The organism is Ruegeria sp. C12 (assembly GCF_056537745.1).
This window is the reverse complement of sequence record NZ_JBQFSA010000002.1, coordinates 279885-336991: the sequence shown is the minus strand read 5'-3', so window position 1 is coordinate 336991 and position 57107 is coordinate 279885. Positions and strand designations below refer to the sequence as shown.

The 57107-nt window shown below is 60.4% G+C and carries 51 protein-coding genes and 3 tRNA genes (1 of these 54 only partly in view); 23 read left to right on the top strand and 31 right to left on the bottom strand.

Annotated elements, in window-relative coordinates; all coding sequences use genetic code 11:
* Positions 1–47: 47 nt before the first annotated feature.
* Together ACR0C9_RS06835 and hemB are read right to left on the bottom strand one after the other, a co-directional pair.
* Entirely contained in the window at positions 48–620 is a 573-nt protein-coding gene (locus ACR0C9_RS06835) for a YSC84-related protein (RefSeq protein WP_170450268.1), read from the bottom strand.
* A 143-nt stretch (positions 621–763) separates the two neighbouring features.
* Positions 764–1762, bottom strand: a complete 999-nt coding sequence (hemB, locus tag ACR0C9_RS06830; RefSeq protein ID WP_480780653.1) for a porphobilinogen synthase — start codon at positions 1760–1762, stop codon at positions 764–766.
* Positions 1763–1881: 119 nt separating this feature from the next.
* Here hemB and ACR0C9_RS06825 point away from each other — a divergent pair, with 119 nt between their 5' ends.
* Positions 1882–2406 (top strand): component of SufBCD complex, encoded by a 525-nt coding sequence (locus ACR0C9_RS06825; RefSeq protein ID WP_170453021.1) that lies wholly within the window; start codon positions 1882–1884, stop codon positions 2404–2406.
* A gap of 21 nt (positions 2407–2427) precedes the next feature.
* Complete coding sequence (gene mfd / locus ACR0C9_RS06820; RefSeq protein WP_480780652.1) at positions 2428–5883, top strand: transcription-repair coupling factor; 3456 nt, start codon at positions 2428–2430, stop codon at positions 5881–5883.
* Here the strand turns inward: mfd and ACR0C9_RS06815 are convergent.
* The 5 genes from ACR0C9_RS06815 to ACR0C9_RS06795 all read right to left on the bottom strand — a co-directional run bounded on the left by ACR0C9_RS06815 (position 5880) and on the right by ACR0C9_RS06795 (position 11737).
* On the bottom strand, positions 5880–6557 hold the full coding sequence (locus ACR0C9_RS06815; RefSeq protein ID WP_170450274.1) for an SH3 domain-containing protein: 678 nt from the start codon (positions 6555–6557) through the stop codon (positions 5880–5882). The genes mfd and ACR0C9_RS06815 overlap by 4 nt on opposite strands.
* Positions 6554–8218, bottom strand: a complete 1665-nt coding sequence (locus ACR0C9_RS06810; protein WP_480780651.1) for a hypothetical protein — start codon at positions 8216–8218, stop codon at positions 6554–6556. Before ACR0C9_RS06810 ends, ACR0C9_RS06815 begins: the two co-directional genes overlap by 4 nt.
* Before the next feature lie 61 nt (positions 8219–8279).
* Positions 8280–9488: a multidrug effflux MFS transporter gene (locus tag ACR0C9_RS06805; RefSeq protein WP_170450279.1), complete on the bottom strand. Its 1209-nt coding sequence runs from the start codon at positions 9486–9488 to the stop codon at positions 8280–8282.
* Positions 9489–9563: 75 nt separating this feature from the next.
* A complete protein-coding gene (locus ACR0C9_RS06800; RefSeq protein WP_170450281.1) occupies positions 9564–10223 on the bottom strand; it encodes a DsbA family oxidoreductase in 660 nt (219 codons plus the stop codon).
* A complete protein-coding gene (locus ACR0C9_RS06795; RefSeq protein WP_480780650.1) occupies positions 10220–11737 on the bottom strand; it encodes a class I adenylate-forming enzyme family protein in 1518 nt (505 codons plus the stop codon). Before ACR0C9_RS06795 ends, ACR0C9_RS06800 begins: the two co-directional genes overlap by 4 nt.
* Positions 11738–11801: 64 nt before the next feature.
* On the opposite strand from ACR0C9_RS06795, the gene ACR0C9_RS06790 reads away from it, so the two are divergent.
* Positions 11802–12425, top strand: coding sequence for an XRE family transcriptional regulator (locus ACR0C9_RS06790; protein ID WP_170450285.1), 624 nt, complete (start codon positions 11802–11804; stop codon positions 12423–12425).
* Here the strand turns inward: ACR0C9_RS06790 and ACR0C9_RS06785 are convergent.
* Complete coding sequence (locus ACR0C9_RS06785) at positions 12414–12653, bottom strand: SPASM domain-containing protein (RefSeq protein ID WP_170450287.1); 240 nt, start codon at positions 12651–12653, stop codon at positions 12414–12416. The two genes, ACR0C9_RS06790 and ACR0C9_RS06785, sit on opposite strands and share 12 nt — an antisense overlap.
* A 527-nt stretch (positions 12654–13180) precedes the next feature.
* Positions 13181–14995, bottom strand: coding sequence for an extracellular solute-binding protein (locus ACR0C9_RS06780; protein ID WP_480780649.1), 1815 nt, complete (start codon positions 14993–14995; stop codon positions 13181–13183).
* On the opposite strand from ACR0C9_RS06780, the gene ACR0C9_RS06775 reads away from it, so the two are divergent.
* The 3 genes from ACR0C9_RS06775 (at position 14940) to ACR0C9_RS06765 (ending at position 17158) form a co-directional block, all read left to right on the top strand.
* Complete coding sequence (locus tag ACR0C9_RS06775; protein WP_480626285.1) at positions 14940–15158, top strand: hypothetical protein; 219 nt, start codon at positions 14940–14942, stop codon at positions 15156–15158. The two genes, ACR0C9_RS06780 and ACR0C9_RS06775, sit on opposite strands and share 56 nt — an antisense overlap.
* Positions 15159–15294: 136 nt before the next feature.
* Entirely contained in the window at positions 15295–16068 is a 774-nt protein-coding gene (locus ACR0C9_RS06770; RefSeq protein WP_170518922.1) for a 3-hydroxybutyrate dehydrogenase, read from the top strand.
* 64 nt (positions 16069–16132) lie between these two features.
* On the top strand, positions 16133–17158 hold the full coding sequence (locus ACR0C9_RS06765; RefSeq protein ID WP_480780648.1) for a patatin-like phospholipase family protein: 1026 nt from the start codon (positions 16133–16135) through the stop codon (positions 17156–17158).
* Here the strand turns inward: ACR0C9_RS06765 and ACR0C9_RS06760 are convergent, their stop codons facing one another.
* The 3 genes from ACR0C9_RS06760 to ACR0C9_RS06750 form a co-directional block, all read right to left on the bottom strand.
* Positions 17159–17836, bottom strand: a complete 678-nt coding sequence (locus ACR0C9_RS06760; protein WP_170450295.1) for a DUF502 domain-containing protein — start codon at positions 17834–17836, stop codon at positions 17159–17161.
* Positions 17837–17900: 64 nt separating this feature from the next.
* Positions 17901–18812: a pseudouridine-5'-phosphate glycosidase gene (locus ACR0C9_RS06755; protein ID WP_480780647.1), complete on the bottom strand. Its 912-nt coding sequence runs from the start codon at positions 18810–18812 to the stop codon at positions 17901–17903.
* Complete coding sequence (locus tag ACR0C9_RS06750; protein WP_170629629.1) at positions 18809–19702, bottom strand: PfkB family carbohydrate kinase; 894 nt, start codon at positions 19700–19702, stop codon at positions 18809–18811. The genes ACR0C9_RS06755 and ACR0C9_RS06750 overlap by 4 nt, the downstream gene beginning before the upstream one ends.
* Positions 19703–19865: 163 nt before the next feature.
* Here ACR0C9_RS06750 and ACR0C9_RS06745 point away from each other — a divergent pair, with 163 nt between their 5' ends.
* A complete protein-coding gene (locus tag ACR0C9_RS06745; protein ID WP_480780646.1) occupies positions 19866–20969 on the top strand; it encodes a HupE/UreJ family protein in 1104 nt (367 codons plus the stop codon).
* Here ACR0C9_RS06745 and ACR0C9_RS06740 read toward each other — a convergent pair.
* The gene (locus ACR0C9_RS06740; protein WP_170629638.1) at positions 20962–21585 is read right to left on the bottom strand and encodes a thiamine phosphate synthase; all 624 of its coding nucleotides are present in this window, start codon (positions 21583–21585) and stop codon (positions 20962–20964) included. The two genes, ACR0C9_RS06745 and ACR0C9_RS06740, sit on opposite strands and share 8 nt — an antisense overlap.
* 162 nt (positions 21586–21747) lie before the next feature.
* Between ACR0C9_RS06740 and ACR0C9_RS06735 the strand changes: the two genes are divergently transcribed.
* The 4 genes from ACR0C9_RS06735 to ACR0C9_RS06720 all read left to right on the top strand — a co-directional run bounded on the left by ACR0C9_RS06735 (position 21748) and on the right by ACR0C9_RS06720 (position 26534).
* Positions 21748–22491, top strand: a complete 744-nt coding sequence (locus ACR0C9_RS06735; protein ID WP_480580972.1) for an RNA methyltransferase — start codon at positions 21748–21750, stop codon at positions 22489–22491.
* Between the two features lie 62 nt (positions 22492–22553).
* Entirely contained in the window at positions 22554–23699 is a 1146-nt protein-coding gene (ctaA, locus tag ACR0C9_RS06730) for a heme A synthase (protein ID WP_480780645.1), read from the top strand.
* Between the two features lie 5 nt (positions 23700–23704).
* Complete coding sequence (locus ACR0C9_RS06725) at positions 23705–25174, top strand: carboxypeptidase M32 (RefSeq protein WP_480780644.1); 1470 nt, start codon at positions 23705–23707, stop codon at positions 25172–25174.
* A gap of 94 nt (positions 25175–25268) precedes the next feature.
* On the top strand, positions 25269–26534 hold the full coding sequence (locus tag ACR0C9_RS06720; protein ID WP_480780643.1) for a DsbA family protein: 1266 nt from the start codon (positions 25269–25271) through the stop codon (positions 26532–26534).
* Here ACR0C9_RS06720 and trhA read toward each other — a convergent pair.
* Both trhA and gyrA read right to left on the bottom strand, forming a co-directional pair.
* Entirely contained in the window at positions 26531–27193 is a 663-nt protein-coding gene (gene trhA / locus ACR0C9_RS06715) for a PAQR family membrane homeostasis protein TrhA (RefSeq protein ID WP_480780642.1), read from the bottom strand. The genes ACR0C9_RS06720 and trhA overlap by 4 nt on opposite strands.
* A 133-nt stretch (positions 27194–27326) precedes the next feature.
* Positions 27327–30020 (bottom strand): DNA gyrase subunit A, encoded by a 2694-nt coding sequence (gene gyrA, locus ACR0C9_RS06710; RefSeq protein ID WP_480582209.1) that lies wholly within the window; start codon positions 30018–30020, stop codon positions 27327–27329.
* Positions 30021–30243: 223 nt separating this feature from the next.
* Between gyrA and ACR0C9_RS06705 the strand changes: the two genes are divergently transcribed.
* The gene (locus tag ACR0C9_RS06705) at positions 30244–30513 is read left to right on the top strand and encodes an usg protein (protein ID WP_170450317.1); all 270 of its coding nucleotides are present in this window, start codon (positions 30244–30246) and stop codon (positions 30511–30513) included.
* A 4-nt stretch (positions 30514–30517) separates the two neighbouring features.
* Here ACR0C9_RS06705 and ACR0C9_RS06700 read toward each other — a convergent pair whose 3' ends face one another.
* Complete coding sequence (locus ACR0C9_RS06700) at positions 30518–32062, bottom strand: caspase family protein (RefSeq protein ID WP_170450319.1); 1545 nt, start codon at positions 32060–32062, stop codon at positions 30518–30520.
* A gap of 93 nt (positions 32063–32155) precedes the next feature.
* On the bottom strand, positions 32156–33109 hold the full coding sequence (locus ACR0C9_RS06695; protein ID WP_170450321.1) for a radical SAM family protein: 954 nt from the start codon (positions 33107–33109) through the stop codon (positions 32156–32158).
* A 174-nt stretch (positions 33110–33283) separates the two neighbouring features.
* On the opposite strand from ACR0C9_RS06695, the gene zwf reads away from it, so the two are divergent.
* From zwf to ACR0C9_RS06675, 4 genes are all read left to right on the top strand, one after another.
* The gene (zwf, locus tag ACR0C9_RS06690; RefSeq protein WP_170450323.1) at positions 33284–34738 is read left to right on the top strand and encodes a glucose-6-phosphate dehydrogenase; all 1455 of its coding nucleotides are present in this window, start codon (positions 33284–33286) and stop codon (positions 34736–34738) included.
* Positions 34735–35406, top strand: coding sequence for a 6-phosphogluconolactonase (gene pgl / locus ACR0C9_RS06685; RefSeq protein ID WP_170450325.1), 672 nt, complete (start codon positions 34735–34737; stop codon positions 35404–35406). The genes zwf and pgl overlap by 4 nt, the downstream gene beginning before the upstream one ends.
* 5 nt (positions 35407–35411) lie before the next feature.
* Entirely contained in the window at positions 35412–37016 is a 1605-nt protein-coding gene (pgi, locus tag ACR0C9_RS06680; protein WP_480780641.1) for a glucose-6-phosphate isomerase, read from the top strand.
* Positions 37017–37194: 178 nt separating this feature from the next.
* Complete coding sequence (locus ACR0C9_RS06675; protein ID WP_170450329.1) at positions 37195–38814, top strand: long-chain-fatty-acid--CoA ligase; 1620 nt, start codon at positions 37195–37197, stop codon at positions 38812–38814.
* A 21-nt stretch (positions 38815–38835) separates the two neighbouring features.
* Here the strand turns inward: ACR0C9_RS06675 and ACR0C9_RS06670 are convergent.
* From ACR0C9_RS06670 to ACR0C9_RS06660, 3 genes are all read right to left on the bottom strand, one after another.
* A tRNA-Asn gene (locus ACR0C9_RS06670) sits at positions 38836–38910 on the bottom strand.
* A gap of 134 nt (positions 38911–39044) precedes the next feature.
* Positions 39045–39119, bottom strand: a tRNA-Asn gene (locus tag ACR0C9_RS06665).
* A gap of 75 nt (positions 39120–39194) precedes the next feature.
* Complete coding sequence (locus ACR0C9_RS06660) at positions 39195–40109, bottom strand: MBL fold metallo-hydrolase (RefSeq protein WP_480780640.1); 915 nt, start codon at positions 40107–40109, stop codon at positions 39195–39197.
* A 44-nt stretch (positions 40110–40153) separates the two neighbouring features.
* On the opposite strand from ACR0C9_RS06660, the gene ACR0C9_RS06655 reads away from it, so the two are divergent.
* The gene (locus ACR0C9_RS06655) at positions 40154–41473 is read left to right on the top strand and encodes an ATP-binding protein (protein WP_170621863.1); all 1320 of its coding nucleotides are present in this window, start codon (positions 40154–40156) and stop codon (positions 41471–41473) included.
* 92 nt (positions 41474–41565) lie between these two features.
* On the opposite strand, the gene ACR0C9_RS06650 is transcribed toward ACR0C9_RS06655, so the two are convergent.
* Positions 41566–41642: transfer RNA gene (locus ACR0C9_RS06650), tRNA-Ile, on the bottom strand.
* 106 nt (positions 41643–41748) lie between these two features.
* Here ACR0C9_RS06650 and purM point away from each other — a divergent pair.
* From purM to rnd, 3 genes are all read left to right on the top strand, one after another.
* Positions 41749–42795, top strand: coding sequence for a phosphoribosylformylglycinamidine cyclo-ligase (gene purM / locus ACR0C9_RS06645; protein ID WP_480780639.1), 1047 nt, complete (start codon positions 41749–41751; stop codon positions 42793–42795).
* A complete protein-coding gene (gene purN / locus ACR0C9_RS06640; protein WP_480780638.1) occupies positions 42792–43388 on the top strand; it encodes a phosphoribosylglycinamide formyltransferase in 597 nt (198 codons plus the stop codon). Before purM ends, purN begins: the two co-directional genes overlap by 4 nt.
* 114 nt (positions 43389–43502) lie before the next feature.
* On the top strand, positions 43503–44660 hold the full coding sequence (rnd, locus tag ACR0C9_RS06635; RefSeq protein ID WP_480780637.1) for a ribonuclease D: 1158 nt from the start codon (positions 43503–43505) through the stop codon (positions 44658–44660).
* Between the two features lie 6 nt (positions 44661–44666).
* Here rnd and ACR0C9_RS06630 read toward each other — a convergent pair whose 3' ends face one another.
* Positions 44667–45194 carry a hypothetical protein gene (locus ACR0C9_RS06630; protein ID WP_170450341.1) on the bottom strand — a complete coding sequence of 176 codons (528 nt, stop codon included), beginning with the start codon at positions 45192–45194 and terminating at the stop codon, positions 44667–44669.
* Between the two features lie 140 nt (positions 45195–45334).
* Here ACR0C9_RS06630 and ACR0C9_RS06625 point away from each other — a divergent pair, with 140 nt between their 5' ends.
* Entirely contained in the window at positions 45335–45745 is a 411-nt protein-coding gene (locus tag ACR0C9_RS06625; RefSeq protein WP_170450343.1) for a SufE family protein, read from the top strand.
* 2 nt (positions 45746–45747) lie between these two features.
* Here the strand turns inward: ACR0C9_RS06625 and ACR0C9_RS06620 are convergent, their stop codons facing one another.
* A complete protein-coding gene (locus ACR0C9_RS06620) occupies positions 45748–46407 on the bottom strand; it encodes a DUF1638 domain-containing protein (RefSeq protein ID WP_480780636.1) in 660 nt (219 codons plus the stop codon).
* Positions 46408–46587: 180 nt separating this feature from the next.
* Complete coding sequence (locus ACR0C9_RS06615; RefSeq protein WP_170450348.1) at positions 46588–47286, bottom strand: cobalamin B12-binding domain-containing protein; 699 nt, start codon at positions 47284–47286, stop codon at positions 46588–46590.
* A 289-nt stretch (positions 47287–47575) separates the two neighbouring features.
* Between ACR0C9_RS06615 and ACR0C9_RS06610 the strand changes: the two genes are divergently transcribed.
* On the top strand, positions 47576–48643 hold the full coding sequence (locus ACR0C9_RS06610; RefSeq protein ID WP_480780635.1) for a PA0069 family radical SAM protein: 1068 nt from the start codon (positions 47576–47578) through the stop codon (positions 48641–48643).
* Between the two features lie 281 nt (positions 48644–48924).
* Here ACR0C9_RS06610 and gltA read toward each other — a convergent pair whose 3' ends face one another.
* Positions 48925–50220 carry a citrate synthase gene (gene gltA / locus ACR0C9_RS06605; protein ID WP_170450352.1) on the bottom strand — a complete coding sequence of 432 codons (1296 nt, stop codon included), beginning with the start codon at positions 50218–50220 and terminating at the stop codon, positions 48925–48927.
* Positions 50221–50342: 122 nt separating this feature from the next.
* Positions 50343–51743 (bottom strand): glutamate--tRNA ligase, encoded by a 1401-nt coding sequence (gene gltX / locus ACR0C9_RS06600; protein ID WP_170450354.1) that lies wholly within the window; start codon positions 51741–51743, stop codon positions 50343–50345.
* Between the two features lie 78 nt (positions 51744–51821).
* Here gltX and ACR0C9_RS06595 point away from each other — a divergent pair, with 78 nt between their 5' ends.
* Complete coding sequence (locus ACR0C9_RS06595) at positions 51822–53858, top strand: ComEC/Rec2 family competence protein (protein WP_480626052.1); 2037 nt, start codon at positions 51822–51824, stop codon at positions 53856–53858.
* 8 nt (positions 53859–53866) lie between these two features.
* On the opposite strand, the gene lexA is transcribed toward ACR0C9_RS06595, so the two are convergent.
* From lexA to trpD, 5 genes are all read right to left on the bottom strand, one after another.
* Entirely contained in the window at positions 53867–54565 is a 699-nt protein-coding gene (gene lexA / locus ACR0C9_RS06590; RefSeq protein WP_170450359.1) for a transcriptional repressor LexA, read from the bottom strand.
* Positions 54566–54643: 78 nt separating this feature from the next.
* The gene (locus tag ACR0C9_RS06585) at positions 54644–55816 is read right to left on the bottom strand and encodes a molybdopterin molybdotransferase MoeA (protein ID WP_480780634.1); all 1173 of its coding nucleotides are present in this window, start codon (positions 55814–55816) and stop codon (positions 54644–54646) included.
* Complete coding sequence (gene moaC / locus ACR0C9_RS06580) at positions 55813–56286, bottom strand: cyclic pyranopterin monophosphate synthase MoaC (protein ID WP_480780633.1); 474 nt, start codon at positions 56284–56286, stop codon at positions 55813–55815. Before moaC ends, ACR0C9_RS06585 begins: the two co-directional genes overlap by 4 nt.
* A complete protein-coding gene (trpC, locus tag ACR0C9_RS06575) occupies positions 56286–57098 on the bottom strand; it encodes an indole-3-glycerol phosphate synthase TrpC (RefSeq protein ID WP_480780632.1) in 813 nt (270 codons plus the stop codon). The genes moaC and trpC overlap by 1 nt, the downstream gene beginning before the upstream one ends.
* Positions 57095–57107: the 3' end of an anthranilate phosphoribosyltransferase gene (gene trpD / locus ACR0C9_RS06570; protein ID WP_170734831.1), read on the bottom strand. 1007 nt of this gene lie beyond the right edge of the window; only the last 13 of its 1020 coding nucleotides appear in the window; its start codon lies beyond the right edge, outside the window — the gene reads right to left on this strand; it ends in the stop codon at positions 57095–57097. The genes trpC and trpD overlap by 4 nt, the downstream gene beginning before the upstream one ends.

The window sequence follows — 57107 nt, the reverse complement described above, 5'->3', positions numbered from 1 at the left end:
GCACCGGAATGCGACGGGGCTTGCCAGAGGGGTGTGGTGTTCGAAACTTACGGAATGATCCGGGTGTATTTGGTGCCTTCGACCGTGGCACCGATCTGCAGGCCCGCTTGTCCGAAGACAGCGGCCAGAACCGGTGTGCGCAGTGTGGTTGTGTCAGTCGACAATGAATCGCCCTGATCGCTGACCACGTAGCCGATGTCAGCCCCGGCGGTCCAACCGCTGGAGCGGCGGAAATCGTTCAGTGCGTCCTCGGTCATGAAGAACAAGACGTGTGCGTATTGCTGTGCGCCGATCTGAAGGCCCGCGCTGCCTTTGACGGCCGAGTAATAATCGACCGTTGCACCGTTGATCTGCAACGCGCCGCGCCCGTAGCCGCCACCAAAGACAAACCCGGCTTCGGTGATCAGGGGCATGACCAGCAAGCCATTGGCCTTGTTAGCAATTTCAACCGTGTTTGGATAGCGGCTGTACATCTCCGTCAGCGTTGCGGCGACGCGCGCATCAATCGTGGCTGCGTTCGAATTGCCAACGCCGTTGCCGCATGCGGCGGTCAAGGTCAGCCCAGCCATGCCAAAAGCAAAGCCACGACGGCTCAGTCGGGGGGATTGGGAACTGCTCATATGTCCTGTCTCTTGTAAATGTGCCTGATATGTCGGGTGATCCCGATCTTATGTGCAAGAATACGCCGATTGCCCGTGTATGTCACGGGAAAGCTTTGCGCGCCTGCGTATCAATAGGCGAAATATCGCGACAATCCGGGGTTTTAGCCCTGCAGCATCTCTGCAACCTTGGGGGCGAAATAGGTCAGGATACCGTCGCACCCGGCGCGTTTGAAGGCCAGCAAGCTTTCCAGCATGACCTTGTCGCCATCGATCCAGCCGGTCTGCGCCGCCGCCTGAACCATCGCGTATTCGCCCGACACCTGATAGGCATAGGTCGGCGCGCCAAACGTGTCTTTCACCCGGCGGCAGATGTCCAGGTAGGGCATGCCGGGTTTGATCATCACCATGTCCGCGCCCTCGGTCAGGTCGCGTTCTATCAGGCGCAGGGCTTCGTTCGAGTTCGCGGGGTCCATCTGATAGGTTTTCTTGTCACCAGTCAGCGCGCCCGAGGCTCCAACCGCATCGCGGAACGGACCATAAAAGGCGCTGGCGTATTTGGCGGCGTAGCTGAGGATCATCACGTTATAGTGCCCTGCGCCTTCCAGCGCCGAACGCATCGCCCCGATGCGGCCATCCATCATGTCCGACGGGCCAATGATGTCCGCGCCGGCCTCGGCCTGAGCAAGGGTCATCTTGACCAAGGCTTCAACGGTCCGGTCATTCACGATCTCGCCATCGACCACATAGCCGTCATGGCCGTTGATATTGTAAGGGTCCAGCGCCACGTCGGTCATGATCGCGATCTCTGGCGCAGCCGCCTTGATCGCGCGGATTGCGCGGTTCGACAGGTTATCGGGGTTCCAGGCTTCGGCGCAGTCTTCCGTTTTCAGTGCCGGATCGGTGTAAGGAAAGATGCAAATCGCCGGGATTCCAAGGGCCTGAGCCTCAACCGCTGCCTTGGCAATCAGATCGACCGAGCGGCGCATGACGCCGGGCATCGAAGGCACCGGTTCTTCCACACCTTCGCCGTCGCGCACGAAAACCGGCCAGATCAGATCATCCGTGGTCAGCGTATTCTCACGCACCAGCCCCCGGATGGCCTCGGACTGCCGGGCCCGGCGAAAGCGGGTCATGGGGTAGGGGGCGATGGTCGGTTTCATGGCGCGTGCTCCTTGAACATTGCCGCATTGGGTGGCATGAATTCGCCTAGGGCTCAAGGGTACCAATGGACGCGCCGCTGCGATAGAACCCCCTGAGGATTTTGAATAAAGGGCTGGGTTTGGACTGGTACACCTCGATCTTCGAACTCATCGACATGCGCAGCTTTTCGAATCTGTGGTTCTGGATCGTTCTGGCGGTGATGTGGTCCTCGGCCAGCCATTGGGTGATGGGTGTGCCTTACGATCTGGTCGTGCGGGCGCGACGGATCGGCGGACAGGTCGAGCTTGATCTGCTGGACATAGTGCGGATCAATTCCAACCGTTTGCTGTATCTGGTGGAAGTATCGGGCGCAGTCCTTCTGGCACTGGCCTGTTTTGTATTCACCGGATTGGCAACGCTTGGGTTTTATTACGGGGTCGAGTTTGCGCAGGCCCTGTTTTTGCTGATGTTCCCGATGACCATCGTCACGGTTCTGAATGTCGTCTACGCCCGTCGCTTGCGGCAACATGAACTGACGCTGGAAAGGGTGGCAAAAGCCTTGTCTCGGTGTCGGCTTTATACCCAAATCATCGGCATGATCTCGATACTGGTCACTTCCCTCTGGGGCATGTATCAGAACCTCTCGATTGGCGTTCTGGGATAGCGAAATCTGAAAGGCAAGGCGATGAAGGCTCCGAACCACGTGACAGTCGGCGGCGCCCCGGAAGGGTTTGACGCGCAGCTTGTCCTGAACGAGATCGCGCGTTCGGGTGGGCCGGTCTGCCACGTCGCGCGGGATGATAAGCGGATGGAGGCGATGCGCGCCGCATTGGCCTTCTTTGCCCCGGACATGCCGGTCTTTGTGTTTCCCGGCTGGGATTGCCTTCCTTACGACCGGGTGTCGCCCAATGCCGATATCGCCGCGGCGCGAGTGGCGACATTGGCGGCTTTGGTGCACCAGATGCCCGAGCGGTTCGTGCTGCTGACCACGCTAAACGCCGCGACCCAGCGGGTGCCGGCGCGCGATGTGCTGCGCGAAGCTGCATTCACCGCCCGTGTGAACCATCGCGTGGATGAGGACGCGCTGCGCAAGTTTCTGGTGCGCATGGGGTTCACCCAAAGCCCCACGGTGATGGAGCCGGGCGACTACGCAATCCGGGGTGGCATCATCGACATTTTCCCGCCGGGTGAATCCGGGCCTGTCCGGCTGGACCTGTTCGGTGATGTGCTGGACGGCGCGCGTCGGTTTGATCCAGTGTCCCAACGCACGACCGAGAAGCTGGAGGTGGTTGAACTCGCTCCGGTTTCCGAGGTCATTCTGGACGAGGCTGCGATCACGAGGTTCCGCCAGAACTATCGCATCGAATTCGGCGCTGCCGGAACTGATGATCCGCTGTATGAGGCAGTCAGCGCAGGCCGAAAACACCAAGGTGTGGAACACTGGATACCGTTCTTCCACGAAAAGCTTGAAACGCTGTTCGATTATCTGCCGGATGCGACAATCACCGTTGATGATCAGGTGACACCGGCACGGCTGGCACGTTGGGATACGATTGCCGATCAGTACGAAACCCGTCGTCTGGCGCTGGAAAACCGCTCGCGCATGGATACCGTCTACAAGCCGACGCCGCCCGGATTGCTGTATATGGATGACGCGGCTTGGGAACAGGCCGTGGGCGACCGGCGGGTGATGCAGTTCAGCCCGCTGCCGCAGGCCAGCGGTCCCGGCGTGATCGATGCAGGCGGGCGGATCGGGCGCAACTTTGCGCCCGAACGGCAGCAGGAAAGCATCAGCCTGTTTGGCGCGCTGGCGGGTCACATCACCGACAAGCTGTCCAAACGTCCGGTCCTGATCGCCTCGTATTCCGAGGGCGCGCGCGAACGTCTGACCGGGTTGATCGAGGATGAGGGGCTGGCCGAAGCCATCCCCGTCACCGACGGCACCCGTGTCGGAAAACGGGGGTTACATCTGGCGATCTGGGCGTTGGAACACGGGTTCGAAACCCCCGATCTGACGGTGATCGCCGAGCAGGACGTGCTGGGCGACCGCCTGATCCGCCAGCCCAAGAAACGTCGCAAGGCCGAGAATTTCCTGACCGAGACCCAATCGCTGTCCCCCGGTGATCTGGTGGTTCATGTCGATCACGGCATTGGCCGTTACATGGGCATGGAGGTGGTCACCGCCGCAGGGGCCGCCCATGAATGCCTGCTGCTGGAATATGCTGAACAGTCCAAGCTGTACCTGCCGGTCGAAAACATCGAACTTCTGTCAAAATACGGCCACGATGAAGGGCTGCTGGACCGTCTGGGCGGCGGCGCTTGGCAGGCCAAGAAGGCCAAGCTGAAAGAGCGCATCCGCGAGATGGCGGACAAGCTGATCCGCATCGCGGCTGAACGCGCCTTGCGCAAGGCTCCGGTCATGGACCCGCCCCCTCACGCGTGGGAGGAGTTCAGCGCGCGATTCCCCTATCAGGAAACCGACGACCAGCTGCGCGCGATTTCCGAGGTGATGGAGGACATGCATTCCGGCGCGCCGATGGATCGCCTGATCTGTGGCGATGTGGGTTTCGGCAAGACCGAGGTCGCCATGCGCGCGGCATTTGTCGCCGCCATGTCGGGCGTGCAGGTGGCGGTGGTTGCGCCGACCACCTTGCTGGCCCGTCAGCACGCGGCGTCGTTCAAGGAGCGGTTCCGGGGCTTCCCGCTGGAAGTGCGGCAATTGTCGCGCTTTGTCTCGGCCAAAGAGGCGCAACAGACCCGCGACGGGTTGGCGCGCGGCACGGTGGATATCGTGATCGGCACCCATGCCTTGCTGGCCAAAGGGGTGCGGTTCCAGAATCTCGGCCTGCTGATCATCGACGAAGAACAGCATTTCGGTGTCGGCCACAAGGAACGCCTGAAGCAACTGCGCTCGGACATTCACGTGTTGACGCTGACCGCCACTCCGATCCCCCGGACATTGCAATTGAGCCTGACCGGCGTGCGCGATCTGTCGATCATCGGCACTCCGCCCATCGACCGTCTGGCCATCCGCACCTATGTCAGCGAATTCGACGCAGTCACCATTCGCGAGGCGCTGCTGCGCGAACACTATCGCGGCGGGCAGAGCTTTTACGTCGTTCCCCGCATCTCGGATCTGCCCGAGATCGAAGAATTCCTCAAAGACCAGCTGCCCGAACTGTCTTATGTCGTCGCGCATGGCCAGATGGCGGCGGGTGAGCTCGACGACCGGATGAACGCGTTTTATGACGGCAAATACGACGTGCTGCTGGCGACGACGATTGTCGAAAGCGGGTTGGATATTCCGACTGCGAACACAATGGTTGTGCACCGGGCGGATATGTTCGGTCTGGCGCAGCTCTATCAGATCCGGGGGCGGGTCGGGCGCTCAAAAACCCGCGCCTATGCTTACCTGACCACCAAGCCGCGCCAGAAACTGACCGCGACGGCCGAAAAACGGCTGCGGGTTTTGGGCTCGCTGGACACGCTGGGGGCAGGGTTCACGCTGGCCAGCCAAGACCTCGACATTCGCGGCGCGGGCAACCTGCTGGGCGAGGAACAATCCGGTCAGATGCGCGACGTGGGCTATGAACTCTACCAATCGATGTTGGAAGAGGCGATTGCCAAGATCAAGGCCGGTGAGATGGAGGGGCTGTCGGATGCCGACGACCAGTGGGCCCCGCAGATCAATCTGGGCGTCCCGGTTCTGATCCCCGAGGAGTACGTGCCCGATCTGGACGTGCGTCTTGGCCTCTATCGACGTCTGTCGTCGCTCTCGACCAAGGTCGAGTTGGAAGGCTTTGCCGCGGAACTGATCGACCGCTTCGGTGCTTTGCCGAAAGAGGTGAACACCCTGATGCTGGTGGTGCGCATCAAGGCGATGTGCAAACGGGCGGGGATTGCCAAGCTGGATGGCGGGCCGAAGGGTGCTACGATCCAGTTCCACAATGACAAGTTTGCCTCGCCTCAGGGGCTGGTGGAGTTCATCCAGAACCAGCGCGGCCTTGCCAAGGTCAAGGACAACAAGATCGTCGTGCGCCGCGACTGGAAGAAGGACAGCGACAAGATCAAGGGTGCTTTTGCCATTGCCCGCGATCTGGCGGAAAAGGTTGTGGCCGAGAAGAAAAAGGCGAAAGCCTAATCCCCGGTCACAAAGGTACAAAGCTGCCAGTCGCCCGCGTCGGATTTCACCAGTGCGGCGCGGTAGCCCACCATGGACCACAGGAAATCGCTGTGCATATAGCCGAGTGTGCCATCAGTCAGGCGGACCAGTTGGTATTCGGCGCCGTCCTGATATTCGGGCACCAGAACGACCTCGTGGCTGATGAAGTCCAAAATACCGCCACTGCGCGCTGCGGACCGGCGCAGGGTGACCCGGTCTCCGGTCACGAAATAGGCCAGAAACGGATCCAGCGCGGCGGGCAGAGAGATCTGCCATTGATGCGGCATCCAGAATTCGCCCTGATCATCGAAATAGCCGGGCTGGGACAAAGTGTCTTCCAACGCAGTCCAATAGGCTTCGCGCAGCGCGTCGGCCTGGTGGCGTGTATCCTCGGCCAGCGTTTCGGGCGGTACGGTCAGGCTTTGCCGAAACGCTTCGGGGCCGCTTTCGGTGCCGTGACTGATATAGATATCGGGGCAGGCGGCGGCGATCACGGCCTCGGTATCGCGAGCGGCGACTTTGGCCAGCAGGTTGTCGCGAAACGCCACCAGAGACGGGTCACTGCCCGCCTGATCCACGGGGGTGAAACTTTGGCGATCCGCCCAGACCGGCCCACAGATCAGCGCGGCCAGCGCAAGTTTCAGTGATTTCATTCGGCAGCTCTCATCGCGGCTTGGGCGCAGAAACAGGATGCGCCGACTGCACCGTCGGCTCGTGCCAGCGCAAGGTCAAGCCGTTGTTTGATCTGTTTGATTTCAACCGTCTCGCTGCGCGCTTTCAGGCAATCATGAAGGCCCTTCAGGCTCCAGACATTGTCCGGATGGATCGAGGCGCGGCTGAGGTTTCCGCCCAATCCCAGATCCTTGCGATAGACCGCTTCGGCCTCGGCCACATGGCCTTGTTCGAACAGCAGGGCCCCAAGTGCGTGGCGCGTGGGTTGCATCCAGCCCCACGGCTCATCATAGGGCAAGGTGTCGTCCAACTCGACCGAGCGGCGCAGGTGCGCAAAGGCGATCTCGAAATTGCCTTTGCGGTATTCAATCTCGCCACGCAGCATCTCGGTTGCGACCTCCAGCAGATCGATAACGCGGTTGTTGTGCAGCCGCCGCGCCTCGGGCACGCAGGCTTTGGCGCTGAGGAACAGCTGTTCCTCGGCTTCGGCCTGCGCCACATCGCCGGTTGCGGCATGGGCGATGGCGCGGGCGTAATGGGTGGTTGCCGTCAGCGTGCGGAACAGGTCGGGGTCTTCGGGCAACTCCAGTGCCTTGGCCTCTTCCCAGCGGCCAAAGCGGATCAGGATATGAGGGCCCATCGACATATAGCTTTCGAAGAAATCCGCCATGGGCGGGCTTTCAACGCGCAGCATTGCTTCGGGCGTGGTGTCCCAAAGCCCCTGATTGGCGCGCAGTGCGGGCTCCATCTGGCCCAGAAACAGCGCGCCATAGATGGTGAAGTGATAGTTGTGCTGGCGATAGCCGGTATAGATGTTGAACGCGCCTTCACGTTCGTAATACTTCAGATCGGCGACCGAGGCCTTTTCGTTCCAGTGCACCACATTCTGATAGTGCCCGCAAAGCACATCGATATGGGTCGGCATATGCACAAGATGCCCGGCATCGGGGACCAAAGTACGCAGCACGTCGCCTGCTTTCAGCGCTTTTTCCGGGGTCGGCGACATTTCCATCAGATGAACATACAGATGCAGCAGGCCGGGATGAGACATGGCGGCGGGGTCATTGTCCATCGCCCATTCCAGTGCCTCTTGCGCTTCAAGTGTGGCGGCCCCTTCGGCGGGTTTGCCGGTGCTCAGGTCCCACATTTTCCAAGGGGTCAGGTTCAGCAGGGATTCGACATAGATGGTGCGCAGGTCCAGATGTCCGGGCTGGGCAGCGAAGGCTGCGCGCATGGCGTCGGCAAAGTCGAAATCCCATCGATGCATATCCTCGACCGGATCCCGTTGCGGGTAACGCGCAGGCAGGGCGTTGATCAGCGCCTTTTCGACATCGGTACATGTGTCCGTCAGCGCCAGCGCCTTCTGCGCGGCGTCATAGGCTATGCCAAGGGCCTTTTGCCGCCCCCGGTCATCCTGCAATTCCCATGGCAGGTTGTAGTTCGGACCGGCGGCATAAGCGACGCCCCAATGGGCCATGGCGCAGGCCGGGTCATGCTCAACCGCTTTCTGGAAACAGACCACAGCCTCACCGTGGTTATAGCCATAGGTCCAAGCCAGACCCCGGTCGAACCAAAGCTGGGCCTCGGCCGATGATGTGGTGACGGGGCAGGAATAGGTGCCCAAATCGTAATCATAGCTCATCAAATAACCTCCCCCGGAATGTTCAAGGCAGGTTAGCGCGTTTCACGGGATCTGCACAGGGTCAGGCGGGCAGGCGGTTTTCGATCCGGCCCATGTGAACCATCAGACCAAAGGCGACGATGCACATGGTCAGGATGCCCGTTGACAAAGGCGTGATCGAGCCATCGAACAGCAGCCCCACAGGCGCTGCGATGCCAGCGGCCAGCACCGTGGCAACCGATCCGATGACTGATGCGGCCATGCCTGCAATATGTCCCATCGGCTCCATCGCGATGGCGTTCAGGTTGCCCAGCGTGACGCCCGCCATGAAGAAAATCGTGGTTTGCCACACCACAAACAGCGCGAATGAGGCGTTGGGCGACATTGGCAGAGCGTTCAGCGTAATCACCACGGCGGTGATCAGAATCTGGCCCCCCAGCGCCCATGTGACCATGCGGCGCATCCCAACCCGCACTACGAGGGCCGCGTTCAGCAGACTGGCCGAGCCCGAGATCAGGGCCACAAACCCAAACCAGAACGGAAAGCTGTCCGCCCGGTCATGCACCACGTCATAGACGGGCTGCACCATGGTCAGCATGGTGAACAGGATACCCATGCATAAGGTCTGAACCATGATCGACAGGCGCACCGTGGGATGGGCAAACATCTCTTTCGTGGCGGCAACCATCAGTGGCAGCCGGAAGGGGCGGCGGTTTTCCACTGGCAGAGACTCGGGCAGGCGGGTGCCCATCCATGTGACTGTAATCAGGGCAAACAGGATGAACGAGACAAAGATGCCGCGCCATCCGAACAGGGCGATCACGCCTGCGCCCATCATTGGCGCGGCTGCGGGCACCAGCGTAAAGATCATCATCGCAATCGAGATGATCCGCGCCATGATGCGCCCCGAATATAGATCTCGGATAATCGCCATCGCCACAACACGCGGACCCGCCGCGCCAAGGCCCTGAACCACGCGGGCCGCCAGAACCAGTTCCAGCGAGGAACTGGCCCAGGCCACGACCGAAGCCACGATATACAGCACAACGCCGCCGTAGATGACCGGCTTACGCCCAAAGGCATCCGACAAAGGGCCGGTGAAGAACGTCCCAATCCCCATGCCCAGCACAAAGGATGTCAGGATCAGCTGCGCGCGGTTGACGTCATCGGGGCTGAGCTGCGCGCCGATCTCGGGCAGGGCGGGCAGCATCGAGTCGATTGAAAAGGCGATGGTCGAGAACATCATTGCAATCAGCGCAATGAACTCCCCCCGGGACATGCGATTGGCCATGGGCACTCCTTACCTGTTCGCGCTATCACGGCAGATCAGGTTGCGCCAGACCGGAAATTTGCACAGACCTATGTGCTATTCTGCAGAGGAAGCCTCAAGTTGAGACATGATCTCGGCAATCACTTTTTCCCACATTTCAAGGGGTTGCGCGCCCGGAACGGCGTGTTGATTGGCAACGATATAGGTGGGCACCGAATTCACACCCATTTCGCGCGAATGGGTGTCGCGTTTGCGGATATCCTCGCGGTCGGCGTCTGATTTGAGAAGTTTCATGACCACGGCGGCGTCCATACCCGCGCTGTCGGCGATGTCCGAAAGAACCTCGGGGTCGCCAATGTCGCGCGCCTGAACGAAATAGGCGTCGAACAACGCATCGACGACGGCGTTCTGTTTGCCCTCGATCCCGGCCCAGTGGATCAGGCGGTGGGCGTCCAGCGTGTTGGGGGTGCGCTTCATCCCTTCGAAATCAATCGTCAGACCGGCGTTTTCGGCATGTTCGACCACAGGCGCATAGGCGCGCACCGCGCCTTCTTTGCTGCCGAACTTACGCTCAAGGTATTCGCGCCGATCCATGCCTTCATCCGGCATCTCGGGGTTCAGTTGGAACGGATGCCATTCGATGACAAAGGGATGATCCGGGACCTTGGCCAGCGCCTTGTCCAGATGGGTCTTGCCGATATAGCACCAGGGGCAGATCGGGTCGGACAGGATATCAAGCTTGACGGTCTGGGTCATTCGGTTGTCGCCTTGAAATAGGCCGGCAATGCGCGGCGCAGGAGTTTGCCGTTGCCGCCGGTCGGCAACTCGGGAAGGTGAACAAAGGCGCGCGGTTGTTTGTAGCGCGCCAGATTGGCTTGGACATAGGCGTGCAGGGCCGCGTCGTCCAGTCTTTGGGGGCCTGTGTAGAACGCGGCGATCACAAATGTGTCTGGTTTGACCTCAACCGCAGCCGCGCCGACCTGGGTGATACCGGGATAGTGAGACAGCGCCGATTCAACCTCGACCGGCGAGACGCGATAGCCGCCTGCGTTCATCATGTCGTCGTCGCGGCCCAGATAGGTGATCTGCCCATCCACGGCCATGGCGCCCTGATCGCCGGTCAGGAACCACTCACCCTGCATCCGGTCCGCGACTTCGTCCGGGGCGTTCAAATAGGTCAGCATCAGGCCGGGGTCCGAGCGATGGATGGCGATAGTGCCGTCCTGTCCCTGAGGGACTGGCCCGTCCGGTCCAAGGATCGCCACGCGGCGACCCGGCTGCGGCTGCCCCAGCGCCTCACCGCGCGCCGGATGATTAGGGCTGGATGAGATGAAGGTCGAGCATTCGGACATGCCATAGGCTTCATACAGCTCGGTCCCGGTGGTCGTTTGCCACTGCGCGTGCAAGGACCGCGACAGCTTTTCGCCTGCACACAGGCCGTGTCGCAACTCGGGCAGATCGATCTTGTCGGCTGCTTGCAGCATCTTGCGAACCACGCCCGGAGCGGCCGCAAAAATCGTCGCGCGGCTGTGGCGCAGAAGCTGGGGCAGTGCTGAGATGTCGGTGCCCGGCTCGGGGATCAGGGCGGTCGCGCCAATTGTCCACGGGTCCATCAGGCCGGTGCCCAGCGTATAGGTCCAGTTGAACGCCCCGGCATGGCACAGGCGGTCGTCCTGCGTCAGCCCGTACCAGCCGTCCACCATCATCTGCCGCGCCCAGATCGCCCGATGCGCATGGGCCACAGCGCGCGGCTTGCCCGAGGTGCCCGAGGTATAAACCACATAGGCCAGTCGCTGGGGATCGCCCAGATCAAACGCAGCAGGGGGCAGGTCGCGCATGGCGGTCAGCGCAGGCAGGTCGATCTGATGCGGATGCGGGGCGCAGGCCACGGACGGGTCTCGCAGGATGACGGCGGGGTCCAGATCGGCGATCATGCGGGCCGTTTCCGGTTCGGTCAGTTGCGACGATGTTGGGACCGGTACGATCCCAACGGCAATCGCCCCAAGATAGGCGATGGGGAAATCCACCGTGTTTCCCAAGCGCATCAGTGCAATGTCACCGGGTTTCAACCCGGCCTGCAACAACCCGGTGCCCGTGCCCAGAATGGCGCGTTTCAGTCGGCTGTAGCTCCAGTCATCCGTTCCATTCTGGCCGAGGACGGACAGGGCGGTTTTGTCAGGCAACTGATCCGCCTTACGCAAAACATGTGCGGCCAGATTGAACGGTTCAGGGCAGGGGGCGGGCGGCCCCTGATCAAAGATCGACAACATGCTGTCTGGCTAGCGCGGCGCTTGTCGCGTTGCAAGCACGGCTGGCTGGTTCTATAGAAAGGCCATGAGCGACCAAGATCCCAAATCCCTAATCCGCATCGCCCGCGAGTCTGGCGTCGAGACTGAACTCGAGCCGCTGGATCTTGGCGCGCGGGTGCGCGAGCTGCGCAAGGCGCGCAACTGGACGCTGGAACAGGCGGCAACACAGGCGGGTCTGGCGCGTTCAACGCTTAGCAAAATTGAAAACGGGCAGATGTCGCCCACCTATGACGCGTTGAAGAAACTGGCCACCGGGTTGGAAATTTCGGTGCCGCAGCTGTTCACCCCGCCGCAGCGGGATCAGGTGATCGGGCGGATGGCCGTCACGCGTATGGGCGACGGAACCGCGCATGCCACGGTGACATACGAGCACGAATTGCTGGCCGAGACGTTGACCAAGAAGCAGATGTTGCCCTACCGCGCGCGCGTGCGGGCGCGGTCAATGGATGAGTTCGACGGCTGGGTGCGCCATGACGGGGAAGAGTTTCTATACGTGCTGACCGGCGTTGTTCGCCTGTATACCGAGTTCTACGAACCCGTCGAAATGCGTCGCGGCGACAGCGCTTATTACGATGGCAGTATGGGGCATAACGTGGTGTCTGTCAGCGACGAAGACGCAACGATCCTGTGGGTGACGTCACTTAACTAGATGAGCGTGGGACAGTTCGTGGTTCAGGCGTTCCGTGAACAGAAAATCCTCAACCTCTTCCCGGGCTTCGTTCACGGTCAGATGATGACGCTCGGCCAGGTAGGCCTCGAACTGTTCACGGTTGTTCCACACGCGATCCATGTCCTGATCCCTCAGGTTTGGAAATCGTCGTTTGGCACGGGCATAGGTCGCGCCCAGGTCCTGCGTCAGATCTGTCCAGTTCAACATGTGCGAGCTTCCCTTGGTTTGCTTAGGACTGCTCTCCCCCACAGACAGCGTACGTATGTGTTGGCGTGACCTCGGACATGACAAAATGTCGCAGTCTGTTTTGGGGTGGTGCCGAACGAAAATGCCCGCTGCGGACATCCCGCAACGGGCGATCGGACCTGCAGTTCAGTGTGAGTGGCGGCTGGTCCGTTTGTTCTGTGTCAGGACATGAGCGACACGCGATAGGTGTCCGTAAAATAACAATTAAATCGCAGTGTTGATCTGATCTGACTAACTACAAGGTATATCGGTAAATTGCGCATAGTAAAGCGTTTTGAGGCGTCAAATTGATCTTTCGCTAAGATTTGTTGGCTGCGCGGAATATAGCCGAGGGCTTCGCGCAACATACCAGATTTGGGGGTTGGTCCCGCATGTGCCAATTTTTGCCGAACCCGGTCGATTGATCGCCGGATTGAACAGCCGGGGATTGATCTGCACCCGACGTCCTTGGGTCAGTTAGCTGTCAGCAAAAGGATCTTGCCGGACCGTTACTCTTCGTACCACCAGACTTCGGGCATGTACTGAGGGCCGTCGCCATAGATCGGAAGCGTCTCGGGGAACTTCAGCGCATTTACATGCGCGATGCGGCCGACATCAAAGCTCCAGATCGGGATAACATAGCGGCCGGCGGTCAGAACTCGATCCAGCGCACGGGTGGCGGCGACGAAATCTTCCCGCGATTCCGAGGCCAGCATCGCGTCGATCATCCCGTCCACGGCGGGTGAGGCGACGCCCATCAGGTTGCGCGTGCCCGGCGTATCGGCGTTTTCGCTGCCCCAATACAGGCGCTGCTCGTTCCCCGGTGACAGGGACAAGGCGCGGCGGAACGGGGTCACGTCGAAATCCAACTCGGACGTGCGACCGGTGTACTGTGCGCTGTCGACCTGTTCTGTCATGACCTGAATGCCCAAACGTTCCAACGCGCGGGCATAGATTTCGACGGCGGTTTCCATCTCGGCGTCGCCCTGTTGCAGCAAAACGGTCATGCGGAATGCCTCGCCGTTCTGGTTTTGCAACACTCCGCCCTGAATGGTCCATCCCGCCTCGGCCAGCAGCTTTGTCGCTTTGCGGATATTCGCGCGGTTGCGGGCTGAGCCATCCCCTTGGGGCAGCGCATAACCTTCCAGGGTGCCGGGGGTCAGGTCCGAGGCAAAAGGCTCCAGCAGTTCTTTGACCTTGCCGGTTGCCGGGCCGGGCTGCATCGCCAGATCCGAGCCCGAGAAATACGAGGTGATCCGGGGCTGAGCGCCACCGGTGATTGTGTCGTTGATGAATTCGAAGTTGAATGCCAGCGTCAGCGCCTCGCGCACGCGCCAGTCATCAAAGGGCGCTTTGCGGGTGTTCATGACAAACCCGGTCATGCCCGAGGGCTTGCCGTGCGGGATCTCGGTCTTGATCACATCGCCGCGCTGGATGGCGGGGAAGTTGTACTGGGTGGCCCATTTGTCGGCATTGAACTCGCGGACGGCGGATAGTTCCCCGGCTTTGAACGCTTCGAACAGCACGGTTGCGTCGCCATAGAATTCGATCCGCATGTCATCCAGGTTCATCGTGCCCCGGCGGAACGGGACGTCGTTGCCCCAGTAATCGGGGTTCCGCTTCAGGTTGACGTATCGCCCGGCCTCATAGTCGTCGATCACATAGGGGCCGCTGCCGATTGGCACATCATGCAGTTGGGCGTCGGCAAAGCTGCGACCTTCCCACTGCGCCTTTTGCAGGATCGGACGCAGACCGGCGATCAGCGCAAGTTCCCGATTCGGTTCGTTAAAGGTGATCCGGACAGAACGCGGGCCGGTCTGTTCGATGCTGTCGATTTTTCCCCACAGACCGCGATAACGCAGATGCCCCTCGGTCCCGAGGGTCTGGTAGGACCAGATCACATCTTCGACAGTTACCGGGCTTCCGTCTGAAAATTCAGCCTCTTCCCGCAGTGTAAATTCGACCCAGGACCGGTCTGGTGCAGTCTCAACTGATTCGGCTAACAGCCCGTAAAGAGTGAAAGGTTCGTCCCAGGACCGGCCCATCAGGCTCTCATGCGTCCAAAATCTAAGCTGCCAGGGTGAGGTGCCTTTTTGCACAAACGGGTTCAAGCTGTTAAAGCCGCCCGTGTTCCCAAAAACGACCCTGCCACCTTTCGGCGCGTCCGGATTGGCGTAGGGCAGCGACACAAAATCCGGTGGTAGGGCCGGGTCGCCATACATAGCTATGCCATGGGCCGAATCTGCGTGGGCGAAAGAGGTCGCCAAAATGCAGGCGATTCCCGCTGCGAATGGACGAAGAGGGCTTAGGAAATCCTGGCGCATTTTGGAAACAATCCTGCTCTGGCCTTATTTTGTTGGGGATCACCGTACCGATGATTTTTCTTATTTTCAAACTTTTAGCTTGGATGAAGGCACAGAATTGCTTATAAAGGTCTCACTGCTCGATAGGTTTCTTGCCTGTATGAAACCTGCCTCAATAACTTAACGCCCGCTTCGTGCGGGCGTTTTTTTTGGTCGGTTCGCGCGGTCTTGCCGCGGTGCGTTAGCGGCGTCTTTCCCCGTTTTCTTTGCAGGTGCAGCATGGCATGCTGTGCCCAATCTGATGCTAAGGGAGAACGGTCATGAGCCTGTCGGGCAAAACAGCAATCATTACAGGATCAAACTCGGGGATCGGGCTGGGCGTCGCGCGCGAACTGGCCAAGGCCGGGGCGGATGTGGTTCTGAACTCGTTCACCGACCGGGATGAAGATCACGCCTTGGCCGCCGAGATCGCCAAGCAGACCGGCACCAATGCGCGCTACATCAAGGCGGACATGTCGAAGGGTGATGAATGCCGGGCGCTGATCGAACAGGCCGGGACCTGCGATATTCTGGTGAACAACGCGGGTATTCAGCATGTGTCGCCAATCGATCAGTTTCCGGTCGAGAAATGGGATGCGATTATTGCGATCAACATGAACTCGGCCTTTCACACCACAGCGGCGGCCTTGCCAATGATGCGCGCAGCGGGCTGGGGGCGGATCGTCAATATCGCCTCGGCGCACGGGCTGACGGCGTCGCCCTTCAAGGCGGCTTATGTTGCGGCCAAGCATGGGGTTGTCGGGATGACCAAAACCGTAGCGCTGGAAACCGCGCAAGAGCCGATCACCTGCAATGCAATCTGCCCCGGTTATGTGCTGACGCCGCTGGTCGAGGCGCAGATTCCGGACACGATGAAGGAATACAACATGAGCCGCGAGGATGTGGTGAAGAACATTCTGCTGGAGCGGCAACCGTCGAAAGAGTTCGCCACGGTTGAGCAATTGGGCGGAACCGTGCAGTTCCTGTGCTCGGACGCGGCGGCGCAGATCACCGGCACGACGATTTCAGTCGATGGGGGCTGGACGGCTTTGTGAGTTTTCATGGGGGCTCTGCCCCCATACCCCCGAGGTATTTTTGAACAGAAGAAGGGGCGGGGTCTTGAAACAGATCAACCTGGCATTGCAGGGCGGTGGGGCGCATGGGGCGTTTACCTGGGGGGTGCTCGACCGGTTTCTGGATGAGGAAGATATTGAGGTTGCGGCGATCACGGGAACCTCGGCCGGGGCGCTGAACGGGGCGGCGTTCAAATCCGGCATGGTGCATTCGGGCCGAGATGGCGCGCGTGCGCGATTGGATGAGCTGTGGAAACGAATGGGGGCCGTGGGCGACATGCGGCTGGCCAACTGGTTTCGCGGATTGGAGCCTGCAAGCATTGCGCAGGCCATGGAGTACTCGCTGCCGTATTCCATTGGCGATGCGTGGTCGCGGATGGTGTCGCCCTATGCCTACGGGCCGTTCTATACGAACCCGCTGGAACCCGTTGTGGACCGGTTCAATTTCAAGGAAATCTGCGCCGATCAGGGGCCGCGCCTGTTTGTCTGCGCAACCTGCGTGCGCAGCGGCAAGATCCGGGTGTTCACCGGGGAGGAGATTTCGACCGATGCGATCCTCGCCTCGGCCTGTTTGCCGACGCTGTTCAAGGCGGTTGAGATTTACGACCCCGAGACGGAGCGGACCGAAGCCTATTGGGATGGGGGCTATACCGGCAACCCGGCCTTGTACCCGTTGTTTGGCGATGATTTGCCGGATGATGTGGTGATCGTGAATATCAACCCGCTGGAGCGGGATGAATTGCCGGTGACGCCGCAGCAGATTCAGAACCGGATTAATGAGATCAGCTTTAACTCATCCCTGTTCCGCGAGTTGCGGGCGATCAATTTCGTTCAGCGATTGTTGGAAGAGGGCAAGCTGAAGGCCGGAGAGATGAGCCGCGTTCTGGTGCATATGATTGCGGATAACGAGCTGATGAACAGCCTGTCGGTGGCCACCAAGACGGTGCCCAACCCAGTGATCCTGCATAAGCTGAAACAAGCGGGTCGTGACGCTGCCGACGGGTTCTTAAAGCGCCACAAATCGGACTTGGGCCAGAACAGTACGGTTGATCTGCCCGCGATGTTCGGCTGATCACTCGGGCGGCTGGGTCGGGTCTTTTTCGTTGGGATAGACCAGACCGGCCGAGATCACCAGTTTCGCGGCGTCTTCGATGCTCATGTCCAGCAGGATGACGTCTTCGGCTGGAAAGAACAGCAAAAAGCCCGAGGTCGGGTTGGGTGTGGTCGGGATAAACACGCTCAGCAGATCGCCACCCGTTTCCGCGCGGGTGCTGACTTCTCCCTTCGCGGTCGTCGACACGAAGCCGATGGCCCAGATGCCACGGCGCGGGTATTGCACCAGGCAGGCTTTTTCGAAAGACCGCTCGGTCTGAGCAAAGACCGTTTCCGAGATCTGTTTGATGCCGGAATAGATCGACCGCACGATGGGCATCCGGTTCACCAGACTTTCGGTGAACGAGATGAAGGACCGGCCCAGAATACCCTTGGCCACCCAGCCTACCAGTACGGTGAACACCAGGAAGATGATAACGCCGACGCCGCGCAGGTTGATGCCCACATATTGTTCGGGCCGGAATTGCTGTGGCACCAGCGGCAGAACGGCGCTGTCGATCCAGCCGACAACGGACCAGATCAGCCAGACGGTCAACCAGACCGGAGCAATGACGACGATCCCCGTCAGGAACGACGCGCGCAGGCGCGAAAACAGGCCGGGGCGGCGGTGGGGTTCTTCGTCAAACGGTGTATTCATTACAGGTCCGGGTGATTTGCGGATTTAGTTAAGCAGTCCAACGCGCCCGTGCAATAGGGCGGAATTACACACCGTTTGCCAGCGCTTTAGCGATGTTCGCCGCCAACCGGGCGTTGTTGCGGACCAATGCGATATTGGCGGTCAGCGAGCGGCCCTTGGTCTTTTCAAAGATCCGTTGCAGCAGATAGGGCGTCACGGCCTTGCCGGTGATCCGGTGGGTTTCGGCATCGGCCTGCGCGGCGGAGATGATCGGGGCCAGCTCGTCAGCCGGGATCTGGTCGGCTGCGGGGATCGGGTTGGCGACCAGTTGGCCACCGGGCAAACCCAGCGCACGGCGGGTGGCGTGGGCTTTGGCGATGGCTTCGGCGCTGTCCATCCGCAGGGGCGCAGCGTAGGGGGATTTCGCAGACCAGAAGGCGGGGAATTCGTCCTGCCCGTAGGCGATCACCGGGACGCCCAGAGTTTCCAGAACTTCCAGCGTTTTGGCCAGATCCAGAATGGCCTTGGCCCCTGCAGCCACCACTGTAACCGGCGTTTGGCCAAGCTCGTGCAAATCGGCGGAAATGTCGAACGAGGTTTCGGCACCCTGATGCACGCCGCCAATGCCACCGGTGGCAAACACCTCGATCCCCGCATATTGTGCGGCGATCATGGTGGCGGCGACTGTGGTGGCCCCGGTGCCCCCGGTTGCGATACAGGCGGCCATATCCGCGCGTGAGAGTTTGGCGACGCCCTGCGCCTGACCCAAAGATTGCAACTGATCGGGTTCCAGTCCGACATGCAGCACGCCTTCGATCACCGCCATGGTGGCCGGAACGGCCCCGGCGTCGCGGATGTCCTTTTCCACCTGGGCTGCGACCTCGACATTCTGCGGGTAGGGCATGCCATGGGTGATGATGGTGCTTTCCAGCGCCACGATGGGCTGGCCTGCGTCTTTGGCGGCGCGGACCTCGGCTGAGTAGTGGATGTTGATCACAGGGGAGTTTCTCCGGAAACGTAAGTTGCGGCAGCGTTCAGCGCGCGGGTCAGGGCCGTCTGTTCGTCGGCACCGCCCGCTTCTGAGGCGATATGGGCGGCCATAAAGGTGTCACCCGCGCCGGTGACGCGGGTTACCAGAACCGAGGGCGGGGTTTGGGTCAGAACACCCGAGGCTGAGCCGACGGTGGCCGAGTTGCCCCCGTCTGTCACCAGCACGCGCAGCGCGCCCCGGTCCAGAAGGCCCTTGGCGGCGGATTCGGAATCGGCAAACTCGCGCTGGCAGAGCAGACCGGCCTCTTCCAGATTGACATACAGCGTCGCGCGGGCGTGTTTCAGGAAGGGCAGCAGGCGCTCGGCCTTGCCGGGCGAGGCGGGGGCGACCCTCAGGTCGGCTTTGCCAAAGGCCGGGCTTTGCGCGATCTCTTCCAGCAGGTTCAGCGTCAGGTTGCCGTCCAGCGCAATCGGGCCTTCGAAGGGGGTGTTTTCGTATCCCAGCGGACCATGCATCAGGGGGCGCAGGATCTTGGCCCCTGCAGCCTCAAGCGAGTGTGCATCGGCAATGGCGGCGATCAACCCGTTGGCCCCTTCGACGGCCATATAGCGGTCGGTGGGCAGGTCCTGCGAGCGATAGATATGTTCAGTCACCATTCCCAGCCGTGCGCAGGAATTGACCAACTCGTCCCCCTCGGGGTCGCGGCCAATGGCGGTCAGCAGGGTCGGGGTCATGCCAAAGCGCACCAGCGTCATGGCGATGTTCATGGCAACGCCACCGGGCAGGCGGGTGATCCGGCCCGGCACGTCCGATCCCTGCCGCATGGCGCTGGCCGACCGCCCGATCACGTCCCACAGGACCGAACCGATACACAGGATGTCGCTGTTCTGAGTCATGCCGCTGTCATGCCGCAGCACCGGGGGCCTTGCAAGTCCGAACGTTAACGCCAACACAGATAAACCGCCTGTGCTGTGCGTTCAGGCTTGCGATCTGATGCGTTCGGCGGGAAACTCGGCCCGGTATGATTTGTGATTTGATTTCTATTGCAGAGCGTTGCGCATGAGCGGCTTTTTCCGCCTGATGATGGGTCTGATGCTGTTGGCGATGCCCGTCCAAGCCCAGACCCCGCCGCCGACGATTGTCGAGTTCTGGACCAAGGCAGACAGCCTGTTTCTTGAAATCACCCTGAACGCCGAGATGTTTCTGGCGGGGATTGATCCTGAAACCCATCCTGACCTGACCGACAATGCTGGCTACCGGGCGCTACGCCAAAGGGTCTCGTCCGAGTTGGAGCCCGAGGTCCGCGCGTTTGTCACCGACTGGAAGGCGCGCTTGCAGGTTGAGGCCGGTGGCCCGGTCGTTCTGGCCTATGAAGGGGTGCGCATTCCCGTTGTCGGCGATACCGCCAACCCCCGGGTTTCAAGGCTGTTGCTGACAGCGCCCTTGCCGAATGGGGCGTCCAATCTGCGCCTGATATGGCCTGCGGGTCATGGGCCGGTTGTTTTGAAACAGCAACAGGTGGCCGCCCCTTACACCGGTTATCTCATGGCCGGAGAATCCAGTCCTTCGATCCCATTGCAAGGCGGCGCGGCCCTCAGCCCTGAACAGGCGGTGCAGGTGTTCTTCCCCAAAGGGTTTTCGCGTATCGTGCCCAACGGTTTGCAAGAGATCGCGCTGGTTCTGGCCTTGGTTTTTCTGTCCCTGACACTGCGCGCAGTAATCGCCCAGATGGTGTTCCTGTCGATCGGATTGGTCTTCGGACTGGCGCTTTCGGTTTACGGAGCGTTGGGGCTGTCACCATTTGTAGCCTCTATCGCCCTCACATCCGCCATCGTCATTCTGGGGCTCTGGAACCTGATCCTGAGGCGTCTTCACGTCTTTCGATTACTGGCGGTTTTTGCTGCCGGTTTGCTTCTGGGCAACGTGCTCAGCGCCTCCGTGATCGCGATTGGCGTGCCGCCCGATCACCTGCCACCCGCCATCCTGGGATTTGCCGGGGGTGCGGTGGCTGCACTCAGCGCGGTTGCGGCGGCAGGCTATGCCGGTGCTGCCCTGATCTCTGGCGGGTCGCATCGGATGCGAGGCCGGGTATCGGTTCTGGCCTCGATCCTGATTGCGGGTGTCGGGGTCTATTGGATGGTCGCGCCGTGGATGCTTAGCTAGGCATGTGGGCCAATAGCGCGTTCAGCGCGGCCAACGGATCCTCGGCTGACCAGATTTCATCGCCGATGCCGAAGAAATCGGTGCAGGGCGACAGGTCGCGGATCAGGTCGGGGGTCAGGCCGCCCTCGGCCACAACGGGAACTTCGATCATCTCGGACCACCACTGGAACAGGTCCCTTTCAGCCAGCGTACCATCGCCCAACGACGACGTGCCGACAGGGCCAAAGGCGACGTAATCGACGCCAGCCTCGCCAGCGGTCATTCCGTCATGGCTGGACGCCCCGCAGAAACTGCCGACAATCGCGTCCGCGCCCAGTTCCTTGCGGGCCGCACGCACGGACCGGGCGGCATCATCCAGATGTACCCCGTCCAGCCCCAGCCGTTGCGCCAGCAGCACGTGGTTCGAGATTACGATGGCCACGTCGCGCGCATGGGCCACCTCGCGGCAGGCATCGGCAGCGCGGGCGATGGTGTCCTCGTCATTGCCGGCCAGCGCCAGACGAATGCACGCGATCTCGGCCCCGTCCAGCACCCGCGCCAACTGGTCCGGATAGGTGCTGAGCGTGATGGTCGGCGGTGTGATCAGATAAATCTGCGGCTGCTCGGGGGTGTCCATTGGCGCGTCCTTCGCTTTCAGTCTTTGGCGCGGTTTAGCGGATTGCGGCGGGGAAGCAAACTTTTAAGCCTGCCGAGCGGGTATTTGGGAACAGAAGAAGAGGATCGGGTTGCTCTGTCAAAGCTGGCGGATTAGAGCGGGCGGAGTTTTTCGGAGACAGCCATGCCCAGCGATACATCCCAGCCTTCCTTCGTGCTTGTGCGCCCGCAGATGGGTGAAAACATCGGCGCCGCCGCGCGGGCGATGTGGAATTTCGGGCTGGACCGGATGCGGATCGTGGCCCCGCGCGACGGGTGGCCGAACCCCAAGGCGGTGGCGATGTCCAGCGGGGCGGGGCGGCTGCTGGACGAGGCGCAGCTGTTCGATGATCTGGCAGGCGCGCTGGCCGACAGTACATTCGTATTCGCCACCACGGCGCGGCAGCGCGGGTTGACCAAACCGGTCTACAGCCCGGAACGCGCCATGCAGGTCGCGGCCCAGAAGGTGGCGGCGGGTGAAAAGGTCACCGTTTTGTTCGGCCCCGAACGGGCAGGGCTTGAGAATGAAGATATCGCCAAGGCAAACGCCATCATCTCGGTGCCGGTGAACCCGGAATATGCCTCGCTGAACCTTGGGCAATGTGTCTTGCTGACCGCTTATGAGTGGATGCGCCAGACCGGCGATGTGGTGCATGAAGCCACCGATTTGGGCAAGGGCGACTGGGCCACCGGCATCGAGGTCGAGAAACTGGTCGAGCATTACGAAGATCGGCTGGAAGAGGCCGGGTTCTTCTATCCGCCCGAAAAGGCCGACGGCATGAAGACCAACCTGCGCAACCTTTGGTCGCGGATGCGCATGACGCGGGCCGATGTGCAGATGTTGCACGGGATCATGCGGCAGATGGTCCGTTGGAAAGATAAGGGCTGAGGCTGGACCTCGCCCGTCAGTGGCCCTAGCTTGCGACGAAATCCAGGACACATGAGGACAGCATGAGCGCCAAGCGCAGCATCTTCGAAGACGTCTCAGACAGCGAAAAACAACAAGCCGTGCAGCCGGGTATGATCGACAAGGGACGCGGTGGCGCGCGCAAGGCGATCCGCGCCTGGCTGATGATCCTGTTCGCCTTGGTCGTTGTAATGATCGCCGTGGGCGGGTTGACCCGTTTGACCGACAGCGGCTTGTCGATCACCGAGTGGCGTCCGATCACCGGGGCGATCCCGCCGATGACCGAGGCCGACTGGCAGGCGGAATTCGACAAATACAAGCAGATCGACCAGTGGCGCATCCAGAACCAGTGGATGCAACTGAGCGATTTTCAGTTCATCTATTGGTGGGAGTGGGGCCATCGACAGTTGGGTCGCCTGATTGGTCTGGTCTGGGCGCTTGGCTTCTTCGGCTTCCTTGTCGCCCGCAAAATCCCGACCGGCTGGACCGGCAAGTTGCTGATCCCCGGCGCTTTGGGTGGTGTTCAGGGCGCGGTGGGCTGGTGGATGGTCGCCTCGGGAGTCACGCAGGGCGAGGGGATGACCGCCGTCGCCAGCTATCGCCTCGCGGTGCATCTGGGACTGGCCTTTGTGATCCTGGGTTTCCTGGCCTGGTACATCTTTGAGCTCGGGCGCGAGGAACGCGATCTGATGCAGGCCCGCCGCGCGAAAGAGGTGAAACTGTTCTCGCTGTCGACCGGCCTACTGCATTTCACCTTTTTGCAAATACTCATTGGCGCGCTGGTCGCCGGGATCGATGCCGGGCGGTCTTTCACCGATTGGCCGCTGATCGGCGGGCAGCTTCTGCCACCGGATGCAACGGCAATAGACCCCCTGTGGCGCAATTTCTTTGAAAGCCCCGGATTGGTGCAGTTCATCCATCGCTGCGCCGGGTATCTGCTGTTCATCTTCGCGATCATCGTCTGGCGGCGCGGCCAGACCAGTGCCCATCCACAGACCCGCTTTGCCTTCAACGCGGCCTTTGCGGCGCTGTCGCTACAGGTCGTGGTCGGTGTCATCACCGTGCTGTATGCCGCGCCATGGCAGATCGCGATCTTCCACCAGTTCATGGCCGTCGTGGTCTGGACCCTGATCCTGCGCGCCCGCTTCCTGAGCGGCTATCCCATTGCAACCTCAATTCGTGGAGCCTGAGCCCGATGACTGCCTTTGACGACCTGATGGCCTTTCAACGCGAAACCTCGGCCCTTGGACAGATCGCTGGCCGCCTGGGCTGGGATCAGGAAACGGTGATGCCGCGCGGGGCCGCGCCCCAACGAGCCGAGGAAATGGCCGCAATCGAGGCGGTTCTGCATGCCCGACGGTCCGACCCGCGTGTGGCCGAATGGCTGGAGCAAGCCGAAGCTTTGGACACGGCAGGTCAGGCACAACTGCGCGAAATCCGCCGGTCTTATGAGCGTAACGTCAAAGTGCCCGCCGATCTGGCGAAAGCCATCGCCCGCGTCACTTCGGCAGCGCAGGGAAAATGGGCACAGGCGCGCGCGGATGAGGACGTGTCGGCCTTCCTTCCGGTTCTGGAAGAGGTCGTGGCCCTGAAACGCGAAGAAGGTGCGGCGCTCGCGCAGGGCGGCGACATCTACGACGCGATGGTCGAGGATTACGAGCCTTACACAACCGGCGCGCAGATCGCGGCGATTTTCGATCAGATGCGCCCGCGTCTGGTGGCGCTGCGCGCGGCAGTTCTGGACAAGCCCGCGCCGCAGGCGCTGGCCGGTACGTTTGACGAGGCGGCCCAGATGCGCCTATCGCAGACCCTTGCGCTGGCGTTTGGATACGACCTGAACCGGGGCAGGGTGGACAAGGCCGTACACCCGTTCAGCTCGGGCAGCGGATCGGATGTGCGGATCACCACACGCACCAGCAAAACGGACCCGTTCAACTGCTTCTACTCGACCATTCATGAGGTCGGCCACGCCGCCTACGAGCAAGGGATCGACCCGGCCTATGCGCTGACCCCATTGGGAAGCGGCGTGTCGATGGGCGTGCATGAAAGCCAAAGCCGGATCTATGAAAACCAGCTTGGCCGGTCGCGTGCGTTTACCGGATGGCTCTACACCCAAATGCGCGATGCGTTCGGGGATTTCGGGATTGCGGATGCCGATACCTTCTACGCCACGGTGAACCGCGTCCATAACGGCTATATCCGCACCGAAGCGGATGAGGTGCAGTACAACCTGCACATCATGCTGCGCTTCGACCTGGAGCGCGCGCTGATGGCCGGAGACCTTCAGGTCAACGATCTGGAATCTGCCTGGAATGACCGCTTCAAGGCCGATTTCGGTTATGCCGTCGACAAACCTTCGAACGGCTGCCTGCAGGACGTCCATTGGTCGGTTGGCCTGTTCGGTTATTTCCCGACCTACTCGCTGGGCAACGTTTATGCCGGGTGCCTGTATCAGGCCCTGCGCAACGCGGTGCCGGGGCTGGATGGTCAACTGGCCGAAGGGGACACCTCGGGCGCGACCACTTGGCTGCGCGAAAACGTACAACAATTCGGGGGGCTTTTCGCCCCGCGCGAGATCATACAGCGCGCCAGTGGGGTCGAACCGGGGCCGGAGCCCTTGTTGGCTTATCTGGAACAGAAATTCGTGGCGCTGTACGGGCTTTGACGATCTGCCGTCACGTTGTTGTGTGACAGCGTGGCGTTTGGCGCTGTGGTGCGTAAACTGGACATGTCCAAGCCACTTTGATCGCCGGTTCTGCATGAAAACACAGATTAAATCCCACTTGGCTGCCGCCATAACCAGCGGCAATCTGCAATCGGCACGCAGAGGCATGGCAGAGCTTCGGCGCAAGCTGCGTGGTGCAGATCATGAGGCGCATTATTTTCATGATGTCGCCGATCCCTATTGCTATCTGACCGCGCAGATCCTGCCCGAATTTCAGGAGCGCTATCGCGTTAAACTGTGCATTCATTTGATCTCTGGCCCACATTCGGATGCGATCCCCGCGCCCATGGAACATAGGCAAAACGCCCTGATGGATGCAGGGCGTCTGGCCCGCCGGATCGGGCTGGATGCGCCGCAGGAACCGGCGGCAAAGAAGGTGGAAACCGCAAAGCGGCTTCTTGCAGATGCTTTAGGAAAACCTGACGCCGCAGAACGCCTGCGTGCTATCACCGCAGGCGTTTGGGGCAGGGAGACTATGCCCGACGACGGTGGCGTGGATCCCGGGCAGGCGATGGAGGTCGGCGACCAAAAACTCGCCGCGATGGGACATTACTTGGGTGGAACGTTTTACTATGGCGGCGAATGGTATTGGGGCGTTGATCGGCTGCACTATCTGGAGGACCGGCTTGCGCAGCTAAAGCTACGTCAGGGAGATGCTTCGGTAGAGCCCTTGAAAGAAAATGCGCAGCCGCCGAACGTTCAGGGCAGTATGGAGCTGGAGTTCTTTTTCTCATTCCGCAGCCCATATTCCTATCTGGCTTTTGACCGCGTTGTTGATCTTGCCAACCGCTATAACGCTCGCCTGATCCTGCGCCCCGTTCTGCCGATGCTGATGCGGGGGCTGCCGGTACCCAAGCTCAAGTCCGGCTACATCCTTGGCGATTGTGCGCGGGAAGCGCGCAGAATGAAGATTCCGTTTGGTCGAATTTGTGATCCTTTGGGGTCTGGCGTCGAACACGGGTACGCCTTGTTTGACTACGCCGAGGATCATGATCGGTTGGCGACCTACTGCTCGACCTTCATGCGTCTGGTCTGGTCCGAGGGAGTGGACGCAGCCTCCGACAAGGGTATGGCGCGAATTGCGGGCGCCAGTGGTCTTGATTGGGGGGCCGCGCGTCAGGCTCTGGCCACTCAAACATGGCGCGACCGGGTTGAGAAAAACCAAAGCAGACTGCAAGAGATTGGTCTGTGGGGCGTTCCCAGTTTCTACGTAGCCGGTCAGGCGATTTGGGGGCAGGATCGGTTATGGGCTGTCGAGGATTTGCTGAGGGCTCAACGGTCGGGCACGGGTGGAAGCTAAACCACCTGAACCAATTCGATCCGCGCGGCAACGGCGGCAAAGAACAGGACGCTGCCGACCAGAACAAACACATGCCAGATCGTGTTGTGGAACGGCAACCAATCCAGCAGGTAGAATGCGACGCCCGCGGTGTAGACCAGCCCTCCGGCGATCATCAGGGTGATGACTGTGGGCGATAGTTCGGCCAGCATCGATTGACCGGCCCAGACGGCGGCCCAGCCCATGAGCAAATAAAGCGCCAATCCGAACCAGCGGAATCGGTTCGGGTCGAACATCTTCAGCGCCGATCCCAGGGTTGCCGAAAACCAAAGCCCGATCAGCAGCCCCGTTGGTTGCGTACCCGACAACAGCAGGAACGGCGTGTAGGTGCCAGCGATTTTGACGTAAATACCCGAATGGTCGAGGCGGCGCAGGAACGCGCTCCAATCGTCGTGTTCGATCATGTTGTAAAGCGCTGAGAAGGTCAGCATCAAAACCAGCGTCACGCCATAGATCGACGCGCCCAGAACGGCCACTGGGTCCGATCGGTAGTAGATCGTCAGGATGATCAGCATCGGCACGGCGATTAGGGCGGACGACACGCCAAGCACATGGATCACACCATCGCTTATGCGCTCGGCGCGGCTGTAGGCGGGGCGGATATGGGCAAAGGACCACATGTTAAGAAAGCTAGGCCTCGGATTGGCCTCGGGCAAGCGCGCCAAACGGGCGCTTGCCGATAACGTGATCCAGAACGGCAAAACGCCCGCAAGAACGGGCGCTTTGTTTCATAAGTGTTGGAAAATGTGAGGGTTACTCCTCGGTTTCCTCATCCCCTTGGTCTGCAATCCAGGCGACCGAGACAACCTCTTCCCCCTTGCCGGTGTTGAATACCCGCACGCCACCCGCGCTGCGCGAGCGGAAGGAAATGCCATCGACCGGAACCCGGATCGATTGGCCCTTGGAGGTCGCCAGCATGATCTGATCGTCGATTTCGACCGGGAAGGACGCCACCAGTTCGCCGCCGCGCATAGCCTTGTCCATCGCCGCCACGCCCATGCCGCCACGTCCACGCACCGGGTAGTCGTGGCTGGAGCTCAGCTTGCCTGCGCCGCCGGTGGTGATGGTCAGGATCAGGTTCTCGGCCGCCGACATCTCGGCATAGCGTTCCTGCGTGATCACGCCGGGGGCTGCTTCGTCCTCATCGGTCTCGCCATCGTCCGCGATACCCGCCACGGCGCGGCGCATCTTGAGGTAAGCGGCGCGTTCATCCGGGTCAGCCTCGAAATGGCGGATTACGGACATCGAGACCACGCGGTCACCATTGGTCAGCTTGATACCACGCACACCGGTAGATTCGCGCGAGTTGAAGACCCGCACATCGGTGGTGCGGAAGCGGATCGCGCGGCCCGAATTGGTGACCAGCATCACGTCTTCATCTTCCGAACAGATGCGCGCGTTTACCAGTTCCACATCCTCTGGCAGTTTCATCGCGATCTTGCCGTTGCGGCGGACATTGGTGAAGTCCGACAGACGGTTGCGGCGTACGTCTCCGGCGCTGGTGGCAAAGACGATTTGCAGGTTTTCCCATTCCTCATCCGGCACATCCACCGGCATGATCGCCGCGATGGAAACCCCGGTCGGGATCGGCAGGATGTTGACGATCGCCTTGCCCTTACCTGTCCGGCTGGACTGCGGCAGACGCCAGGTCTTGAGCTTGTAGACCATGCCTTCGGTGGTGAAGAACAGCAGCTGCGTATGGGTGTTCGCCACGAAGAGGTTGGTGACCACATCCTCTTCCTTGGTCTGCATCCCCGACAGGCCCTTGCCGCCACGCTTTTGCGCGCGGAAATCGGCCAGCGGCGTGCGCTTGATGTAACCGCCCGAGGTGACGGTGACGACCATATCCTCACGCTCGATCAGGTCCTCATCTTCCATATCGCCGGACCAGTCGACAATCTCGGTGCGGCGGGGTACGGCGAATTGCTCACGCACACTGCGCAGCTCATCACCGATGATCGACATAATGCGCTCGCGCGAGGACAGAATATCCAGGTATTCCTTGATCTTGGCGGCCAGTTCTTCCAGCTCGTCCGTGACCTCTTTGACGCCCAGTTGGGTCAGGCGCTGCAGGCGCAGGTCGAGGATGGCGCGGGCCTGAACTTCGGTCAGGTTATAGGTGCCGTCGTCGTTCATCTTGGACAGAGGATCGTCGATCAGGCGCAGATAGCCTTCGATCTCGGAGGCTGGCCAACGGCGGGTCATCAGTTTTTCGCGCGCCTCGGCGGCATCAGCCGACGAGCGGATGGTGGCGACCACTTCATCCACGTTTGACACAGCCACAGCCAGACCACACAGGATATGGCTGCGTTCCCGCGCCTTGCGCAGGTCGTAGGCGGTGCGGCGGGCGACAACATCCTCGCGGAAGTCGATGAACGAGGTCAGGAACCGGCGCAGGGTCAGTTGCTCGGGGCGGCCACCGTTCAGGGCCAGCATGTTGCAGCCGAACGAGGTCTGCATTGGTGAAAAGCGGTAAAGCTGGTTCAGCACCACCTCTGGTGTTGCATCGCGCTTCAGCTCGACCACGACGCGCACGCCGTTGCGGTCGGATTCGTCCTGAACGTGGGCCACGCCTTCGATCCGCTTCTCGCGCACGGCCTCGGCGATCTTTTCGATCATCGCGGCCTTGTTCACCTGATAGGGGATTTCGTCCACGATGATGGCATAGCGATCCTTGCGGATTTCCTCGGTGCGGGTCTTGGCGCGGATGATGACGCTGCCGCGCCCCTCAAGATATGCCTTGCGGGCACCGGACCGGCCCAGCATCACGCCGCCAGTCGGAAAATCGGGGCCGGGGACGTATTCGATCAGTTGCTCGGATGTCAGGTCCGGATCGTCGATCAGCGCCAGCGTGGCATCGACCACCTCGCCCAGGTTATGCGGCGGGATGTTGGTTGCCATACCCACGGCGATACCACCGGCACCATTGACCAGCATGTTGGGGAAACGGGCGGGCAGGACGGTTGGTTCGCGGTCCTTGCCGTCATAGTTGTCCTGAAAATCGACCGTGTCTTTTTCGATATCGGCCAGCAGCGAGGCGGCGGGCTTGTCCATCCGAACTTCGGTATAACGCATCGCCGCCGGGTTATCGCCGTCCATCGAGCCAAAGTTGCCCTGACCATCCAGCAGCGGCAAAGACATCGAGAAATCCTGCGCCATCCGCACCAGCGCGTCATAGATAGCTGAGTCCCCGTGCGGGTGGTATTTACCCATCACGTCGCCAACCGGACGGGCCGATTTGCGATACGCCTTGTCATGGGTGTTCCCGGTTTCGTGCATGGCGTACAAAATCCGCCGATGCACCGGTTTCAGCCCGTCGCGCAGATCGGGGATCGCGCGGGAAACGATGACCGACATGGCATAGTCCAAGTAGGACGTGCGCATCTCGGATTCGATAGAGACCGTCGGGCCGTCATACACTGGGCGCTCGGGCGGGGTTTCGTCCATGTTTTCAGGGATTTCTGGCGTATCGCTCACGTAAACTGCTCGTCCTTAGTGCAGACTCTATATTTTGTGGTTACATCCTATCAGACCCGGCACATAAGGTGCAAGCAAGCAACGAATCTTGCCCGGAAATTCCGAAGTAACACTCAAGTAACATCTTGTTATCCAAGTATTAGGCAGTTTCGGTGTTACTTTGAAGAGACCTTGCACGGAATTGGAGGTCTGAATGGAGCAGAGCGAAACGGAATTGATGCTAAAGGGATACGGGCTGACGACGGCAGAGTTTTTCTATCACATGCCCGACTATATCCACGTCCTGAACACGTTTATCTGGCAGGAATACGATCTGGCCCCGGATCACCCGAAACTGTTTGAATTCATCGATTTTTGGCAGCGTGAGATCGAAGGTCCGCTGCACTCGGTCAAGTTCACCCATCGCAAGATGATCGCGCCTGGCGAATGGCGCAACATGGTGGGTGAGTTTCGCGTGAATTAACGGCTTATCCCGCACGCCAGGCGTATACGGAACAGCCGGTCGAGCCTGAGGCGGTAAAGCTGTTGCCATCTTCGGCCAGACGCCCGCGCCATTTGACGGTGATACCGGGGAAATAGTCCGTCCCGCTGATCTGACCCTCGTTCACGAATATCACCGTATTGGCGGTTTGACCCAGTGAGTCGGTCAGGCGCCCGGTATATTTATTGCCGCCCGCATGTGTGTAGCGCGTCGTGCCTGTCACTTTGACAACCAAAGCGCAGGTTGCCTTGAATTGCCACGTCCCGGCCATGGACAAGCCGGTATCGGCAGGTTTTGGGGCGGGTGCCGTGGCTTTGCAGATGGTGCCGGATTTGCCTTGCAACTCTTCCAACGCATGGCTGGTTCCCAGATCATCAGCACCCAGATTTGAGCCACTGGCCGACCGATACCGGGCAAAGGCCTGACGGGTCCGAGGGCCTGCAACTCCATCCGCGCCACCAGCACTGCATCCCAGCGCATTCAATGCGGCCTGTGTTGCGCGCATGACCTCTTGCGAGTCTGAAACCGTAGGCGCGGGCGGGGCAGAGGTGCGCTCAACATCCGCTGATGTATCGGCCGAGACCAACCCGTCGCGCAGTTGCAGGGCGACCTCGTAGGCATAAGTCTCGGACTGATCAGCATATTTCTCAAGGAAACTGTCCAGCGCAGTCACCGTTCCAAGCGAGCGCGCAAGCTCAAGATCGGCGCGCATGTCGTCGCTTGGGCGCGCCGATGGGCTTTGTGGCTGTGCGGTGCTTACGGCGGGGGTGAAATAGAATTCCCCAAGCAATTCATCGTAATAGGCCGGAATTTGGGTGTGCTGAACGCTGCTGGACAAGTCCCGCACTTCGCGCCGCAGGTCGGCCACCATGCTGCGCAATTCCAGACCCGGCTGCGATAGGCGTGGCAACAAGGCACGGGTGAAGACTGAATTCTCGGCTGGTTCATTATCGCTCAGCCGGTCCAGCGCCATCTGTCCGGCCCCGGCTGAAAAGATCACGAACATGCCTTCGGGTGCGTTGATGCGGCCCAGCCCACGCGTCCGTCCGACACTGCGCCCGGCGACGGTTTCAAACGGGTTGTCGCGGCAGGCGTCGATGATGGCGATCGAGGTGCGCGCACCGGTTGAGCGTACGCGGTCCAGCAGATCCGAAAGGGCGATGGATTCGGATTTCACGAAATCGGTCTCACCCGACAGGGGCGCGACGATATCTGTGGGCAGCAGGTAGTTTTCGCCGTCAATTTCCACCCCATGCCCGGCAAAGAACACAAACGCCGTATCGCCCGGATCCAAGCGAGAGGTGAATTCGGAGATCCTCTGGTTCATGCCGCGCCGGTCGAGGTTCAGCCCCTCGATGGTCTCAAAACCTGCACCCTGCAACTTGTCCGAGACAGCGCGGGCATCGGCCACAGCTTTCTGAAGGTCGGTGACAGATTGGTATTGGTCATTGCCGATAACCAAGGCCAACCTTTCTTGCGCGCAAAGCGGCGCGGCGCAAAGTGCAAAAGCAAAAACAAGAAATCTGAACATCACAACAGCCCAACAGCAAATGACCCTTTTCCTTCTATACAGAAAAAGGGCGCAAAGGCTCAGTGACTTACATTACTTTTTGTTTTTGTCGGATCAGCCCGAGCAACTGGCCCCGCCCAGAACGCAGAATTTGGCGCAATGGGGGTGGTTCAGATACACATCCGCCTCAGCCTCGGCCAGGGTTGTGCCCATTTCGAACTCGGGGGCGTAAGGCAGAAGGGTGCAGGCCAGCACAGCAGGGCGTTCGGCGCCTTTGCGTTTGACGACCATGCGCGCGCTGGCGCACATCACGGCGTCGGGGGATTTGTTCAGGATACCCCAGCAGGCGGTCGTGATTTCTGGGACTTCGACGGTTTCGTCCATTTCCGGGAACAGCACGGTCTGGCCGGGGTTCGTGGCGTCGATGTCAAAGCCGTGTTTTTCGAAAAACGCAGCGTATCCGGCGCGGCTATCCGCGTCGCTGTCGCCCCAGACGGTGCGCCCAGCAACAGCCATGTTGAAGCCGTTGTCGCGTAGCCACTCCATCCCCGTCACGGTCTTGGCGAAACTTCCCTTGCCGCGTTCCTCATCATGCAGTTCGGGGCGGTAGTGATCGACGGAGATGCGCAGGGTCAGCTTGTCGTTGTAATCGCGCTGCAAGTTCAGCAACCCTTCGCGCATTTTGCGGCGCATCATCGGCAGCATGGCGTTGGTCAGGATCAAAACCTCGTACCCGCGTTCCAGTGCGGCGCGAGTCATCTCGATCATCTCGGGGTTCATGAACGGCTCGCCGCCCGTGAAGCCGATTTCGCGGATGGGCCAGTTGCGCTGTTCGATCTGGTCCAGATAGTCGGTCACTTCAGCCGCAGCGATATAGACCAGCGCATCATTTGTGGGGCTGCTTTCGATGTAGCAGTTTACACATTCGATATTGCACAAGGTGCCGGTATTGAACCACAAGGTTTGCGGATTTGTCAGCGCAACCGAGGCGCGGGTCTGCCCGTCTGCCGTCACCAATCTGTCTTGAAACTTGCCGATATTGGCAAGCTGGGGGGCATTGTCTTTCATTCCCGCATCCGGTTCTTTGAAGTGGTTTGACTGACTTAGCTGTTTATTGTCCTGTTGGTAAGGGCTTGGGGCTGTTCTGACAGAGTTTTGATGAATGAGAAGAAATCTTAAAAAAACCTCGATGTGATTGCGCTAACATTGGACATGCCGACAGGGGCAGGGTAAGGACGGGCCATGGTTTCTCGCGTCATACCTGTTGACCCATTTGATCTGGTCATTTTCGGCGGCACCGGCGATCTGGCGCAGCGCAAGATTCTGCCTGCTTTGTTTCGCAGGTTTTGCGCCGGGCAATGGCCCGGTGATGCCAGAATCATCGGCGCAGCCCGCAGCGACCTGACCCCGGATGGGTTTCGCGAAATGGTGGCCGGTTCGCTAAGGCTGAACGCGCCCAGACGGGCGGCAGATTCGGATGCATTGCGCGGATTTTTGCAGCGCGTCGATTATGTTGCGCTGGATGCGATGTCGGCGGACGGGTGGGGCGATCTGTCGACCAGACTGACGGATGATCGTGTTCGGGCCTTTTATTTCTCGGTCGGGCCGCGCCTGTTTGGTCCGTTAGCGGAACAGATCAGATCGCATGGCTTGGTCACGGCGCAGACCCGGATTGTGGTCGAAAAACCCTTTGGTCATGATCTGGAAAGCGCGCGAACGCTCAACGCCACGTTGGCGGCGCATTTTGACGAGGGGCAGATTTACCGGATCGATCACTATCTGGGTAAAGAGACGGTCCAGAACCTGATGGCCGTGCGCTTTGGCAACATGCTGTTCGAGCCGTTGTGGAACAGCCAGTATGTCGATCACATCCAGATCACCGTCGCGGAAACTGTCGGCGTGGATGGGCGCGAGGAGTATTATGAGCGCGCCGGTGCCATGCGGGATATGGTGCAGAACCACCTGATGCAGCTGCTCTGCCTGATCGCGATGGAGCCGCCAGCCAAGTTTGATCCCGACGCCGTGCGGGATGAAAAGCTGAAAGTGATCCGCGCGCTTGATCCGGTCGAACCGCATCACATCGTCCGGGGTCAGTTCGCGGCCGGTCCGGACGGGCCGGGCTATCGTGAGGTCGTGGGCCACCCACGCTCGACCACTGAAAGCTATGTGGCCCTGAAAGCTCATGTCAGCAACTGGCGGTGGGCGGGAACGCCGTTTTATCTGCGTACCGGCAAGCGGCTGGTCGCGCGGTCCTCGGTCATCAATGTGCAGTTCAAGGACGCGCCGCATTCGATCTTTGGTGAGGCTGCGGGGCGGCACGCGAATGCGCTGTCCATCCGGCTGCAGCCGAACGAAGGCATCACGCTGAAGGTGACGATCAAGGAACCGGGACCGGGTGGAATGCGTCTGATCGACGTGCCCTTGGACATGAGTTTCGCCGAAGCGCTGGGGCCCGAAAATCAGGATCCGCCCGATGCATACGAGCGATTGGTGATGGACGTGATCCGGGGCAATCAGACCCTGTTCATGCGCGGCGACGAGGTCGAGGCCGCATGGGCCTGGACCGACCCGATCATCGCCGGTTGGCAGGCGCGCGGCGATGTGCCCAAACCTTATGACAGCGGCAGCACAGGCCCCGGCGACGCCGAGCTGCTGATGAAACGAGACGGTCGCCTCTGGCAAGGAATAAAGCCATGAAAATTCAGGACTATGCCGACCGCGATATGCTGGCTATAGACGTCGCGAACGCCTTGGCCGGAGAGCTTGAGGCGGCGCTGCTGCACAATGAAACGGTTGCTCTGGCAGTGCCCGGTGGCACCACGCCGGGTCCGGTGTTCGACGTGCTTTGTGCCGCCGATCTGGCATGGGATCGCGTGCGCGTCATGGCCACCGATGAGCGTTGCGTGCCCGCTGATAGCGACCGTTCGAACGAGCGTCTGATCCGCGAGCGGCTGCTGACCAACCGCGCCTCGGTCGCGCAGTACATCCCGCTTTATGTTCCGGGGGCCGAGCCAGAGGCTGCTCTGCCGGAAATCGAGTCCCTGATCGCGCCGGTTCTGCCGCTTTCGGTTTTGGTTCTGGGTATGGGCGAAGACATGCACACGGCCTCGCTGTTTCCGGGAATGGAGGGGCTGGCCGCTGCGCTGGACAGCCACGCGCCAACGCTTGCCGTGGCCCGGACCGAGGTTCAGCCGGAACCGCGCATCACGCTAACCGCGCCGGTTCTGGACGGGGCACTGTCCAAACACCTAATTATCTTTGGCGCGGCCAAACGCGATGCGCTGGAACGCGCCATGTCTTTGCCCCCCGAGGATGCGCCGATCGCCGCTGTTCTGAGTGGCATGACCGTACATTGGGCGGAGTGACTGTTATGAAACTGGATCACCTGAAATCGCTGGCAGGCAAGGCTGGGCGTATTCTGGATTTGTTCGACGCTGACCCGAACCGGGCGCAGGGCTTTTCCGCCTCAACCGGTGACATGGTGTTTGACTATTCAAAAACCCTGATCGACGCGGAGGTGCGCGCAGGGCTGATCCGCCTGTGTGACGAAGCCGACCTGGCCGCGCGGCGCGAGGCGATGTTCTCGGGTCAAAAGATCAATGAAACCGAAGGGCGCGCGGTGCTGCATACGGCGCTGCGCAATCTGGATGGGGGGGCGGTGCAGGTCGATGGGCAGGACGTCATGCCTGACGTGCTGGATACTCTGCACCGGATGCGGGTCTTTGCCGAAGAGGTGCGCGGTGGTGCGATCTCGGGCGTGGGGGGCAGTTTTACGGATGTGGTGAATATCGGCATCGGCGGCTCGGACCTTGGCCCGGTGATGGCGACCCATGCGCTGTCGCCGTATCACGACGGCCCGCGCGTTCACTATGTCTCGAACGTAGACGGGGCGCATATTGCGGATACGCTGCGACAGCTGGACCCGATGCGAACGCTGATCATCGTCGCCTCAAAGACCTTCACGACGATCGAGACCATGACCAACGCCCGCACCGCACGGGCGTGGATGAGCGACGGCGGCGGTGACCCGACCAAGCAATTCGCAGCGGTCTCCAGCGCGTTGGACAAGACACAGGAATTTGGCATCCCGGCAGAACGAGTCTTTGGCTTTGCCGATTGGGTCGGTGGGCGCTACTCGGTCTGGGGACCGGTAGGTCTGCCGGTGATGATCGCCGTGGGGTCGAACGCGTTTGATGCGTTTCTGCGGGGCGGGCAGGCGATGGACCTGCATTTCCGCTCGGCCGAATGGGGTGAGAATATGCCGGTTCTGCTGGCACTTGTCGGCATCTGGCACCGTCAGGTGTTGGGCTATGCCAGCCGCGCGGTTCTGCCCTATGACCAGCGTTTGCTGCGCCTTCCCGCCTATTTCCAACAGCTTGAGATGGAATCGAATGGCAAATCGGTAGCGATGGATGGATCGGACCTGACCGTTCCCTCTGGCCCGGTTGTCTGGGGCGAACCCGGCACAAACGGCCAGCACGCGTTTTACCAGCTGATCCATCAAGGCAACGACGTCATCCCCTGCGAGTTCATGGTTGCCGCCGAAGGGCACGAGCCGGAACTGGCCCATCATCACCGCCTGTTGCTGGCCAATTGTCTGGCCCAGTCCGAGGCGCTGATGCGTGGCCGGTCACTGGACGAGGCCCGCGCCCGGATGGCAGAAAAAGGCTTTGAAGGGGCCGAACAGGACCGCCAGGCCCGCCACCGCGTGTTCCCCGGAAACCGCCCCTCGACCACGCTGATCTATCCCAAGCTGACTCCGTTTGTGCTGGGCCAGATCATTGCCCTTTATGAACATCGCGTGTTTGTCGAAGGCGTGCTGCTGGGCATCAATTCGTTCGATCAGTGGGGCGTGGAACTGGGCAAGGAACTCGCCACCTCGCTGGGGCCGATTGTGGACGGCGATGAAAGCGCGGCGGGTAAGGATGGATCGACCGCGGCATTGGTTGTATATGCTCTACGGCACCGCGATTAACGCCATTTAACGCAGCTTGCCCTGCGGGCGGGTTGCATTTTTTAATTGTCAGACAATTAAATGCTTGGCAGGGTTCCCCCTGAGGATAAGTCTGAATTGACGCGCGGGGCCACACCCCCAGGTGTCGAGGACAAGGCGATGGCCGCACATGGTCGCGCCGAGAATGGGGAGGATGTCCATGCTGGGACAGATGATGACGCAGCCTTTGCTGATCTCGTCGCTGATTGATCACGCCGAACGTTATCACGGGCAGACCGAAATCTACTCGGTCGAAACCGATGGCACCGTGACGCACACGAACTGGGCCGAGGTCGCCGGCAATGCGCGCAAACTGGCATCCGCGCTGACCAAGCTGGGATTAGAGCCTCAGGACAGGATCGGCACGTTGGCCTGGAACAACCGGCGACATCTTGAGATCTACTATGGCACTTCGGGCGCGGGATATGTGTGCCACACGGTCAATCCGCGTCTGTTCCCCGAGCAACTGTCCTATATCATAAACCACGCGCAGGACCGGGTTCTGTTTTTTGATGCCACCTTTATCCCTCTGGTCGCGGCTCTGAAATCCGCGCTGACCGAGGTCCGGCACTTTGTCCTGATGGGACCACGTAATGACGAGGCGCTGTCCCAGATCGATGGGGTGGAGTTCTATGATGAACTGATCGAGACCGGCGATGCGGATTTTGTCTGGCCCAGTTTCGATGAAAACATGGCGTCGAGCCTGTGTTACACCTCGGGCACGACGGGGAACCCCAAGGGTGTCTTGTATTCCCATCGTTCGACTTTGCTGCACAGTTTTGGGTCAAACACCCGCGATTGCATCGGGTTTTCGGCCCGCGATGTGGTGATGCCGGTTGTGCCGATGTTCCATGTGAATGCCTGGGGCTCGCCCTATGCCTGTGCGATGTCGGGGTCCAGAATGGCGTTGCCCGGCCCGGATTTGCATGGCGAGGCGCTGGTTAACCTCATCGACACCTACGGCGTGACGCTGGCTATGGGCGTTCCCACGATCTGGCAGGGATTGCTGGCCCATGCGGCGCAATCGGGCAGCCAGCTGACCAGTCTGCAACGCACCGTGATTGGCGGCGCGGCGTGCCCGCCATCGATGATCGACACGTTCCGCGACACCTATGGCGTTGACACGATTCACGCCTGGGGGATGAGCGAGATGAGCCCGCTGGGCACAACCAATACGCCGCTTGCCAAGCATCTGGACCTGCCCATCGAAGAACAGCGCAAAATACGCGAGAATCAGGGCCGTCCGCCGTTCGGGGTGGAACTGAAAATCGTTGATGACGATGGCAATGATCTGCCCCATGACGGCGAAACCCAAGGCGATCTGATGGTGCGCGGCCACTGGGTTCTGGACAGCTATTTCCAGATGCAGGATCAGGAGTTGTTGCAGGATGGCTGGTTCGCCACCGGCGATGTGGCGACCCTGGACCCGGACGGCTACATGACGATTCGGGACCGGTCCAAGGACATCATCAAATCCGGTGGCGAATGGATCAGTTCGGTGGAACTGGAAAACATCGCCGTTGCCCATCCAAAGCTCGCCACCGCTGCCGTTGTAGGTGTACCGCATCCGAAATGGGACGAACGCCCCTTGTTGGTGGCTGTGAAAGCCGAAGGGCAGGACCCAAGCGAACAGGAACTGCTGGCCTTCTTCGATGGAAAAATCGCCAAATGGCAAATCCCGGACAAGGTTGTTTTCGTTGATGCTTTGCCACTGAACGCAACCGGCAAAGTGCTGAAACGCAACCTGCGCGCGGATTACAAGGACGCCCTGGCGGGATGATCTTGCGCGTGTGAGGGTGAATGGCTCCGGCGGTAGGGATCGAACCTACGACCAATTGATTAACAGTCAACTGCTCTACCGCTGAGCTACGCCGGAACGGTCCGCGCCGTATAACAACCAGATTTCGCGTCGTCCAGAGGGTACAGGCAAGTTTTTTTGACAGGGCAACTCTGGCCGCAATTCATTGGTGATTGCGCCCAATAGAATCATGATTTTGAGGGGGAAGATTTTGGCTCCGGCGGTAGGGATCGAACCTACGACCAATTGATTAACAGTCAACTGCTCTACCGCTGAGCTACGCCGGAACTGAGGGCGCGTATAACAACCCGGATTTTCCTCGTCCAGTGGGGAAGCGTGCGTTTCGTAAAATTTTTTCGGGCTCAATCCTGCCGGGCAAAAACGGCGTCTGCGGACAAGGCGCCGCTATGGGTTGCCTTGGATTTTCCAACCAGATCAACCAGATGGGCAAACACATTGCGTTCCGCTGCGGGCAGAAGGGATTTGGGAGTTTCTGTGTAAATACGCTCGGCCAAGTCTCGGGCCGTGCCGGGGCGGTCTTCCAGCGCCGACAGGATTTGCGCCTCGCGTCCAAGGCGGTGCTGAATCAGCCACTCCAACCGCCCGGACGGGTCGGTGATGGGCGCTCCGTGCCCGGCGTGGAAGACCGCCCATTCGCGTTCCTGAAGCCGGTAACAGGCGGTCATGAAATCGGTCAGGTCTCCGTCAGGTGGTGACACCAGCGAACTGGCCCAGCCCATCACGTGATCTGCGGTGAAACAGGTCTGGCCCCAGGCCAATGCGATGTGGTTGCCCAGATGTCCCGGCGTGTGGATCACCTCAAGCTGCCAATCCTCTCCCTCAATCACCTCTCCATCGGCGACTTCGATGTCCGGGCGAAACTGCGTATCGATGCCTTCACCGCCTCCGGCCAGACCGTTTTGGGCCAGTTGGGACATGACCGCGCTGCGCCCGGCCTCGGGCCCCCCAAAGGCGTAGATCTGCGCTCCGGTGCGTGCAGCCAGTGGTGCCGCCAGCGGTGAGTGATCCAGATGGCTGTGCGTCACAAAGATATGACTGATCTTCTGGCCCGGTTCCAAAGCCTCCAGAATCGCATTTAGATGCGCGTGCGACAAAGGGCCGGGATCAATGATTGCGATATCCCGCTGCCCCAGCAGATAGGTATTGGTGCCCCGATAGGTCATGGGCGAAGGGTTGGGGGCCAGAATGCGCCGCACCCCCGGTTGCAACTGCGTGGCAATCCCGGCGGGCGGGTTGAAATCGTCTGGGGCCTGCATTCTGTCCTCTTCCTCTTACCCGGGCAGCCCGCTAGGTTTAGCGCATGTCTTCGCAATGGCTCAAACCCTATCTGCCACACAGTCTTTACGCCCGGGCGGCGTTGATTCTGGTTGTGCCGGTGATCGTCCTGTTGCTGGTGGTCGGGAATGCGTTCCTGCAACGGCATCTTGAGGACGTGACCGCGCAAATGGTCCGTGCCGCCGCGCGCGAAGTTGATCTGATCACAAGCGCGATGAGTGATGTCGAGACACAGCAACAGGCCATCGCTGCCGTGCGTCCAGATCTGGTTGCGCTTGAAATCAGCGCGCGATTCCTTGGCATCAATGAAGAGCCGAATATCGGAACGCGGCGTTGGTATGATTTCATTGCGCCGCAGGTCGAGGCCAATCTGCACGCCCTTTTGCCGGATCTGGATGCCGTGGCGCTGCCCAACGGCCCGGACGCCCGGCTATATCTGGATACGCATCTGGGGACGCTCGAACTTGTGTTCGACCGCAGGCGGCTGGCCCCGACGGCACCGCACCAGTTGATCGTGACCATGCTGTTCTTTGCGATTGTCATGACGTCGATCTCATTTCTTTACATGCGCAACCAGTTGCGGCCGATTACGCGGCTGGCTGATGCAGCACAGGCGTTCGGACGCGGGCGCGTTGTACCTTACAACCCGGGCGGGGCGATTGAAGTACGTGCAGCCGGAAACGCTTTTCTGGACATGCGCGCCCGCATTGAACGCCAGATGGAGCAGCGGACGCTTATGCTGTCCGGCGTCAGCCACGACCTGCGGACCCCCTTGACCCGCCTGAAGCTTGGCTTGTCGATGCTGCCCGAGGATGAGGCCGCGCCGCTGCAGCAAGACGTCACCGAGATGCAGTCTTTGCTGGATGCTTTTCTGGATTTTTCCCGCGGCGCTGCCGAAGGTTCTCCGGAAGAGGTCGAGCCCAAGGCGCTTGTGCGCCAGATCGTCGAGGATGCCAAACGGGCCGGTTATCAGGCTGAACTGGTTGACGTTGACGGGCAGGGCACCGTCATGCTGCGCCCCATGGCCATTCGACGCGCGGTCGAAAACCTGATCGGGAACGCCGTCCGCTATGGCAATCGCGCTGACATAAGCCTGTCGGTCACGCCAAAAACCCTGCGCATCCGGGTCGAAGATGACGGCCCGGGCATCCCTTCGGAGATGCGGACCGAAGCGGTCAAGCCTTTCACCCGCCTTGATCCTGCGCGCAACCAGAACCAAGGCAGCGGCGTCGGCCTTGGCCTTGCCATCGTCGCCGACGTCGCCCGCGCGCATGGCGGAGTGCTAAGGTTGGGCAAAAGCGAGCGACTGGGCGGATTGTGCGCCGATATTATCATTGGGCGGTAGATGCGGCAGACATTTGGGCAACGCCGTGTCGGATCAATTCGAATGCGGAACGAGGAATCTAAGACCTGATTCAGTAAGAAAACCCGGTTTTCTGGTAGGCCCGGCAGGACTTGAACCCGCAACCAAAGCGTTATGAGCGCTCTGCTCTAACCAATTGAGCTACAGGCCCGCCTGAGGCTTTGAGTACCACGGTGAACGCCCGCGTCAAGCCTGACCGTTGCATAGATGCGCACAATCGACTAACCCGCCCGCAAAGCATTCGTAAGGGACCTACCATGACAGCGGGCAAGAACGGAATCACCTATGCCGATGCAGGCGTTGACATTGATGCAGGCAACGCTCTGGTCGACCGGATCAAGCCCGCCGCCAAGCGGACCAACCGCCCCGGCGTGATGAGCGGGCTGGGCGGGTTCGGAGCCCTGTTTGACCTCAAGGCGGCCGGGTATGAAGACCCCATACTGGTCGGGGCGACCGATGGTGTCGGCACCAAGCTGCGGATCGCGATCGATACCGGCGTCGTGGATGGCGTGGGCATTGATCTGGTGGCCATGTGTGTCAACGATCTGATCTGTCAGGGCGCTGAGCCCTTGTTCTTCCTCGATTATTTCGCCACCGGCAAGCTGGACACCGATACCGCTGCGCGGATCATCGAGGGCATTGCCGAAGGATGCGCCCAATCGGGCTGTGCCCTGATCGGTGGTGAGACGGCGGAGATGCCGGGTATGTACCCCGATGGCGATTTTGATCTGGCCGGCTTCTCGGTCGGCGCGATGGAGCGCGGGGCGGACCTGCCGGATGGGGTGCAGGCGGGCGATGTGCTGCTGGGGCTGGCCTCGAACGGGGTGCATTCCAACGGTTATTCTCTGGTGCGCAAGCTGGTTGAGATTTCGGGGTTGGGCTGGGACGCTGACTCGCCCTTTGGCGGCGGCTCGTTGGGTGAGGCGCTGCTGACGCCGACGCGGCTGTATGTAAAGCCCGCGCTGGCGGCGATCCGGGCAGGGGGCGTGCATGCGCTGGCGCATATCACCGGTGGTGGCCTGACCGAGAACCTGCCGCGTGTTCTGCCCGAAGGACTGGGTGCGCAGATCGATTTGGATGCGTGGGAGTTGCCGCCGGTCTTTGGCTGGATGGCTGAAGCCGGCGGGATTGCCGAGGCCGAGATGCTGAAAACCTTCAACTGCGGTATCGGCATGATCGTTGTCTGCGCTGCAGATCAGGCAGATGCGCTGTCGGCGTTGTTGAGCGACGCAGGCGAGACTGTCTCGCGCATCGGCACGGTCACAGACACTGCGGGTGTGGCCTATTCAGGCAAGCTGCTGTGAGCCACAAGCGCGTCGCCATCCTGATTTCCGGGGGCGGGTCGAACATGGTGTCGCTGGTCGACAGCATGACCGGCGATCATCCGGCACGGCCCTGTCTGGTTCTGTCCAACGACGCGCAGGCAGGCGGTCTGGTCAAGGCCCGGGATCGCGGGATCGCGACCGCAGTCGTCGATCACCGCCCGTACAAAGGCGACCGCGCCGCGTTCGAGGCCGAACTGCTGAAACCGCTGGAAGAGGCACAGCCGGATATCGTCTGCCTGGCCGGGTTCATGCGGGTTCTGACCGGCGATTTCGTCTCGCGCTTTCAGGGCCGGATGCTGAACATCCACCCGTCTCTGCTGCCGAAATACAAGGGCCTGAACACCTATGCACGGGCCATTGAGGCGGGTGACTCGGAACATGGCTGCACCGTGCACGAGGTGACGGCGGCGCTGGATGATGGTCCGATTTTGGGTCAGGCGCGGGTCCCCATTTCGCCCGAGGATACGCCCGAGGATCTGGCCGCAAAGGTTCTGGTGTGGGAGCATCAACTCTACCCAGCGGTGCTGCGCCGTTACGCAGAAGGCAACAGGTCTGTTCTTATGCTGCCCTGATCGCCCTTGGGTGATTTACACGCGCGTAAAAATCGTCTTATGGTCGCCTGTATCGCTCGGGACGCGGAAAAACGGGCAGTCACACAAAGAACAAGAGCAAGAATAGTACGGCGCATGAAAACCCTGACGACGACGCAAGAGCTGGCTGAATTCTGCTCGGCTGCTGCCGGATACCCCTATGTCACAGTAGACACCGAGTTTCTGCGCGAGCGGACCTATTATTCCAAACTGTGCCTGGTGCAGCTGGCTGTCCCGTCCGAGGATGAGGACAGCGCCGTTCTGGTCGACCCGCTGGCGGATGGCCTGTCGCTGGAGCCTCTGTTCGAGTTGTTCAAAAACGAAGATGTGGTCAAGGTGTTCCACGCGGCCCGGCAGGATCTTGAGATCTTCTGGGTCGAGGCCAATGTATTCCCGACCCCTCTGTTCGACACCCAGGTCGCCGCGATGGTCTGCGGTTTTGGTGAGCAGGTCGGCTATGAGACACTGGTGCGCAAGATTTGCAAGCAGGGCGTGGACAAGACATCCCGATTCACCGACTGGTCCAAGCGCCCGTTGACGGATGCGCAAAAGACCTACGCCCTGGCCGACGTAACCCATCTGCGCAGGATTTACGAACATCTTGCGGCCGAGCTTCAAAAGACCAAGCGCAGCCATTGGGTATCCGAGGAATTGCGCACGCTGACGCAGCCGGGAACCTATGACATCCGACCCGAGGATGCGTGGAAACGGGTGAAAACCCGCACAAACTCGGCCAAGTTCCTCGCCGTGGTGCGGGAACTGGCACAATTCCGTGAATCGTATGCGCAGGAAAACAACGTGCCACGCAACCGTGTTTTCAAGGATGATGCGCTGATCGAGCTTGCCTCGACCAAACCCAAAAACCCGTCGGAACTGGGCGGATCGCGCCTGTTGCTGCGCGAGGCGCGTAAGGGTGCGATTGCCGATGGTATTCTGACTGCCGTGAAGCGTGGCGTGAACTGCCCGCCGGAACAGATGCCCAAGGTCGATACCTCGCGCGACAAGCTGAAGGTCAACCCGGCGCTGGCGGATTTGCTGCGCGTGCTGCTGAAATCGAAAACCGAAAGTTCGGGCGTGGCCGCCAAGCTGATCGCGACCAGTTCCGAACTGGATCAGATCGCAGCGGGCGAGCGCGAATTGCCTGCCATGTCAGGCTGGCGGTTCGAAGTGTTCGGCGAGGATGCTTTGAAGCTGTGCGAGGGCAAGATTGCACTGGCCGCCAAAGGTCAGGCCGTCAAGGTCGTTTCACTGTAAACGCCCTTAACGCCGCCGCGATTCCAGAGCGTTTTGCTGTCCGACCACCCGGACCACGCGGATGCCCTCTAGGTCTTGCTTGGTGACATTGATCGCGTCGGACACCATGCGCGTCCTCTCAGACCCTTGAGCGGTCTGATAGGTCGGGTAGTTCACGCGAAACACAAATTCCAAAACGCCGTTCTTCCGGTTTTCTTCTGATTCCACAGGTACAAGCCGCGCCTCATATGCGCCCTGACGGATTGCAGTACCCGAGGCGTATACGATTGCGCCTGACGGTATGGCATCGATCCGCAATTCATCGATCTTGGCGATAGGAACGCTGGTATCGACCTCTTCAGGGCGCGCAAACAGACCGCGACCGCCGCGTTGTTCGGGAATCAACGCATCGGCGTCATTTGCCGGAGCTGTCTCGACCGGGGCCGGGGTGCTGGAGCCAAACCAGTTCGACGGGTTCACGCGCGACTCGCGCCAACTGTTACAGGCGGTCAGGGTCAGTGCGACGACGACAAGGATGGACAATGATTTTTGCATGGACCCACGGTTCTTTGGCTGTATTTCAGTCAATGGGTTAGCGCAATTTCCGCCCCTTGAAAAGCCACGGCAGGGGCTGGACAGCCGTGCATCGCCGCCTTAGGTCACAATTGTGAATGCAACGGAAGGACCGCCGCACAATGGCAACGCCCGCCTTTGAAGACATCGTCGAGGATTTTGAGTTTCTGGAGGACTGGGAAGACCGGTACCGCCATGTGATCGAGCAGGGCAAGGCGATGGACCCGCTTGACGATGCGCTTAAGGTTCCGGCGACCAAGGTGGACGGTTGCGCCAGTCAGGTGTGGCTGCACCCGATGATCGAAAACGGCGTGTTCCGGTTTGACGGCGATAGCGACGCGTTGATCGTGCGCGGGCTGATTGCGGTTCTTCGGTCGCTGTATAACGGTTTGCCCGTGGCCGAGGTTCCCAAGGTGGACGCAGGCGGTGAACTGGCGCGGCTTGGGCTGAACGACCACCTGTCAGCGCAGCGTTCAAACGGCTTGCGTGCCATGATCGAACGTATCCGCGACGTCGCGCAAGAGAACGCCTGACTCTAACCCGGTCGCTTGGCCCAGTTTTTCAGGGTGACCTCAAGATCGCCGTATCCGGTGAGGCGGCGTTCAAATTCCAGACCCATCTTGTCGGCACAGGCGCGGGCGCGTTCGGTCAGGGCAGGGTCATCGGTCTGGGCCTGATATACGAGCTTTGTGTAATTGCCGAAATACATGTCCCGCAGTTCCGGGTGACGGTCCAACCCTAGCGGTTTCCATACAAAGGCATCGAACTGCCGGGCCAGAAAATCCGTCAGATAGAAAGCCGTCGTTTCATCATCGCCGTGGTCGGCGAAGGTTTGATTGCCTTCGAAAAACGAGTAGCAATGGGGGCCTTTGACCATCTCAACCCCCAGACGCTCGCAGGCTTGTTGCAGCAGTCCACCGGTGCCGCAATCGGCGTAGACCACAAAGATCTGGTCGTAATGATCGCGGTGTTTGGCCACGGCGTCCTCGACCGCCTGCGTGATCCGTTCCGGATGAATGTGCAGAATTGCCGGAAGACAGGTGAGCGCCATGTGATACCAGCCATTGCGTTTTTTCAGATCCAGGATCTCGCGCGCCAAGGCTCCGCAGGCGATCAACAGGATGCTTCCGGACGCATCGGTGGAGTATCCCTGATTGGTCAGGCTTGTATCGTCGGGCAGGGTGTCGTTCGGCATGGCTGTGCTTTCTGCTGCGCTGTGTTCAGAAAAGGACGAATGACGGTTTTGGGCAAGCCTTGCACCGACATCCTGTGTCAGGTCGCCGACGCCTTGGTTCCTGACCGCTTCACTTGTGACAATCCAACAAAAAAGCCGCCCCCGGTGAGGGCGGCCTTTCAATCAGATATGTCTGACGGGTCAGCCTGCCAGTTGGTTGTGCTTGCGCGATACGAATTCTTTCGCTGTCTCCACCGCAACGGCGGCGTCCCGGCAATAGGCGTCGGCACCGATGGCCTTGCCGAATTCCTCGTTCAAAGGTGCGCCGCCGACCAGAACGATGTAGTCGTCGCGCACGCCTTGCTCGACCATCGTGTCAATCACCACCTTCATGTAAGGCATGGTGGTGGTAAGCAGGGCGGACATGCCCAGAATGTCGGGCTGTTCGTTTTCCAGCGCTTCCAGGTAGTTTTCGACCGGGTTGTTGATGCCCAGATCGACAACCTCGAAACCCGCGCCTTCCATCATCATCGAGACAAGGTTCTTGCCGATGTCGTGGATGTCGCCCTTCACGGTTCCGATCACCATCTTGCCTACGCGCGGGGCACCGGTTTGCGCCAGCAGAGGCTTGAGGATAGCCATGCCGCCTTTCATGGCGTTGGCGGCCAGCAGAACCTCGGGCACGAACAGGATACCGTCGCGGAAGTCATGGCCGACGATGGTCATGCCACCGACCAGCGCTTTGGTCAGAACGTCATAAGGCATCCATCCGCGTTCCAGCAGGATGTTCACACCTTCTTCGATTTCTTCCTTCAGGCCATCGTAAAGGTCGTCGAACATCTGTTCGACAAGTTCGTCGTCGTTCAGTTCGGACAGGATGATGTCTTCTTCATCAGACATGGGGCGATTCCCTGAGCTGTTTGGACCACAGGTCCATGGTGGCATTTGTTCCGTTTTGGCTAAAACGTCGCAGTTTGACTGTGACGATTACGACCTCAGTGGTTTCGGGACCGACCTATAGGATAGAAATTCGCAATCTGCGACTGAATTCTTCGCAAGATCATTCTGCATATGGTTCAGGTCGTTAGGCGAAATCCCTTGGATTCTGTTTTTTGGCCGGAAAGCCGCGTGGCACTTGCCGTAGCGGCGGTCTTTGGTTACTTTGCCAATAGGAACAAAGAGCGAACAAGTGGCCGATCATTTCACAATCCGGGGGCGGGGAACCGCATCAAACGACGCTGGTCGGTTTGAACGCTATGCCACTGTCGCAACCGATGATGGCTGGTCGGCGGACGAAGACCTGCCACCCCTGCGTACCGAGGTTCGGGATGAGGTCGCGCGGAGTGTGATCACCTATAACCGCTCTCCGGATTTGCCCTTTGATCGATCGATTAACCCATATCGCGGGTGCGAACATGGTTGCGTGTACTGTTTTGCCAGACCCAGCCACGCTTATTTGGGTCTGTCCGCAGGGCTGGACTTTGAAACGCGTTTGGTTGCCCGTCCGAACGCGGCGGATGTTCTGCGCAAAGAACTGTCGTCGCGGTCCTACCGCGTGGCGACTATCGCTTTGGGGACCAACACAGACCCCTACCAGCCCATAGAGAAAACCCGTTTGATAACAAGGGAATGCTTGCAGGTTTTGCAGGATTTCAACCACCCGGTTGCCATTGTCACCAAAGGCGCGCTGATCGAGCGGGATCTGGATATTCTGGCCCCAATGGCCGAGTTGGGACTGGCGCGGGTCGGCATATCGCTGACCACGCTGGATGCGGATTTGTCGCGTCGGATGGAACCTCGGGCCCCGTCACCAAACCGACGGTTGCAGATGATCCGCAGATTGACGCAAGCCGGGGTGCCGGTGCGCGTGATGACATCTCCGCTGGTTCCGGGGCTGACCGATCACGAATTGGAACAGTTGCTGGAGGCAGGCCGGGACGCCGGTGCAGACACTGCAAGTTGGATCATGCTGCGCCTACCCAGAGAGGTCTCGGGACTATGGCAAGAATGGCTGGCCCAGCATGAACCCGCGCGTGCAGGTAAGGTGATGTCCCGCCTGCGCGACATGCACGGAGGTCGGGATTACGATCCTCGTTGGGGTCACAGAATGCGGGGCGAGGGGGAGTATGCGCAGGTCATTGCGCAGCGTTTTTCGAAAGCCTGCAAGCGCCTTGGGTTGGCAATCAAATCCGACGCTCTGCGCTGCGATCTGTTCTCGACCCCGCCGCAGTCTGGGGACCAACTGAGCCTGTTTTGAGATGGACCGGGCATAGTCATTTCTGGGCCAAAAGGCTGCTACCGCCTTCTTCTCTGGCCTCTTGTGGACCAATTGGCTGGGCCGCTGGTTCACTTACAGCAAGGACCAAAGCCCTGACCGAAACCCGCAAACAGAGGCATTGGTCAAGAAAAAGAGCATTGGCGGCGCCAGAAGAATTCGAAGCGGCGGCACGACGAGGTTTACCGTTGTCGGCCGGATCCACATTTGACTGCTCAAAAAAAACCCCGCAAATCGCGGGGTTTTTCTCGTGTCATGCCGCCTTAGCGGTTTTCGATATCCACGTAGTCGCGATTGGTCTCGCCCAGATACAACTGACGCGGACGGCCGATCTTGTTCTGTGGATCGGCAATCATCTCTTTCCACTGGCTGACCCAGCCAACGGTGCGTGACAAGGCAAAGATCGGGGTGAACATCGAGGTGGGGAAGCCCATCGCCTCGAGAATGATGCCCGAATAGAAGTCCACATTCGGGAACAGTTTCTTCTCGGCGAAATACGGATCTTCCAGCGCCTCACGCTCAAGTTCCTTGGCGACCTGCAGCTTCGGATTGTCTTCGATGCCCAGCAGATCCAGCACTTCGTCAGCCGACTGCTTCATCACCTTGGCGCGCGGGTCGAAGTTCTTGTAGACGCGGTGGCCAAAGCCCATCAGGCGGAACGGGTCGTTCTTGTCCTTGGCGCGGGCGATGTATTCAGGGATACGGTCAACGGTGCCGATCTCTTCAAGCATCTCCAAACAGGCCTGGTTCGCACCGCCATGGGCCGGACCCCACAGGCAGGCGATGCCGGCGGCGATACAGGCAAACGGGTTTGCACCGGACGACGACGCCAGACGCACGGTCGATGTCGAGGCGTTCTGTTCGTGATCCGCGTGCAGGGTAAAGATGCGGTCCATTGCACGGCTGAGGATCGGGTTCACCTCATACTCTTCGGCGGGAACGCTGAAGCACATGCGCAGGAAGTTCGACGCATAGTCCAGATCATTGCGCGGATACACGAAAGGCTGACCGGTGTGGTATTTGAAAGCCCAGGCCGCGATGGTCGGCATCTTGGCGATCAGACGGTGCGAGGCGACCTCGCGCTGATGCGGGTCCGAGATGTCGGTCGAATCGTGGTAGAAGGCAGACATTGCGCCAACCACGCCCACCATGATCGCCATCGGGTGCGCATCCCGGCGGAAGCCGCGATAGAAATACTGCATCTGCTCGTGCAGCATGGTGTGACGGGTGATCGTGGTCTCGAAGGTTTCAAGATCCTTGGCGCTCGGCAACTCTCCGTACAGCAGCAGATAGCACACTTCCAGGAAGTGGGATTTCTCGGCCAGTTGATCGATCGGATAGCCCCGGTGCAGCAGCTCGCCCTTTTCGCCATCGATATAGGTGATGGTGCTGTCGCAGCTTGCGGTCGAGGTAAAGCCGGGGTCATAGGTGAACACACCCGCCTGACCGTACAGTTTGCGGATATCGACAACGTCAGGCCCAGCGGTCGGCGAGTGAACCGGCAACTCATACTCTTTTCCATGCACGGTCAGAGTGGCTGTTTTGTTGCTATCAGTCATGGTTGTCCCTTCTTCATTCGTGCGCAGGCCAGATCGTTGCCGAAACCTGCGGGCAATGACCGCGCGCAAGCGCGCAGTCCGGGTGTTAGCGGAGCAGCGTTACCCGTTTATGAAGCTTGGGTTTATTTCGCTGCCTCAGAAAGCCGCGCCAGGGTTTCATCGCGTCCCAGCACAAGCATCATGTCAAAAACCGAAGGTGTGACGGCCCGACCAGCCAATACAGCCCTAAGCGGGCCTGCCAGCTTGCCGAACTTGACCTCCCTTGCTTCGGCAAAGGAATTCAACGTCTCTTCCAGCTCGTTCCGGGACCAGCTAGCATTTTGCAACTGCGGCGTCAATTCATTCAGTATACCATCGGATACTGATGCCAACGCTTTTGCGGCTTTCTCATCCGGGGCAATCGGGCGCTCGGTCAGTACAAAATGCGCTTTTTCAAGCAGTTCCGGGAAAGTGCGCGCGCGATCCTTGAGGCAATACATCGCACGTTCCAGATCACCCGATTGTGTCTGTGTGAGAGCGGGCAGCTCTGCTGCCGCGAGGTAATCTTCAATTTCTTGCCGCAGCGCAGCATCATCCGAGATTGCGATGTGCTGACCGCACAGGTTTTCCAGCTTTTTCAAGTCGAAACGCGCCGGGCTTTTGCCGATTCCATCCAGATCGAACCACTCTTTCGCCTGTGCGTCGGTGAAGAATTCATCGTCACCGTGGCTCCAACCCAGACGTGCCAGATAGTTGCGCATACCGGCGGCGGGATAGCCCATCGCCTGATATTCCTGCGCGCCCAAAGCGCCGTGGCGTTTGGACAGTTTCTTGCCGTCAGGCCCGTGAATCAGCGGAATGTGCGCCCAGACTGGAACGTCCCAGCCCATCGCCTCGTAGATCATCATCTGGCGGGCGGCGTTGTTCAGGTGATCGTCGCCGCGGATCACATGGGTGACGCCCATATCGTGGTCATCAACCACAACCGCCAGCATATAAACCGGTGTCCCGTCCGAGCGCAGAAGGATCATATCGTCTAGCTGATCGTTGCGGATGGTCACATCGCCCTGAACCTGATCCCGGATCACGGTCGCGCCGTCCTGCGGCGCCTTGATGCGGATCACAAAAGGCGCATCGGGGTGGGTTTCAGGGGGCGCATCGCGCCAGGGGCTGCGGAACAGGGTCGATTTCCCCTCGGCCCGTGCCTGTTCGCGGAATGCGGCGATTTCATCCTGAGACGAGAAACACTTATAAGCCTTGCCCTCAGCCAATAGCTGATGCGCAACCTCGGCGTGTCGTGCGGCCCCTTCGAACTGAGAAATCACGTCGCCGTCGTGATCCAGCCCAAGCCACTCCATGCCTTGTAGAATCGCCGCGGTGGCCTCGGGGGTCGACCGCTCGCGGTCCGTGTCTTCGATTCGCAGCAGGAACTTGCCGCCGCGCCCGCGCGCATAAAGCCAGTTGAACAGCGCTGTGCGTGCACCGCCGATGTGCAGAAAACCGGTGGGTGAGGGTGCAAAACGGGTGACGACCTGATCGGACATTATTTTGATTAACCTTTTGGTAACCGCGACGGGCATAGTGTGGCGCTTGTCTAACGAGCCCGAAGGACGGGGGCAACCATGCGTGTTCTTGCACGGGCCCAGGCGGCGCTGCTGAACCAGACGGGGTTCCTGTTTCCATGGTCTCCGGTATGTCTGGCGCTTGGGATTGGCCTCTATTTCGGATTGCGGTTCGAACCGGGCTGGCCGATCTATCTGGGCTTTGCGACCACCGGTTTGGTGCTGATCGGCCTGTGCCGCTTTTTACCGGCCGGATGGGGATCGTTGGCAATCGGGGGGGCGCTGGTTGCTGTCGGCTTTCTGCTGGCAGGTGCCCGCGCCCATATGGTGGCGGAACCGGTTTTGTCATGGCGGTATTACGGCCCCATCGAGGGGAGGGTCGTCGCCATGGACCGGTCTGCCTCGGATGCGCTGCGACTGACGCTGGATCAGGTGCGGGTAGGGGACGTGCCGCATGATCGGCGACCGCAGCGCATCCGTCTTTCCGTACATTCTCAGATCGATCCCATTGCGCCGGGGCAGCGGATCATGACCACCGCCCATTTGTCGCCGCCGCAAGGCCCGGTCGAGCCCGGCGGTTTCGATTTCCGCCGCCACGCCTGGTTTCAACGCCTTGGCGCGGTTGGATACACCCGCGTTCCGGTCATGACCATTGCCCCGCCGCAGGACGCGATGGACGGGGTTCGGATTACCGCGATCCGCATGAAGATTTCCGAGCGGGTGCGTGAGATCTTGCCGGGTGAGGTTGGCGGCTTTGCCGCCGCCGTCACCACCGGAGACCGCAGCGGTATGGGGCAAGCGGCGCTTGGGGCGTTACGGGCCTCGAATCTCGCGCATCTACTTGCGATCTCGGGCTTGCATATGGGGCTGTTGACCGGGTTTGTCTTTGTGGCCTGCCGGATCGGGCTGTCCGCGATCCCGGCCTTGGCCCTGCGCGTTCCGGTTCGCAAACTGGCTGCGGGATGTGCGCTGGTCGCTGCGGTGATCTACCTGATGCTCTCGGGCGGTAACGTGGCGACCGAACGTGCCTTTGTCATGGTCACCGTCATGTTGGGGGCGGTTCTGATCGACCGCCGTGCCATCTCGTTGCGGGCGGTGGCCGTGGCGGCGTTGATCGTGCTGGCCTTGCGCCCCGAAACCCTGCTGAGCCCCGGTTTTCAGATGTCATTTGCGGCAACCACGGCCCTTGTGGCCGTCTTTGGCGCATTGCGCGACTTCGGCCCGATGCCCGGCCCCAAATGGGTGCAGCCGATAGCCGGCGTTCTCATGTCATCTGCAATCGCCGGTCTTGCCACTGCGCCAATCGGCGCGGCACATTTCAACACCATGTCGCATTATGGCCTGCTGGCGAACCTTCTGTCGGTTCCGGTGATGGGGTCGGTTGTGGTGCCCTTTGCCGTGGTTGCGGCCTTGTTGGCCCCGTTTGGGTTGGAGGCGATTGCCATTCAGATCATGGGCATTGGCCTGCGATGGATCTTGATGATCGCGGACTGGGTCTCGGGCCTTGAGGGCGCGCAAGGTTACGTTGTCAGCCCGCCCTGGTTCGTGCTGCCGGTGATGGCCCTGGGCGCGCTTTGGATTGCCCTGTGGCAGGGCCGGGCGCGGTGGATCGGCCTTGCCCCCGTCGCCCTTGCCTTTCTGTTCTGGACGTCTGGCCATCGCCCCGAGGTGCTGATCGCCGAGTCCGGAGGGTTGGTGGGCGTCATCACTGAACAGGGCAGGGCGCTGAGCAAAGAAAAAGGCAGCGGTTTTGTTGCGACTGTTTGGTTAGAGAATGACGGGGACGGGCAGGATCAGGGGCACGCTGCCGGTCGTTGGCCGGGGCAGTCCGGCCTTATCCAGCGGATTGCCTTGCAGGACAAAGAGGTCATCCATGTCACCGGCAAAAGGGCCGCGCAGGAATTCACGGAGTGCCATGAGAATCAGATCGTTGTTTCAGCAATAAATCTGGACATGGACGGAGATTGCAGCGTTTTTGACCCCGAGCGGCTGTATGAGACCGGAAGCCTCTCCATCACTGATGGAAAGCTGGTCACCAGCGCGGATCTGACCGGGCATCGCCTGTGGTCCCCGAAACCCTCCGGGGACAGGCGTTAAAGGTGGGATCAGTAGGTGCGGATCAACCCGACCAGACGACCCTGAACCTTGATTTTGTCTTCGGGCAGCACCCGCGTTTCATAAGCCGGGTTCGCGGCCTCAAGCGCGATGGCCTGACCACGGCGGAAGAAACGCTTCAAGGTGGCCTCCTGATCCTCGACCAGTGCAACAACGATGTCGCCGTTGTCAGCGGTCGATGTCTCGCGGATCACGACGACGTCGCCATCATTGATCCCGGCATCGATCATCGAGTCGCCCTTTACCTCAAGCGCGTAATGCGAACCCTGACCCGAGACCATGGGGCCGGGTACCGCCACACGATGCGAGACGTGGCTGATCGCCTCAATCGGCACACCAGCGGCGATCCGGCCCATAACGGGCAGTTCCATAGCGTCCACCGCAACAGGTTCAAAGTTTGCCGGGCGTTGGCCTTCAGGCTTGTCACCATCGATCACGCGCGGGCTGAACCCCGCCGTGGGTTGTCCGCCAAGGCTTTCGGGCAATTTCACAATCTCGATCGCGCGGGCACGGTGGGCCAGACGGCGGATAAATCCACGCTCTTCCAATGCCGTGATCAACCGATGAATGCCGGATTTCGAACGCAGGTCCAGCGCGGCCTTCATTTCGTCAAAGCTGGGCGGAACACCGTCCGCCTGCACGCGTTTGTGGATGAATTCCAGCAAATCCAATTGCTTCTTGGTCAGCATCGCTCACACCTCGTCGCTCATGCGTTTTCTTTTGTTCTACGCATGTTCACGTTTTGTGTCAACGAATTTGACGATGTTCTATATCGGCAGGTAGCGCACCTTTGCCCCCGCAGGCAGCGCGGGATCGTCGGGCGGGCGCACCAACAAGGCGTTGGCCTGTGCCAGAACGCTTAGCAGAGAACTGTCCTGATCGGCACAGGCGCGGATGCCGTTCTCGTCGAGGATTGCGCGCATATAGTGCTCGCGCGGGCCGTTCGGCGACAGCGGCTCGACCAGGGTGGCGGTCCTGAACGGTGTCACAACCGAATCCAGACCCAACATGCGCCGCACCATCGGAGCCAGGAACAAATAGCCGCAAACCATTGCGCTGACGGGATTTCCGGGCAGACCGACCATGGCCGTATCGCCCATCCGTCCGGCCATCAGGGGTTTTCCGGGCCGCATTCTGATCTTGTAGAACGACCGTTCCATCCCCAGCGCCTGGGACACGTCAGACACCAGATCATAGTCGCCGACCGACGCGCCGCCGATTGTCACCACCAGATCAGCGCCCTCGGCCAGACCAAAGGCGGTTTCAAGCGACGATACCGTGTCCTGCGCGATGGGCAGGACGCGGACATGCGCGCCAAGCCCTTCCAGCAAGGCTTTCAGTCCGAACGTATTCGAGGCGATGATCTGGTCAGGGCCGGGCGTTTCGCCGGGCATAACCAACTCATCCCCGGTCGAAATCAGCGCGATCTGAGGTTTCCGCGTGACCGGCACCTTTGCGATATTCATGGCTGCCATCAGGGCGGCATCTTCGGGACGGATCAGACGCGGGGCCGTGATTTTGGTACCCTTGGCAAAATCCACCCCGGCGGGCCGGATGTTGGTTTTGGGGCCGGGGGCGTCGGTGATGGTAATCAGGTCGCCCCGGCGATCCACATCTTCCTGAATAACGATGAAATCAGCACCGTCCGGCACCGGCGCGCCGGTGAAAATGCGCACAGCCTGACCCGGTCCGACACGTCCGTCGAAGCGACTGCCCGCAGCGGATTCCCCTGCGACCTTGAACATTGAATGCAGTTCAACCTCAGCCGCTTTGACCGCGTATCCATCCATGGAAGAGGCCGCAAAGGGCGGCTGATCGCGCGTCGCTGCGACGTCTTCGGCCAGGACCCGGCCTGCGGATTGGGCCAGTGGCACATGCTCGACCGGCAGCGGAGCAACCAGATCGAACAGCAGGGCGCGGGCGTCTTCAACCGTGATCATTGCGCTTCGTAACGCCCTGATTTTCCGCCATCTTTCAGAAGGACCCGAATACCGCCGATTTCCATCGCCTTGTCCACGGCTTTGGTCATGTCATAGACCGTCAGCGCGGCGGTCGAGACGGCCGTCAGCGCCTCCATCTCAACCCCGGTCTGGCCCGAGGTCTTTACGGTGGCTTCGATCTGAACACCCGGCAGATCAGGGTCCAGCGTCAGCTCCACGGCAACCTTGGTCACCGGCAAAGGGTGGCAAAGGGGGATCAGGTCAGGCGTTTTCTTGGCCCCCATGATCCCGGCCAGTCGCGCAACGCCCAGAACATCGCCCTTCTTGGCGCGACCTTCTGAAATCAAATCAAAGGTTTCCGGTGCCATCTTGATGTACCCGGATGCGACAGCCACGCGGTCGGTCACCTCTTTATCCGAGACATCAACCATATGGGCCTGACCTTGCGCATCGAAATGGGTGAGCGGCATCACATCACTCCGGGGATCAACGGGTTTGACAGGATGTGCCGGGTCGCGGCGGTCACGTCGTCCTGACGCATCAGGCTTTCGCCGATCAGGAAACACCGCGCGCCGTAACGGGCGATATCGGCCAAATCCTCGGGCGCGCCCAGACCGCTTTCGCAGACGATCGTCCGGTCTCCTGGAACCAGCTTCGACAAACGCCGGGTCGTATCAAGAGTGGTCTCGAACGTCTTGAGATTACGGTTGTTTATTCCGATCAGGGGGCTTTTCAGCCGCGTCGCACGCTCCAACTCGGCCGCGTCATGAACCTCGATCAGAACGTCCATGCCCCAGTCAAAAGCGGTTTGTTCCAGTTCAGCGGCCTGAGCATCCTCGACCGAGGCCATGATGATCAGGATACAATCTGCCCCCAATGCGCGCGCTTCGACGACCTGATAGGGGTCATACATGAAATCCTTGCGCAGGGCGGGCAGGTTGGTGGCGGCACGGGCTGCGGTCAGATAGTCTTTGGCGCCCTGAAAGCTTGGTGTGTCCGTCAGCACCGACAAACAGGCCGCGCCACCATCTTCATAGGCTTTCGCCAGAACCGGTGGATCAAAATCCGGACGGATCAAGCCTTTGGAGGGGCTGGCTTTCTTGACCTCGGCAATCAGTCCATACCCGGTGCGGGACGCATCGTGCAGCGCTGCAGCAAAGCCGCGAACCTCGGGCGCTTCGCGCGCCTCGCTTTCCAACTCGTCCAGCGAGTTTTGCGCCTTGTCCGCTGCGATCTCTTCCAGCTTGTAGGCTTTGATTTTGTCCAGAACAGTCTCGGTCATGCGGCTTCC

Excerpts from the sequence above, each read along its gene's own strand:
- ACR0C9_RS06835 (WP_170450268.1), bottom strand. The coding sequence starts at position 620 with ATGAGCAGTTCCCAATCCCCCCGACTGAGCCGTCGTGGCTTTGCTTTT.
- hemB (WP_480780653.1), bottom strand. The coding sequence starts at position 1,762 with ATGAAACCGACCATCGCCCCCTACCCCATGACCCGCTTTCGCCGGGCC.
- mfd (WP_480780652.1), top strand. The coding sequence starts at position 2,428 with ATGAAGGCTCCGAACCACGTGACAGTCGGCGGCGCCCCGGAAGGGTTT.
- ACR0C9_RS06815 (WP_170450274.1), bottom strand. The coding sequence starts at position 6,557 with ATGAAATCACTGAAACTTGCGCTGGCCGCGCTGATCTGTGGGCCGGTC.
- ACR0C9_RS06810 (WP_480780651.1), bottom strand. The coding sequence starts at position 8,218 with ATGAGCTATGATTACGATTTGGGCACCTATTCCTGCCCCGTCACCACA.
- ACR0C9_RS06805 (WP_170450279.1), bottom strand. The coding sequence starts at position 9,488 with ATGGCCAATCGCATGTCCCGGGGGGAGTTCATTGCGCTGATTGCAATG.
- ACR0C9_RS06800 (WP_170450281.1), bottom strand. The coding sequence starts at position 10,223 with ATGACCCAGACCGTCAAGCTTGATATCCTGTCCGACCCGATCTGCCCC.
- ACR0C9_RS06795 (WP_480780650.1), bottom strand. The coding sequence starts at position 11,737 with ATGTTGTCGATCTTTGATCAGGGGCCGCCCGCCCCCTGCCCTGAACCG.
- ACR0C9_RS06790 (WP_170450285.1), top strand. The coding sequence starts at position 11,802 with ATGAGCGACCAAGATCCCAAATCCCTAATCCGCATCGCCCGCGAGTCT.
- ACR0C9_RS06785 (WP_170450287.1), bottom strand. The coding sequence starts at position 12,653 with ATGTTGAACTGGACAGATCTGACGCAGGACCTGGGCGCGACCTATGCC.
- ACR0C9_RS06775 (WP_480626285.1), top strand. The coding sequence starts at position 14,940 with ATGCAGGCGATTCCCGCTGCGAATGGACGAAGAGGGCTTAGGAAATCC.
- ACR0C9_RS06780 (WP_480780649.1), bottom strand. The coding sequence starts at position 14,995 with ATGCGCCAGGATTTCCTAAGCCCTCTTCGTCCATTCGCAGCGGGAATC.
- ACR0C9_RS06770 (WP_170518922.1), top strand. The coding sequence starts at position 15,295 with ATGAGCCTGTCGGGCAAAACAGCAATCATTACAGGATCAAACTCGGGG.
- ACR0C9_RS06760 (WP_170450295.1), bottom strand. The coding sequence starts at position 17,836 with ATGAATACACCGTTTGACGAAGAACCCCACCGCCGCCCCGGCCTGTTT.
- ACR0C9_RS06750 (WP_170629629.1), bottom strand. The coding sequence starts at position 19,702 with ATGACTCAGAACAGCGACATCCTGTGTATCGGTTCGGTCCTGTGGGAC.
- ACR0C9_RS06745 (WP_480780646.1), top strand. The coding sequence starts at position 19,866 with ATGAGCGGCTTTTTCCGCCTGATGATGGGTCTGATGCTGTTGGCGATG.
- ACR0C9_RS06740 (WP_170629638.1), bottom strand. The coding sequence starts at position 21,585 with ATGGACACCCCCGAGCAGCCGCAGATTTATCTGATCACACCGCCGACC.
- ACR0C9_RS06735 (WP_480580972.1), top strand. The coding sequence starts at position 21,748 with ATGCCCAGCGATACATCCCAGCCTTCCTTCGTGCTTGTGCGCCCGCAG.
- ctaA (WP_480780645.1), top strand. The coding sequence starts at position 22,554 with ATGAGCGCCAAGCGCAGCATCTTCGAAGACGTCTCAGACAGCGAAAAA.
- ACR0C9_RS06725 (WP_480780644.1), top strand. The coding sequence starts at position 23,705 with ATGACTGCCTTTGACGACCTGATGGCCTTTCAACGCGAAACCTCGGCC.
- ACR0C9_RS06720 (WP_480780643.1), top strand. The coding sequence starts at position 25,269 with ATGAAAACACAGATTAAATCCCACTTGGCTGCCGCCATAACCAGCGGC.
- trhA (WP_480780642.1), bottom strand. The coding sequence starts at position 27,193 with ATGTGGTCCTTTGCCCATATCCGCCCCGCCTACAGCCGCGCCGAGCGC.
- gyrA (WP_480582209.1), bottom strand. The coding sequence starts at position 30,020 with ATGGACGAAACCCCGCCCGAGCGCCCAGTGTATGACGGCCCGACGGTC.
- ACR0C9_RS06705 (WP_170450317.1), top strand. The coding sequence starts at position 30,244 with ATGGAGCAGAGCGAAACGGAATTGATGCTAAAGGGATACGGGCTGACG.
- ACR0C9_RS06700 (WP_170450319.1), bottom strand. The coding sequence starts at position 32,062 with ATGTTCAGATTTCTTGTTTTTGCTTTTGCACTTTGCGCCGCGCCGCTT.
- ACR0C9_RS06695 (WP_170450321.1), bottom strand. The coding sequence starts at position 33,109 with ATGAAAGACAATGCCCCCCAGCTTGCCAATATCGGCAAGTTTCAAGAC.
- zwf (WP_170450323.1), top strand. The coding sequence starts at position 33,284 with ATGGTTTCTCGCGTCATACCTGTTGACCCATTTGATCTGGTCATTTTC.
- pgl (WP_170450325.1), top strand. The coding sequence starts at position 34,735 with ATGAAAATTCAGGACTATGCCGACCGCGATATGCTGGCTATAGACGTC.
- pgi (WP_480780641.1), top strand. The coding sequence starts at position 35,412 with ATGAAACTGGATCACCTGAAATCGCTGGCAGGCAAGGCTGGGCGTATT.
- ACR0C9_RS06675 (WP_170450329.1), top strand. The coding sequence starts at position 37,195 with ATGCTGGGACAGATGATGACGCAGCCTTTGCTGATCTCGTCGCTGATT.
- ACR0C9_RS06660 (WP_480780640.1), bottom strand. The coding sequence starts at position 40,109 with ATGCAGGCCCCAGACGATTTCAACCCGCCCGCCGGGATTGCCACGCAG.
- ACR0C9_RS06655 (WP_170621863.1), top strand. The coding sequence starts at position 40,154 with ATGTCTTCGCAATGGCTCAAACCCTATCTGCCACACAGTCTTTACGCC.
- purM (WP_480780639.1), top strand. The coding sequence starts at position 41,749 with ATGACAGCGGGCAAGAACGGAATCACCTATGCCGATGCAGGCGTTGAC.
- rnd (WP_480780637.1), top strand. The coding sequence starts at position 43,503 with ATGAAAACCCTGACGACGACGCAAGAGCTGGCTGAATTCTGCTCGGCT.
- ACR0C9_RS06630 (WP_170450341.1), bottom strand. The coding sequence starts at position 45,194 with ATGCAAAAATCATTGTCCATCCTTGTCGTCGTCGCACTGACCCTGACC.
- ACR0C9_RS06625 (WP_170450343.1), top strand. The coding sequence starts at position 45,335 with ATGGCAACGCCCGCCTTTGAAGACATCGTCGAGGATTTTGAGTTTCTG.
- ACR0C9_RS06620 (WP_480780636.1), bottom strand. The coding sequence starts at position 46,407 with ATGCCGAACGACACCCTGCCCGACGATACAAGCCTGACCAATCAGGGA.
- ACR0C9_RS06615 (WP_170450348.1), bottom strand. The coding sequence starts at position 47,286 with ATGTCTGATGAAGAAGACATCATCCTGTCCGAACTGAACGACGACGAA.
- gltA (WP_170450352.1), bottom strand. The coding sequence starts at position 50,220 with ATGACTGATAGCAACAAAACAGCCACTCTGACCGTGCATGGAAAAGAG.
- gltX (WP_170450354.1), bottom strand. The coding sequence starts at position 51,743 with ATGTCCGATCAGGTCGTCACCCGTTTTGCACCCTCACCCACCGGTTTT.
- ACR0C9_RS06595 (WP_480626052.1), top strand. The coding sequence starts at position 51,822 with ATGCGTGTTCTTGCACGGGCCCAGGCGGCGCTGCTGAACCAGACGGGG.
- lexA (WP_170450359.1), bottom strand. The coding sequence starts at position 54,565 with ATGCTGACCAAGAAGCAATTGGATTTGCTGGAATTCATCCACAAACGC.
- ACR0C9_RS06585 (WP_480780634.1), bottom strand. The coding sequence starts at position 55,816 with ATGATCACGGTTGAAGACGCCCGCGCCCTGCTGTTCGATCTGGTTGCT.
- moaC (WP_480780633.1), bottom strand. The coding sequence starts at position 56,286 with ATGCCGCTCACCCATTTCGATGCGCAAGGTCAGGCCCATATGGTTGAT.
- trpC (WP_480780632.1), bottom strand. The coding sequence starts at position 57,098 with ATGACCGAGACTGTTCTGGACAAAATCAAAGCCTACAAGCTGGAAGAG.